General features: G+C 69.5%; 51 protein-coding genes (1 of these 51 running past the window's edge). 20 read left to right on the plus strand and 31 right to left on the minus strand.

Annotation, left to right across the window (positions count from 1 at the left end; genetic code table 11):
* A partial coding sequence (locus OL599_RS14565) for an adenylate/guanylate cyclase domain-containing protein (protein WP_264714528.1) occupies positions 1-892 on the minus strand: 892 nt, incomplete at its 3' end.
* Between the two features lie 207 nt (positions 893-1,099).
* Between OL599_RS14565 and OL599_RS14570 the strand changes: the two genes are divergently transcribed.
* Positions 1,100-1,456 carry an ArsR/SmtB family transcription factor gene (locus OL599_RS14570; protein WP_264714529.1) on the plus strand — a complete coding sequence of 119 codons (357 nt, stop codon included), beginning with the start codon at positions 1,100-1,102 and terminating at the stop codon, positions 1,454-1,456.
* A gap of 31 nt (positions 1,457-1,487) precedes the next feature.
* Positions 1,488-2,381 (plus strand): SRPBCC family protein, encoded by an 894-nt coding sequence (locus OL599_RS14575; RefSeq protein WP_264714530.1) that lies wholly within the window; start codon positions 1,488-1,490, stop codon positions 2,379-2,381.
* Between the two features lie 129 nt (positions 2,382-2,510).
* On the opposite strand, the gene OL599_RS14580 is transcribed toward OL599_RS14575, so the two are convergent.
* The 5 genes from OL599_RS14580 to OL599_RS14600 all read right to left on the minus strand — a co-directional run bounded on the left by OL599_RS14580 (position 2,511) and on the right by OL599_RS14600 (position 8,247).
* Positions 2,511-3,212, minus strand: coding sequence for a class I SAM-dependent methyltransferase (locus OL599_RS14580; RefSeq protein WP_264714531.1), 702 nt, complete (start codon positions 3,210-3,212; stop codon positions 2,511-2,513).
* Between the two features lie 622 nt (positions 3,213-3,834).
* The gene (locus tag OL599_RS14585) at positions 3,835-5,433 is read right to left on the minus strand and encodes an ABC transporter substrate-binding protein (protein WP_264714532.1); all 1,599 of its coding nucleotides are present in this window, start codon (positions 5,431-5,433) and stop codon (positions 3,835-3,837) included.
* A 227-nt stretch (positions 5,434-5,660) separates the two neighbouring features.
* Positions 5,661-6,380, minus strand: a complete 720-nt coding sequence (locus tag OL599_RS14590; RefSeq protein ID WP_264714533.1) for a DUF1028 domain-containing protein — start codon at positions 6,378-6,380, stop codon at positions 5,661-5,663.
* Positions 6,381-6,459: 79 nt separating this feature from the next.
* Positions 6,460-6,660: a hypothetical protein gene (locus tag OL599_RS14595; RefSeq protein WP_264714534.1), complete on the minus strand. Its 201-nt coding sequence runs from the start codon at positions 6,658-6,660 to the stop codon at positions 6,460-6,462.
* A gap of 78 nt (positions 6,661-6,738) precedes the next feature.
* Complete coding sequence (locus OL599_RS14600) at positions 6,739-8,247, minus strand: ABC transporter substrate-binding protein (RefSeq protein WP_264714535.1); 1,509 nt, start codon at positions 8,245-8,247, stop codon at positions 6,739-6,741.
* 100 nt (positions 8,248-8,347) lie between these two features.
* Between OL599_RS14600 and OL599_RS14605 the strand changes: the two genes are divergently transcribed.
* On the plus strand, positions 8,348-9,130 hold the full coding sequence (locus OL599_RS14605) for a creatininase family protein (protein WP_264714536.1): 783 nt from the start codon (positions 8,348-8,350) through the stop codon (positions 9,128-9,130).
* A gap of 30 nt (positions 9,131-9,160) precedes the next feature.
* On the opposite strand, the gene phnX is transcribed toward OL599_RS14605, so the two are convergent.
* The gene (gene phnX / locus OL599_RS14610; RefSeq protein WP_264714537.1) at positions 9,161-9,970 is read right to left on the minus strand and encodes a phosphonoacetaldehyde hydrolase; all 810 of its coding nucleotides are present in this window, start codon (positions 9,968-9,970) and stop codon (positions 9,161-9,163) included.
* Between the two features lie 12 nt (positions 9,971-9,982).
* Positions 9,983-11,128: a TIGR03364 family FAD-dependent oxidoreductase gene (locus OL599_RS14615; RefSeq protein ID WP_264714538.1), complete on the minus strand. Its 1,146-nt coding sequence runs from the start codon at positions 11,126-11,128 to the stop codon at positions 9,983-9,985.
* Positions 11,129-11,242: 114 nt separating this feature from the next.
* Between OL599_RS14615 and OL599_RS14620 the strand changes: the two genes are divergently transcribed.
* The 8 genes from OL599_RS14620 to OL599_RS14655 all read left to right on the plus strand — a co-directional run bounded on the left by OL599_RS14620 (position 11,243) and on the right by OL599_RS14655 (position 19,678).
* Positions 11,243-12,283 (plus strand): branched-chain amino acid ABC transporter permease, encoded by a 1,041-nt coding sequence (locus tag OL599_RS14620; protein WP_264714539.1) that lies wholly within the window; start codon positions 11,243-11,245, stop codon positions 12,281-12,283.
* A 5-nt stretch (positions 12,284-12,288) separates the two neighbouring features.
* Complete coding sequence (locus OL599_RS14625) at positions 12,289-14,046, plus strand: branched-chain amino acid ABC transporter ATP-binding protein/permease (protein ID WP_264714615.1); 1,758 nt, start codon at positions 12,289-12,291, stop codon at positions 14,044-14,046.
* The gene (locus OL599_RS14630) at positions 14,043-14,765 is read left to right on the plus strand and encodes an ABC transporter ATP-binding protein (protein WP_264714540.1); all 723 of its coding nucleotides are present in this window, start codon (positions 14,043-14,045) and stop codon (positions 14,763-14,765) included. Before OL599_RS14625 ends, OL599_RS14630 begins: the two co-directional genes overlap by 4 nt.
* A 131-nt stretch (positions 14,766-14,896) precedes the next feature.
* Positions 14,897-15,907 carry a CDF family Co(II)/Ni(II) efflux transporter DmeF gene (gene dmeF, locus OL599_RS14635; RefSeq protein WP_264714541.1) on the plus strand — a complete coding sequence of 337 codons (1,011 nt, stop codon included), beginning with the start codon at positions 14,897-14,899 and terminating at the stop codon, positions 15,905-15,907.
* A 31-nt stretch (positions 15,908-15,938) separates the two neighbouring features.
* The gene (locus tag OL599_RS14640) at positions 15,939-16,304 is read left to right on the plus strand and encodes a DUF2946 family protein (protein ID WP_264714542.1); all 366 of its coding nucleotides are present in this window, start codon (positions 15,939-15,941) and stop codon (positions 16,302-16,304) included.
* Between the two features lie 75 nt (positions 16,305-16,379).
* Positions 16,380-17,327: a hypothetical protein gene (locus OL599_RS14645; protein ID WP_264714543.1), complete on the plus strand. Its 948-nt coding sequence runs from the start codon at positions 16,380-16,382 to the stop codon at positions 17,325-17,327.
* Between the two features lie 61 nt (positions 17,328-17,388).
* Positions 17,389-17,763 carry a copper resistance CopC family protein gene (locus tag OL599_RS14650; RefSeq protein ID WP_264714544.1) on the plus strand — a complete coding sequence of 125 codons (375 nt, stop codon included), beginning with the start codon at positions 17,389-17,391 and terminating at the stop codon, positions 17,761-17,763.
* 19 nt (positions 17,764-17,782) lie between these two features.
* Positions 17,783-19,678 (plus strand): CopD family protein, encoded by a 1,896-nt coding sequence (locus tag OL599_RS14655; protein WP_264714545.1) that lies wholly within the window; start codon positions 17,783-17,785, stop codon positions 19,676-19,678.
* A 69-nt stretch (positions 19,679-19,747) separates the two neighbouring features.
* Here OL599_RS14655 and OL599_RS14660 read toward each other — a convergent pair whose 3' ends face one another.
* Positions 19,748-20,974 carry a Vgb family protein gene (locus tag OL599_RS14660; RefSeq protein ID WP_264714546.1) on the minus strand — a complete coding sequence of 409 codons (1,227 nt, stop codon included), beginning with the start codon at positions 20,972-20,974 and terminating at the stop codon, positions 19,748-19,750.
* Positions 20,975-21,110: 136 nt separating this feature from the next.
* On the opposite strand from OL599_RS14660, the gene OL599_RS14665 reads away from it, so the two are divergent.
* From OL599_RS14665 to OL599_RS14675, 3 genes are all read left to right on the plus strand, one after another.
* On the plus strand, positions 21,111-22,643 hold the full coding sequence (locus tag OL599_RS14665) for an ATP-dependent acyl-CoA ligase (RefSeq protein ID WP_264714547.1): 1,533 nt from the start codon (positions 21,111-21,113) through the stop codon (positions 22,641-22,643).
* Positions 22,644-22,716: 73 nt separating this feature from the next.
* Positions 22,717-23,898 (plus strand): OpgC family protein, encoded by a 1,182-nt coding sequence (locus OL599_RS14670; protein ID WP_264714548.1) that lies wholly within the window; start codon positions 22,717-22,719, stop codon positions 23,896-23,898.
* Positions 23,895-25,229, plus strand: coding sequence for a tetratricopeptide repeat protein (locus tag OL599_RS14675; RefSeq protein ID WP_264714549.1), 1,335 nt, complete (start codon positions 23,895-23,897; stop codon positions 25,227-25,229). Before OL599_RS14670 ends, OL599_RS14675 begins: the two co-directional genes overlap by 4 nt.
* Before the next feature lie 9 nt (positions 25,230-25,238).
* On the opposite strand, the gene OL599_RS14680 is transcribed toward OL599_RS14675, so the two are convergent.
* The 14 genes from OL599_RS14680 to OL599_RS14745 all read right to left on the minus strand — a co-directional run bounded on the left by OL599_RS14680 (position 25,239) and on the right by OL599_RS14745 (position 39,848).
* Positions 25,239-25,973: a tetratricopeptide repeat protein gene (locus OL599_RS14680; RefSeq protein WP_264714550.1), complete on the minus strand. Its 735-nt coding sequence runs from the start codon at positions 25,971-25,973 to the stop codon at positions 25,239-25,241.
* Between the two features lie 9 nt (positions 25,974-25,982).
* Positions 25,983-26,921, minus strand: coding sequence for a type II secretion system F family protein (locus tag OL599_RS14685; protein ID WP_264714551.1), 939 nt, complete (start codon positions 26,919-26,921; stop codon positions 25,983-25,985).
* The gene (locus OL599_RS14690) at positions 26,918-27,883 is read right to left on the minus strand and encodes a type II secretion system F family protein (protein WP_264714552.1); all 966 of its coding nucleotides are present in this window, start codon (positions 27,881-27,883) and stop codon (positions 26,918-26,920) included. Before OL599_RS14690 ends, OL599_RS14685 begins: the two co-directional genes overlap by 4 nt.
* A complete protein-coding gene (locus tag OL599_RS14695) occupies positions 27,883-29,280 on the minus strand; it encodes a CpaF family protein (protein ID WP_264714553.1) in 1,398 nt (465 codons plus the stop codon). The genes OL599_RS14690 and OL599_RS14695 overlap by 1 nt, the downstream gene beginning before the upstream one ends.
* Positions 29,281-29,282: 2 nt before the next feature.
* Positions 29,283-30,554: an AAA family ATPase gene (locus OL599_RS14700; protein ID WP_264714554.1), complete on the minus strand. Its 1,272-nt coding sequence runs from the start codon at positions 30,552-30,554 to the stop codon at positions 29,283-29,285.
* Between the two features lie 4 nt (positions 30,555-30,558).
* Positions 30,559-30,876 (minus strand): hypothetical protein, encoded by a 318-nt coding sequence (locus tag OL599_RS14705; RefSeq protein WP_264714555.1) that lies wholly within the window; start codon positions 30,874-30,876, stop codon positions 30,559-30,561.
* 11 nt (positions 30,877-30,887) lie between these two features.
* Positions 30,888-32,285 (minus strand): type II and III secretion system protein family protein, encoded by a 1,398-nt coding sequence (locus OL599_RS14710; protein WP_264714556.1) that lies wholly within the window; start codon positions 32,283-32,285, stop codon positions 30,888-30,890.
* A complete protein-coding gene (gene cpaB / locus OL599_RS14715) occupies positions 32,285-33,142 on the minus strand; it encodes a Flp pilus assembly protein CpaB (RefSeq protein ID WP_264714557.1) in 858 nt (285 codons plus the stop codon). The genes OL599_RS14710 and cpaB overlap by 1 nt, the downstream gene beginning before the upstream one ends.
* A 6-nt stretch (positions 33,143-33,148) precedes the next feature.
* Positions 33,149-33,670, minus strand: a complete 522-nt coding sequence (locus tag OL599_RS14720) for an A24 family peptidase (RefSeq protein ID WP_264714558.1) — start codon at positions 33,668-33,670, stop codon at positions 33,149-33,151.
* Between the two features lie 110 nt (positions 33,671-33,780).
* The gene (locus OL599_RS14725; RefSeq protein ID WP_264714559.1) at positions 33,781-33,978 is read right to left on the minus strand and encodes a Flp family type IVb pilin; all 198 of its coding nucleotides are present in this window, start codon (positions 33,976-33,978) and stop codon (positions 33,781-33,783) included.
* Between the two features lie 279 nt (positions 33,979-34,257).
* Entirely contained in the window at positions 34,258-35,016 is a 759-nt protein-coding gene (locus OL599_RS14730; RefSeq protein ID WP_264714560.1) for a transglycosylase SLT domain-containing protein, read from the minus strand.
* Positions 35,017-35,175: 159 nt separating this feature from the next.
* A complete protein-coding gene (locus OL599_RS14735) occupies positions 35,176-35,997 on the minus strand; it encodes a response regulator transcription factor (protein ID WP_264714561.1) in 822 nt (273 codons plus the stop codon).
* 166 nt (positions 35,998-36,163) lie between these two features.
* Positions 36,164-38,995, minus strand: a complete 2,832-nt coding sequence (locus OL599_RS14740; protein WP_264714562.1) for an ATP-binding protein — start codon at positions 38,993-38,995, stop codon at positions 36,164-36,166.
* A 112-nt stretch (positions 38,996-39,107) separates the two neighbouring features.
* Positions 39,108-39,848: a response regulator transcription factor gene (locus OL599_RS14745; RefSeq protein ID WP_264714563.1), complete on the minus strand. Its 741-nt coding sequence runs from the start codon at positions 39,846-39,848 to the stop codon at positions 39,108-39,110.
* 318 nt (positions 39,849-40,166) lie between these two features.
* Here OL599_RS14745 and OL599_RS14750 point away from each other — a divergent pair, with 318 nt between their 5' ends.
* The 4 genes from OL599_RS14750 to OL599_RS14765 all read left to right on the plus strand — a co-directional run bounded on the left by OL599_RS14750 (position 40,167) and on the right by OL599_RS14765 (position 46,031).
* Entirely contained in the window at positions 40,167-41,777 is a 1,611-nt protein-coding gene (locus OL599_RS14750; protein WP_264714564.1) for a glycosyltransferase family 39 protein, read from the plus strand.
* A gap of 253 nt (positions 41,778-42,030) precedes the next feature.
* On the plus strand, positions 42,031-43,827 hold the full coding sequence (locus tag OL599_RS14755) for an ABC transporter permease (RefSeq protein WP_264714565.1): 1,797 nt from the start codon (positions 42,031-42,033) through the stop codon (positions 43,825-43,827).
* Positions 43,828-43,875: 48 nt separating this feature from the next.
* Positions 43,876-44,907 (plus strand): ABC transporter substrate-binding protein, encoded by a 1,032-nt coding sequence (locus tag OL599_RS14760; protein WP_264714566.1) that lies wholly within the window; start codon positions 43,876-43,878, stop codon positions 44,905-44,907.
* A gap of 14 nt (positions 44,908-44,921) precedes the next feature.
* Positions 44,922-46,031 carry an ABC transporter ATP-binding protein gene (locus OL599_RS14765; protein WP_264714567.1) on the plus strand — a complete coding sequence of 370 codons (1,110 nt, stop codon included), beginning with the start codon at positions 44,922-44,924 and terminating at the stop codon, positions 46,029-46,031.
* A gap of 33 nt (positions 46,032-46,064) precedes the next feature.
* On the opposite strand, the gene OL599_RS14770 is transcribed toward OL599_RS14765, so the two are convergent.
* The 7 genes from OL599_RS14770 to OL599_RS14800 form a co-directional block, all read right to left on the minus strand.
* The gene (locus OL599_RS14770; protein WP_264714568.1) at positions 46,065-46,844 is read right to left on the minus strand and encodes an ABC transporter ATP-binding protein; all 780 of its coding nucleotides are present in this window, start codon (positions 46,842-46,844) and stop codon (positions 46,065-46,067) included.
* Positions 46,841-47,710 carry an ABC transporter ATP-binding protein gene (locus OL599_RS14775; RefSeq protein ID WP_264714569.1) on the minus strand — a complete coding sequence of 290 codons (870 nt, stop codon included), beginning with the start codon at positions 47,708-47,710 and terminating at the stop codon, positions 46,841-46,843. The genes OL599_RS14770 and OL599_RS14775 overlap by 4 nt, the downstream gene beginning before the upstream one ends.
* Positions 47,707-48,633, minus strand: a complete 927-nt coding sequence (locus tag OL599_RS14780; protein ID WP_264714570.1) for an ABC transporter permease — start codon at positions 48,631-48,633, stop codon at positions 47,707-47,709. Before OL599_RS14780 ends, OL599_RS14775 begins: the two co-directional genes overlap by 4 nt.
* Positions 48,630-49,703, minus strand: a complete 1,074-nt coding sequence (locus tag OL599_RS14785; protein ID WP_264714571.1) for an ABC transporter permease — start codon at positions 49,701-49,703, stop codon at positions 48,630-48,632. The genes OL599_RS14780 and OL599_RS14785 overlap by 4 nt, the downstream gene beginning before the upstream one ends.
* A 9-nt stretch (positions 49,704-49,712) precedes the next feature.
* Entirely contained in the window at positions 49,713-51,305 is a 1,593-nt protein-coding gene (locus OL599_RS14790; protein ID WP_264714572.1) for an ABC transporter substrate-binding protein, read from the minus strand.
* A gap of 205 nt (positions 51,306-51,510) precedes the next feature.
* On the minus strand, positions 51,511-51,642 hold the full coding sequence (locus OL599_RS14795) for a hypothetical protein (protein WP_264714573.1): 132 nt from the start codon (positions 51,640-51,642) through the stop codon (positions 51,511-51,513).
* Between the two features lie 54 nt (positions 51,643-51,696).
* Positions 51,697-52,743, minus strand: coding sequence for a lactonase family protein (locus tag OL599_RS14800; protein ID WP_264714574.1), 1,047 nt, complete (start codon positions 52,741-52,743; stop codon positions 51,697-51,699).
* 160 nt (positions 52,744-52,903) lie between these two features.
* Here OL599_RS14800 and OL599_RS14805 point away from each other — a divergent pair, with 160 nt between their 5' ends.
* Both OL599_RS14805 and OL599_RS14810 read left to right on the plus strand, forming a co-directional pair.
* Positions 52,904-54,997 carry a 3-hydroxyacyl-CoA dehydrogenase NAD-binding domain-containing protein gene (locus OL599_RS14805; RefSeq protein ID WP_264714575.1) on the plus strand — a complete coding sequence of 698 codons (2,094 nt, stop codon included), beginning with the start codon at positions 52,904-52,906 and terminating at the stop codon, positions 54,995-54,997.
* A gap of 33 nt (positions 54,998-55,030) precedes the next feature.
* Positions 55,031-56,239 (plus strand): mandelate racemase/muconate lactonizing enzyme family protein, encoded by a 1,209-nt coding sequence (locus OL599_RS14810; protein ID WP_264714576.1) that lies wholly within the window; start codon positions 55,031-55,033, stop codon positions 56,237-56,239.
* Here the strand turns inward: OL599_RS14810 and OL599_RS14815 are convergent.
* Positions 56,236-56,786: the 3' portion of an endonuclease/exonuclease/phosphatase family protein gene (locus OL599_RS14815; protein ID WP_264714577.1), read on the minus strand. It continues 70 nt past the right edge of the window; only the last 551 of its 621 coding nucleotides appear in the window; the start codon falls outside the window, past its right edge — the gene reads right to left on this strand; it ends in the stop codon at positions 56,236-56,238. The genes OL599_RS14810 and OL599_RS14815 overlap by 4 nt on opposite strands.

Below are 56,786 nucleotides of genomic sequence, written 5' to 3' on the forward strand. Positions count from 1 at the left end.
GCCGCGGGACGGCCGCAGCCTGCATTTCGGTGGCCGGTGCCGGCGTCCGAGCGGCCGGGGGTGGAACCGGATTGGCGGGCGGCGGGCTGGGCGTGAGATCAGGCGCCGGCACCGGCGGATCCACGCGGGGGACCGCCCGCGTCGACGCGGTAGGCTCATGCGGTTCCGGCACAACGCCCCCGGATGCGACGGCACGCGGCATCGCAGCGCTGGCGGGCGCCTGGGTCGCGACCGCGACCGCCTCTACGGGCTGCCTGGCCACGCGGTTCCAGGCGTACCATCCAACGCCGGCGACGATAATCGAGCCTGCGCCGAGCAATCCGATGCGGCTCCAGCCGCTCCGGGTCGCCTTCGCCAGCGCAGCCGGGTCCGGCAGCACGCGGTAGATCGGCACCGGGTCGACGATGTTCTTGACCTTCCGGTCGCCGAGGGACTGGTAGCCACAAACCAGCTTGTATCTGATCTGCTCGTACACCCCGCCCGAGATGTAGATGTTGCCGGGCTCGGCGAGCTGCTCCAGCCGCTCCGCGACGTTGACGCCCTCGCCAAAGACATCGTCGGGCTCGACGATGACGTCCCCAAGATTGACCCCGATGCGGAAGCGTATCCACTGCGCGCTGGGCAGCTCGAGATTGCGGCCGACCATGCTCTGCTGGATCACGATCGCGCAACGCACCGCCTCGACCGGACTGTCGAACACGGCAAGAAACCCGTCGCCGATCGTCTTGACCAGCCGCCCGCGATGCTCGGCAATCGTCGGCTCGATCAACTCGCGAAAAAGCCGCTGCACCCGCAGATGGGTGCCTTTCTCGTCGGCTCCCATCAAGCGTGTATAGCCTGCAATATCGGCCTTGATAATGGCGGCGAGTCTCCGCGTGCTTTCGCCCGACATGAAACGCCTCATCAGACCACACACCATTATAGCGAAGGCCTTGGATACGCAGCAATGAATCGCGCGCCGGCCGCCTCCGGACGAGGATCGCGCATCGGTGCAGGAAGGCGTCTCGCCGCAAGCCGCACCGCGTCGTGGCCGGACCCAGGCTCTCGGCCCCAATACTAAAGCGATTGCTTATCTGTCCGCGCCATGATACTAAAGCACATGCTTAACCAATCATCCCCGCTCGACCTGACCTTCCAGGCCCTCGCCGATCCCACGCGACGGGCCATGATGGAGCGGCTGTCGCGCAGTCCGGCCTCGGTCAGCGAACTGGCGCGCCCGCTCGCCATGTCCCTCCCGGCCGTGATGCAGCATCTGGCCGTCCTGGAGGGCTCGGGTCTGGTGGTCTCCGAAAAGATCGGGCGCGTCAGAACCTGCCGGATCGAACGTCGGGCGCTGAGCCTGGCGGAAGAATGGATCAACGCCCGCCGCACCGAGTGGGAGCGCAAGCTCGACCGGCTGGGTGGCTATCTCAACGAACTGAAAGACAAAGGAGGCGGCGATGACTCACACGAATGACACGAAGACCGGCTCGAAGCCCGCACCCCTGGTGATCTCCCGCACGTTTGCCGCCCCGCGCGCGCTGGTGTTCAAGGCCTGGAGCAGCGCCGAGCATATGAAGCGCTGGTTCAGCCCCGAAGGCTACACCGTGCCTGCGGCCGAGATCGACTTCCGGCCCGGCGGTGTCTGCGCCATCTGCATGCGCTCGCCCGAAGGGCAGGACATCTGGTCCAAGGGCGTCTACATCGAGATCTCGCCACCGGATCGGCTGGTGTTCACGTCCGGGGTCGCGATTGGCGACTCGCCGAAGTTCACCGCCCGCACCACCGTCACGTTCGAGGACGACGGGGCCGGGACCCGCATGACCGTTCATCAGGCATACGATATTCACGACGAGAGCTTCCTCGCCGCCGTCGCGGGCGCCCCGGAAGGCTGGCGCACCACCCTGGATAAGCTGGAGCAGGAGGTAGCGCGGATCCAGGCCCCCGAGCGCCGTTCCGTCGTTCACGCCAGCTTCTCTCTGGAGCGCACCTACGACGCCGCGCCGGCGGTGGTGTTCCACGCCCTCTCGGACAGGGCGGCCAAGGCCCGCTGGTTCGAGGGCGGCGACGGCTATGCCTTGCTCGAGCGCGAAATGGATGTCCGCCCCGGCGGGCGCGAGCGCGTGAGCGGGCGCTGGACCAGCGGCACGGTCTCGACCTTCGATGCGGTCTACTACGACGTCGTGCCGAACGAACGGCTTGTCTACGCCTACGAAATGCACCTCGACGATCGCAAGATCTCGGTCTCCCTGGCCACCGTGGAGCTTACGCCGGCGGGCACGGGCACCCGGCTTGTGGTCACCGAACAGGGCGCCTTCCTCGACGGCTACGACGACGCCGGCTCACGCGAGCACGGCACCGGCTTCCTGTTGGATCGACTGGGCGCGTCGCTCCAGGGATGAAGGGCACACGCGCTGTCGCCTGCGCGCCACGACACCAAACCCGCGCTGGCAGCAGGCGGCCGCGTCCGGAAGCCTTCCGGTCCATGCAGCGTAAAGCTGTCCTGGCAGCTGGAGGGGGGCACGCCACCGTCACCCCTGGCGCGTGAAGCGCACCATCTGCTGGTTGCGTGGATGCGCCCAGTTACCGATCACGGACATCTGCCAACCGCTCGCCTGCGACGCAATGCCCTGCAGGTCGTGCAGCGTCGTATGGAACGGATCGCGGTCCGGCGAGGTGGCGACTCCCCCGGGCCACTGGGTGAACGCCTTGTCCGCCACCCCCGGCGGCGCCAGGAACACCGTGACGAAGAGCTGCCCGCCAGGGCGGAAATGCGGCGCCACCGACGACAAACAGGCGCCCAGCCGTGCGATCGGCATGTGCGTGAACACCGACTGCGCTATCCCGAAATCGAACATGCACCGGAAGCCGGAGACGTCGAAAACGGCATTGGCGGCGAAGTTCCCGCGCGGGAAACGGCCGGCCAGCCCGGCTGGCTCGATCTCGCGCACATAGCCCGCCTCAAGCAGCGCTGCCTGCAGGTCGATGGCGTAGTAGTTGCCGGAATCAAGATACGGAACCAGCTTCACCCCCGCGCGAAGACTGCCCGCACCGATATCGATCAGGGTGTGCTGCGGCCGCAACCCGTTCGCCTTCAGGAAATCCGCCTGGAGGGCACCGAGTTCGTCCCACAGCCCACCGATCACGTCACGGTGGTTGCCGCCGGCTACGTGCTTGTTGATCAGTTCCGTATCGTCGTAGGGACTGAAAGCCTGAGCGGATGTATCCGACATGAAGTCTGCCCTCGCCCGATGCCGGGCTTCATTACGCCTGACATCCGAAAGGCTGCACGGGTGCACTGCGATACTCGGACGATCAGCACGGGATGAGCGCCTGTCAAGGCTGCACCCGTGAACGGCTCAGAGGCGCTGGACCAGCGGCACGGTCTCGACCTTCGACGCGGTCTGCGACGACGGGGTGCCGAACGAACGGCTTGTCTACGCCTACGAGATGCACTCCGTCCGCCTTCGCCAGAGGACCGGCCTGCCGTTTAAGGTTCGGCAGAACCCGCTCGGCTGTCGCATGCGCTTGAAGCACTTGCGGCTCGCCTTTGACAATCATCACGCGCGATCAGTGGGCCTGGTGCAGCACAATAGAAGTGGTAACCCGCCGCCGTTGGCGTCCCACACCGTGCTCTTGGGTCGCAGGTTCTTCGGCGAAGCCTGCCACGGGCATCAGGCCGCGACTACGTAGAGGATCGCGTTCAGCACCTCACGCACGTTAACCGCGCACCGAAGGACGAGGAAGCAGGCCGCAGCCTGGCTGGCCCACCAGCCGCCGCCGACCGCATATTGCAACGATCGCACGCTGGCCGAGGAGCCTCCCCCGGCCGCGGCAAGCTCCCCCGCTATGTCATCACGCCGTCTTCTTGACGTTCCAGAACAGCGGGAAGGGCGCCTTCACGATGCCCTCGATATTGCTGCGCCGTGCCAGCGGCTGGAACGCCTGGCCGAGCGGGTAGAACGGCACCTCTTCCCATGTCAGCAGCTGGATCTGCTCGGCGACCTTCTTCTGCGTGGCCAGATCCGGCGCGTCAAACCAGGCGCTGCGCAGATCTTCCATCCTCTGGCTGGAATACCAGCCGAACCAGCCCTTCTCACCCTGCCCCCCGATCGGGGCATGCGCGCCGGGATCGGCCAGGTTGAGCCCTTCCCAGGACGTGCAGAACGCGCTCCACCCGCCGTTGTCGACGGTTCCCTTGTTGTTGCGGCGGTTGATCATGGTGCCCCAGTCGGACGCCTGGAAATCGACATTGAGGCCCACTTTGCGCAGCAGGTCGGCGCCGACCTGGCAATACGCAAACAGCACCGGATAGTCGGTGGGCGCGAGGAACACCACGCGCTCGCCTTTGTAGCCGCTTTCGGCCACCAGACGCTTGGCCTTGTTCAGATCGCGCGGCCCGGTCAGCACATCCAGCCCAGCGGTATTGGCCAGCGGCGAGCCCGGGGTGAACACACCCACGCCCGTCGCAAACAGTTCGGTCTCGCTGCCGATGGCGGCGGCCATGAAATCGTCCTGCACGATCGCCGGCAGGATGGCGCGGCGCAGTTTCACGTTGTCGAACGGCGGATGCAGCATATTGAAGCGCATCACCGCCATGGTGCCGAACTTGTCCAGCAGATCGACGTTCACGCCGCGCGCCTTGCGCAGCAGCGCCAGCAGATCGGGGCTTGGCGTCTGCCACCAATCGGCCTCGCCGTTCTGCATCGCCCCGGCCGCGGTTGCCGGGTCCGGCATCACCTTCCACTCGATGCGGTCGAAATTCGCAACCTTGCCGCCGGCGACGAAGCTGGGAGCCTCCTGGCGCGGCACATAGGCTTCGTTGCGCGCGAACGTCGCCAGCGCGCCGGGCACCCATTGCTCGCGCAGGAAGCGATAGGGGCCCGAGCCGGTGTACTCGTCGATCTGCTTGTAGGCGTCGGTCGTGGCCATCCGCTCCGGCATGATGAAGCAGACATTGGCCGTGGGCTTGCCCAGGGCCAACGCCAGAAGCGGGAACGGCTTCTTCAGCTTGAACTCGAAGGCGCGGTCGTCGATGGCGCGGATCTCGTTCAGCGCAGCCTCCAGCCGCTGGCCAAAGCCGTCGCGCTTCATCCAGCGCTTCACCGAAGCAATGCAGTCGGCCGAGCGCACCGGCGTGTTGTCGTGAAACGTCAGGCCGTCGCGAAGCCGCATGCGCCAGGTCAGGCCGGCATCGCCGACCTCATACGCCTCGACCATCTGCGGCGTCGGCGCCATCGCCTCGTTCACGCCGAACAGCGTGTCCCAGACCATGTAGCCGAAGTTGCGGGCAACCGTGGTGGTGGCCCAGATCGGGTCGGGGTTCTGCAGGTTGCCTTCGGGAATGAAGCGCAAGGTCCGTGCCGCCGTCTGCGCGATGGCCGGGCGCGGCAGGCCCGAAGTGGACAAGGTCGCGGCAGCGGCAGCCCCTGCCAGTAGTTGGCGACGCAACATGAAGGTTCTCCGTTGGGAATTAGTCGGCGTGTCCGAGACTGCGCCCGGCCGACGGTCGCGATTGATCTTGTTTCTTCTTCCGCCTGCTCAACCGAATGCGGCGAATTCCAGCAATGTCGAGGGTAGGCCAAGTACTCAGGCTCCGCAACCGCGACGCCAGACCGGCTTGTTGTGTAATGAACAACGTCATCAGGCAGGCGCAGATCGCCTGCCCGATGTCACTTGCCCTACCGCCGCAGGCGAAGGTCCAGTCCCCTCGCGATCCAGGGTGCTTCAATGGCGTCCAGGTCGATGAGTCCCGCCGGATCGGCCTTGCTTGGCGCGTGCTTCAGGCCGGGCGCGCGATCGCGGCGCCAAATCGCCAGCAGGCGCTTCAACTCCGGCAGCGGCTCCGCGTGATCATCGACACGGATGCTCAGGTCGGGAAAATCCTCGGTCGTGGTCAGCACCATCGCCGCCGACTGCCGGCCGCGCCGGTCCCCGCCCGCGGCCTCACCGGCCAGCATCCCTTCCATCAGGCGTTCGGGCACCGGCAGGCCCGCGCCGGCGGTGAAGGCGGCGAGCGACGCCGGCACGACAGCGTCGTTCGCCAGCATGTTGCCGGCGACGCTGACCGCATCGCCGGCCGCGCTGCCGCACCACGTCACGCAATTATCCCCGGTCCAGGCCGAACTGCGTCCATGACGGTCCACCGCGTGCACCTGGCGCAACCCGCGACCGGCATCCCCGGCAATGGCACTCGCAATGGCAGCATCGGGGGCAAGCCCGCGCGCCATCGCGTCCAGAATCGCCGGGCCAAGATAGCGGTTGGTAATGGATTGCGTGGCCACTGCGCCCACGCCGGCGCGCACATGCGGCACGGTGGCGCCGACGGCGAAGTTCTTGGTGGCGACTGCGATTGCGAAGGCGCCGGTGGCACGGTCGTAGGTGACGATCGACCAGGTCATGAGCCTCTCCATTTCCGATGTCCAACCGCTACCGCACGCGGCAGCGCCTTGCCAGCCCCCCGGATGGCAGGCGAGCGTCCTACGCGGCGATGTTGCGCCCGGGCCCGTCGCGTCGGGCCGCCACAAGCAGGAACGGCGGGCGCTGACGCTCGTCGGCCAGGCTGGGCCGCGACGCGATCTGCTGCTCGGCCGGGCCCCACTCCTCGACATGGGAGATGGCGAAGCCAACGCGCAGCAGCATGTTGACATAAGCCGCGAGGGTCCGGTGCTGCTTGATCACGCCCTTGGTCAGCCAGTCCGTGGAACGGGGGCCTTCGTCCAGGTAGCTGCCGACCGGCCAGGTCTTGCGCCCCGCCCCTCACCCGATCCAGGCTTCCTCCAGCAGTATCCCCGAATTCCCCGTCAGTGCCCCCGGTAACGTGCCGAAGCCCTGTACGGATTTCGCCATACCATACGCCTGCGCCCGCCATGCTAGGCTCACGTACGGTGCCTGCTGCAGGAACACCTGTTCCACGCGCGCATAGATCGCGCGCCGCTTCGCCGTGTCGTATTCGGCCCGCCCCTCCGCGAACAGCTTGTGCAGTTCGGGTGTCGCCAGCCCCGCACTGCGGCTGTAGACCGGCGACAACTCGCCATCGGTGACGGCAGCCAACCCGTCCGGATCGTTGCTGTCCGCGGTGGTGACGAACACGGCGAATTCGTATTGCCCGCGATTGCCCAGCGCCACGCGCTGCCCCCATTCGGGCAGCGACAGCTGCACGCGGATGCCGATCTCGCCCAGATGCTGCTGCACGATCTGCCCGGTATCGCGGTGCATGCCGTATTGCGATGTCGCCAGCAGCGTGCAGTCGAACCCGTTGGGCACGCCGGCCTCCGCCAGCAGCTTGCGCGCCCGGTCGGGATCGTAGTGCCAGGCATTCGGCGGATTGGGGTCGTAATAGGCCGAGCCCGGCGCGATCGGCAGGCTGCCGAGCGGCGCGCCATGGCCGAAGAACACCGCTTTGACGATCTCCTCGCGCCGGATGGCGAATGCGGTGGCCAGGCGCAGGCGCGGGTCCTTGAACGGTCCGCTGCGCCCGTTGAACAGCAGATTCATGAACGGGCCCATGGTGCTGTCCAGCTTCAGCGCCGGGCTCGCCTGCACCGCGTCAAAGGACTGCCACGGCACGTATTCGATGATGTCCACATCGCCGCTGGTCAATGCCGCCAGCCGCAGGTTCTCGTCGGGATAGGCGATCATGCGGATGGTTTTCGTCTTCGGCAGTCCGGGACGATAGAATTTCCCCGACGCGGTGAGCTCCAGCGACACCCCGCGCTCCTGCGCGGTCAGCGTGTACGGCCCCGCGCCGATCGGCTGCTCGATCGAGCCCTGGGCGATGATCGGCATATGCGGGCTGGCCAGCCATTCCGGCAGCGTCGCGGTCGGCTCGGCCATGACGATGCGCACCGTGCGCGCATCCGGCGTATCGATCTGCTTCACGCCGGCCAGCGCGCTGCGCAGATAGGCAGTGGACCGTTCGGCCACCACCTGCTCCAGCGTGTAGCGCACATCGGCCGATGTCACCGGCGCGCCATTGTGGAAGCCTGCCTCGCGCAGGCGGAACAGCCAGCCGGTGGCGCCATCGGGCTGCCAGCTCTCCGCCAGCTCGCCGCGCAGCGTGCCGGTGCGATCGTACGACATCAGACCGCGATACATCAGCAGCTTCACCGTGGCCGCGGCCGCACCGGTATTGGCGAACGGCAGCAGGCTGGGTGGAAATGCGGACAGTCCGAATATGATCCGGTCCGGCGTCGGCGCGGCGCGCACGGGCCGGGCCAGCAACGGCAGAAGGGCTGCAGACAAGGCAGCGCGGCGGGACAGCTGCATGGGCGACCCCTTGAGGGCGTTGAAACCCGAGCCTACCATCCCGGCGACACATCGCAACGGCAAGGTCCCAATGGTCGCAGGCACGTCCCCGAAAGTTCGAATGAGCGAGATTACCGGCGGCGAGGCCCGCGAGCTCTACGCGCGCCGGCCGGTGGTCCTGCTGCCGATGGGCAGCCAGGAAGACCAGGGGCCGCACGCGCCCATGGGCGACTACCTCTCCGCCGACAAGATCGCCGAGCACATCGCCCGCCGCGCCACCGCGCGCGGCACCGAAACGGTGGTGGCGCCGGTGGTGCCGTTCGGCGGCGCCGATTATTTCGGCTCCATGCCCGGCGGCATCGCCCTGCAGCAGGCCACGCTGCGCGCGGTGATCACGGACATGCTCGCCTGCCTGCTGCGCCACGGCCTGTCGCGCATCGTCGTCATCAACGGCCATGGCGGCAACGTGCAGGCCATCCACGAGGCGACGCACGCGGTCTATCTGCGCGACCGCATCCTCATTCCCAGCCTATATCTGTGGAAGGTCGGCTATTCGCTGCTGCCGGGCATCCTCGGCGAGGCGAAGGCCAAGCAGGCCGCGGGCCATGGCGCCGACCCGCTGACCAGTGTCGCCATGCACCTGTTCCCCGACCTGATGCGCCCCGACCTCGTTCCCGCCCCGACGCCGCTGCAGGACGTGCTGGGCATGCCGGCGGCCGCTTTCGGCGTCGCCCGGTTCGAAGGCGCGGAAATCGCCGTCCCCGTCGAGTACCACGAAATCGCCCCGGACGGCGTGCGCGGCGGCGATGCGCGGTTGTGCTCGGAAGCGACGGGCGCCGCCCTGGTCGAACAGCTCACCGAACTGGGCGCCCGCTTCGTCGCCCACTACGCCGCGCGCACCTGACGCAGTTGCGACCGGCAGCCGCGCGGCGGGTCACCCTCCGCGCGGCTTCTCCCCGCGTGCCATCCGCGCCTCGATCGCATCGATGGCGCCCGGCAGGTCGGCGATGCTGTCGATCACCAGGTCGGCGCCCGCCGCTTGCATCTCCTGCGTCGCCCGCGCCCGCATCTGCGCGCGCTCGCCATCCGTCGCGGCGGCCAGTTCCGCGGCGGACAGGCCGGCGATGTTGCCGGTCAGCGCCAGTCCCACCGTCCAGGTGCCGGCGTTCAGCCCCTCGCCGATGCCCGGCGGCGTGTCGTCCACTTTCACCACCGTTGCCGCCGGCCACACGCCCATCTGCGCCATGGCATGCCACATCATCAGCGGGCTCGGCCGCCCCTGCGGCAGGTCGCCGGCGCAGACCACGATCTCCGGCGCATAGCCCGCGGCGGCCGCGATCGGCATCAGTTCCGCCATGATCGGCCGCGTGTAGCCGGTGGTGGAGCCGATGCGCAGCCCACGCCGCCGCAACTCCGCCAGCGCGTCGAGCGCACCCGGAATCAGATCGGCGTGGTCCTTCACCGCGGCGACGTTCATCGGCTCGAACACCGCGAACAGCGCGTCGATATCGGCCTCGTTGAAATCGCGCCCGTGCCGCGCCCGCCACGCCGCCGCCACCGCGGGCGCCTGCCCGACCATGCGGATATGGTCGCGCTTGGCCATGCCCATTGGCCCGCGCGCGTCGGCGATGCTGATGGCCACGCCGAACTGCGCGAAGGCGCGCACGAAGGCGCCCATCGGCGCGCGGCTGCCGTGGTCGAGCACGGTGCCGGCCCAGTCCAGGATCACGGCTTGCAGCTTCATGGCCAGGCCTCCTCAGGCCGCATGCGGCGGCGGCGCCAGGCCGAGCAGGTCGGCCATCGTCTCTTCGGCGATCGCGAAGGCGGTGCTCGCACCGGTGCCGCTGGTCACCATCACCAGCCGCACGCCGTCCATCGGCGCCTCAGTGAAGGCCACGTCGGGGCCGCTGGGATAGACGCCGGTCCAGCGCTCGATCACCTCGGGCGCGGGACGCCCGAGCACCAGCTCCAGTTCCGCAAGGATACGGTCGTCCACGGCGCGCGGCTGGAACGGATCGGGCGTATCCGCATAGTGGTGGCTGTCGCCCACTACCATCGTTCCGTCCGCATCCTGCACCACGATCAGATGGATGCCGTCGGCCAGCCACGCCGCCTGCTCCGCCTCCAGCCGCGCCCGCAGCGCCGGCAATGAGGGTGCCACGCCGTAGCCGAGATAGCGCACCAGTCCCAGGTCGCTCATCACCGCCGCCGGCAGCCGCCAGCCCGGATCGGCCAGGCGCAGCATGTGCAGCTTGCACAGCGTGATGCCGCGCCGCCGCGTGATCTCCGGGAACAGCGTCACCAAGTCGGTGCCGGGACACACCACCACGTGGTCGGCCGTCAGAACGCCGCCGGGCGTCACCACCCGGCCGGGCTCCACCGCCAGCGCCGCCATGCGCGGCAGGAAGGTGACGCCATGCGCCGCCGCCAGCCATGCCGCCAGTTGCGGCACGGCATGGCGGCTTTCCACCCGCAACTCGTGCGGGCTGTGCAGCGCGCCCTGCAACTCCCCCGCCAGCATCGGCGCCGCCTGCACCAGCGCATCGCCGCGCAGGATGCGGCAGTCGCGGCCCATGTCGCTGGCCGCGAACGCCTCCAGCACCGTCATCGCCTCGGGCCGGCGCGCGCACATCAGCAGGCCGCGCTGATGCACCGCGATCCCCGCCGGCTCGGCCACCTCCGCCCACACGTCGCGGCTGCGCATGGCACGGCGCCAGGTGATGCCCTGCTCCTGCCCGGTCACCGTCACGAAACCGAAATTGCGCACCGACGCACCGGCGGCCCGCGCGTCGCGGTCGATCACCGCGGTGCGCAACCCGTGCCGGCTCGCCGCCAGCGCATGCGCCAGCCCGACAATGCCATGGCCGACGATCACGCAGTCGAATTGCAGATTGCGATGCATGCCCCGCCGTAGACGACCGGCCGTTGCGGGGCAAGCCTTCGCATGCTTCGTTGATCTTGCTTCAGCGTTATGACATTTTAAGCTTGAAGCAATCAGCCACTCTGGCGGGGGCGCATGACGGCGGAACTGGCGCTGCTGCTGGCACAGGACGGGGTGGCAAACGGCGCGATCTATGTGCTGGCCGCACTCGGCATCGTGCTGGTGTTCCTGGTCACCCGCGTCGTCTTCGTCCCCTTCGGCGACCTCATCGCCTATGCCTCGTTGACGCTGGCGGCCCTGCAGGAAGGCAGGCGCCCCGGCATCGTGTGGCTGGTGCTGCTGCTTGCCGGCCTCGCCTTGCTGTTCGAGCTTGCCGGGCGGCAGCGCAAATGGGGGCGTGCCCTGCTGGCCTATGGCGTGCTGCCCTGCCTGCCGGTGGCGGCGGCGTTCCTGCTGGCCGGGCGGGCGTTGCCACCGCTGGTGGAGATGGCGTTGACGATCGGGCTGATCCTTCCGATCGCGCCGTTGCTGTATCGCATCGCCTTCCGCCCGATCGCCGATGCGTCGGTGCTGGTGCTGCTGATCGTGGCGGTGGTGCTGCATTTCGCCATCTCCGGCATCGCGCTGATGGTGTTCGGGCCGGAAGGCGCGCGGCCACGTCTGCTCACCACGGCGAGTTTCGAGATCGGCGGCCTGTTCTTCCCCGGGCAGATGCTGCTGATGCTGGCCGCCTCGGCGCTGGCGACGCTGCTGCTGGCGTTGTTCTTCGGCTTCACCCTCTCCGGCAAGGCGCTGCGGGCGACCGCGGTGAACCGCGTGGGGGCGCGGCTGGTGGGCATCCGGCCAGGTGCGGCGGGGGCCACCGCCTTCCTGCTGGCCTCGGCGCTGGCAGCGGCCTCCGGCATCCTGATCGGGCCGGTGACGACGCTGTTCTACGATTCCGGCTTCGTCATTGGGCTGAAGGCGTTCGTGGGCGCGATCATCGGCGGGCTGGTGAGCTATCCCGGCGCGGTGCTGGGGGCGCTGTTCGTGGGCCTGCTCGAAAGCTTCACGGCGTTCTGGAACAGCGCGCTGAAGGAAGTGGTGGTGTTCGCGGTGCTGGTGCCCGTGCTGATCCTGCGCTCGGCGCTGCAGCGCCACGGCGCGGAGGAAGAGCCGGAAGAGGACGGGCTGTGAGCCGGATGCAGGAGCGCGCCCTGCTGCTGCTGGCCGTGGCGGCGCTGGCCGGCCTGCCGCTGGCGGCCAGCAATTATTTCGTGACGCTGATGAACTATATCGGCATCGGCGCGCTGGCGGCGCTGGGGCTGGTGCTGCTGACTGGGGTGGGCGGGCTTACCTCGTTCGGGCAGGCGGCGTTCGTGGGCATCGGCGCCTATGCCACGGCGTGGTGGACCACGGTGCAGGGCGGCTCGCCCTGGGTCGGGCTGGTACTGGCGGTGGCCTTCACCTTCGCGGTCGCGATCGTGCTGGGGGCGGCGACGCTGCGGCTGGGCGGGCATCTGCTGCCGCTGTCCACCATCGCCTGGGGGCTCGCGATCTTCTTCCTGTTCGGCAATATCGAAGGGCTGGGGCGGCACAATGGCATTTCCGCCATCCCGCCAGTGACATTGGGCGGGCTGTCGTTCCAGTCCGGCACGGCCGGCTACTACCTGGTGTGGGCGACGCTGGGCGCGGTGATGTGGCTGTGCGCCAACCTGCTGGGCTCGCGCCAGGGAAGGGCCATCCGCAGCCTGCGCGGCGGCACGGCGATGGCCGAAAGCCTGGGCATCGACACGTTCCGCATCCGCCTCGCGGTGTTCGTGCTGGCCGGCGTGCTGGCGGGGCTGTCCGGCTGGCTGTTCGCGCATGTTCAGCGCTTCATCAGCCCGACGGCGTTCGATGTCGGGCCGGGCATGGAATACCTGTTCATGGCCATGCTCGGGGGTGCCGGGCATATCGGCGGCGCGGTGCTGGGCTCGGCGCTGGTGACGCTGGCCAAGGACGCGCTGCAGGACCTGCTGCCGGCGCTGATAAAGGAGTCCGGCCAGCTTGAGGTGGTGGTGTTCGGGGCGCTGTTCATCCTGGTGCTGCAGCACGCCCGCGGCGGCCTGATCCCGTCGCTGCAGCGCCTGCTGCCGCGCGCCACGCCGCCGGTGCCGCCCGACGCCCCACCTTTGCCCCGCCGCGCGCCGCCGGCAGCGGGCGGCGAGGTGCTGGTGGTCGACGGCGTGGTGAAGCGCTTCGGCGGGCTGGTGGCAGTGAACCAGGTGGGGTTCGAACTGCGCGCCGGCGAGATCCTCGGGCTGATCGGGCCGAACGGCGCGGGCAAGAGCACGCTGTTCAACCTGGTCTGCGGCACCGCCACCGCGGATGCCGGGCGCATCCGCTTTCTCGGCCAGGACATCGCGGGACTGCCGGCCCGGCGCATCGCCGCCCGCGGCATCGCGCGCACGTTCCAGCATGTGCGGCTGCGGCCGACCATGACGCTGCTGGAGAACGTGATGCTGGGCGCGCATCTGCGGGCGCGGGCCGGGCTGCTGCGCGGCGCGCTGCGGCTCGATCGTGCCGAGGAACGGGCGATCCGGGCGGAGGCCATGCGGCAGTTGCGCCGGGTGGGGCTGGACCCAAACCCGCATGAGCTCGCGGGCAACCTGCCGCTGGGTCAGCAGCGCATCCTGGAAGTGGCCCGCGCGCTGGCGGCCGACCCGCTGCTGATCATCCTCGACGAGCCCGCGGCCGGGCTGCGGCGGCTGGAGAAGCAGAAGTTGGCCGAACTGTTGCGGGCATTGCGGGCGGAGGGGATGACGATCCTGCTGGTCGAGCACGACATGGAATTCGTCATGGGGCTGGTGGATCGGATCGTGGTGATGGAGTTCGGCACCAGGATCGCCGAGGGCCCACCCGCGTCGATCCGGGCGGATGCGCGGGTGCAGGAAGCCTATCTCGGAGGGGTGGCGTGACCGCCCTGCTGCAGGCCGACGACGTGCATGTGGCCTATGGGCGCATCGAGGCGGTGCGCGGCGTGTCGCTGTCGCTGCAGGCCGGGCAGATCGTGACCGTGATCGGGCCGAACGGCGCCGGCAAGACCACGCTGCTGGCCGCGCTGATGGGCCTGCTCCCGGCACGCGGGCGCATCGCCTATGACGGCGCCGACCTGGCCGGGCTGGACGTGGAGGCGCGGGTCGAGCGCGGGTTGTGCCTGGTGCCGGAGCGGCGCGAGCTGTTCACGGAGATGTCGGTCGCCGACAACTTGGTGCTGGGGGCGTATGCGCATCGCCGCGACCGCGCCGGGCTGCGGGCGCGGCTGGACGAGGTGTACGGGCTGTTCCCCCGCCTGGCCGAACGGCGCGGGCAATCCGCCGGCACGCTGTCGGGCGGCGAGCGGCAGATGCTGGCGCTGGGCCGCGCGCTGATGGGACGCCCCCGGCTGCTGCTGCTGGACGAGCCGAGCCTGGGACTGGCGCCGCTGATCGTGCGCGAGATCTTCCGGATCATCACCGGGCTGCGGGCGACCGGTGTGTCGATCCTGCTGGTCGAGCAGAATGCCCGGGCGGCGCTGGAAAGCGCCGATTACGGCTATGTGCTGGAAACCGGCCAGATCGGGCTGCACGGGCCCGCCGGCGCGCTGCTGGGCGATCCGCGGCTGTCGGCGCTGTACCTTGGCGGGGAGACCGGTTAGGCCCCCTCACCCCGGCCCTTATATGCCCCGCTCGATCCCGTTTGGCGTTAAACTGAGCGCTGCGCTGAACGGCGAGGCAGCCGCATAGCTGCGCGATGCCGTCCGCTCCTATCTGCGGTGAGGCACTGGCCATGAGCGAGTCCGCCTTCGAGGTTCCGCTCCCCGTCCACACGCATTTCTTCCTGGGCGGCGGCCACCAGCGCAACGAGCGCCAGACCTGGGTGGTGATCTGGCTGTGCGCGGCCATGATGGCCGCCGAGATCGCCGGCGGCCTGATGTTCGGGTCCGTCGCCCTGGTGGCCGACGGGCTGCACATGTCCACGCATGCCGGGGCGCTGCTGCTGGCCGCGCTGGCGTACGCCTACGCCCGCCGGCACGCCCAGGACCCGCGCTTCAGCTTCGGCACCGGCAAGCTGGGCGACCTCGCGGGCTTCACCAGCGCGATCGTGCTGGCGATGATCGCGCTGCTGATCGGCTACGAAGCGGTCACGCGCCTGTTCGAACCGGTGCCGATCGACTACCGGGAGGCGATCGCGATTGCCGTGCTCGGCCTTGGGGTGAACGGCGCCAGCGCGTGGCTGCTGGGCGGCGATCATGACCACCACCACGGGCATGACCACGGGCATGACCATGATCACGACCATGATCACGACCACGGCCACGGCCACGGCCACCACGCGACGCACCATGGGGCGCATCGCGACAACAACATGCGCGCCGCCTTCATCCATGTGATGGCGGATGCCGCAGTGTCGGTGTTGGTAATCAGCGGCCTGACGCTGGCCTGGGCGTTCGGCTGGGTGTGGATGGACCCGGTGGCGGGCCTGATCGGTGCCGTGGTGATCGCCAACTGGTCGTACGGGCTGGTGCGCGACACCGGCCGCATCCTGCTGGACATGACCCCGGATCAGCTTGCGGTGGACCGCATCCGCCAGACCATCGAAGCCGACGGCGACCGGATCGCCGATCTGCATGTGTGGCGGCTCGGCCCGGGGCACCTCGGCGCGATCCTGTCGGTCGTGACGCGCGCGCCACGCGATCCCGAGCACTATCGGGCGCGGCTGGCGCATGTGCGCGAGCTGTCGCATGTCACCGTCGAGATCCACGCGCAAGGAAGCGCAGGCGCCCCCGGCATCACTTGATCGCCGCCACGGAGCGGAAGATAAGGAGCCGATGAGGCGGTTCCGCCCGGTTCTCGCGCGTGTTCTCGCCGCTCTGTTGTTGCTGCAATGGGGCGGTGGGCCTGCACATTGCCTGGCGATGGCGGCCGTGCAGGCCTATCCGCACACGGAGCTGTGCCTCGCGCCGGGCAGCTCGCTCGGCGATCCCGGGCCGCGGGACCGGACACACCAGGCTTCGGACCACACCTGCCCCGCATGCCATGCGCTGGGCCATGCCGTGGTGCCGCCGCAGACCACGACGGTGCCGCAGCGCATTGCGTGGTCCGTGACGCTGCCGCCGGCGCCCCAGCCGGCGCTGGGTCCCGCGGCGCCACGCGCGCCGCCGCTGCAGCCACGCGCACCCCCTGCCCTGTCCTGATCCGATCGGAAGCCGGCGGCCCTGCCTGAACGGGGGCCGCATTTGCCTTCATCTGCTCTGACAGGAAGCGGTTCGATGAACCAACTGACCTTGCCACGCGCGGCCTGTGCGGCCGTCTGGCTGCTCGGCCTCGCCCACGCAACCCGCGCCGACGCGCACGGCATCGCCGGGGCGCGCGTCTTCGTGACGACACTGACCGTCGACGATCCGGCGGTCGCCGATGAAGCGTCCCTGCCGACATTCAGCTGGATGCTGCAAGGCGCCGATGGCGGCCCGGGCCAGACCAACGAGTACAATCTCAACGTCGAATGGGACAAGCGGATCACCGAGCATTTCGGACTGGGCTTCAACTCCGGCTTCACGGCGTTGCAGACCCTGAACGACAAGACCCGCTATGGCTGGCAGGACCTTGTGGTCACCGCGAAGTACCAGGCCTATGTGAGCGCCGCGCACGAATTCATGCTGTCGGTCGGCGTGGTACGCGAGTTCGGGCGGACGGGTACGGCCTCGATCGGCGCCGACCAGTATGGCTTCACCCAGCCGACCGTCTATTTCGGCAAGGGGCTGGGCGACCTGCCGATCGGCTGGCTGCGCCCGTTGGCCATCACCGGCGAGCTGGGTTTCGCGGCGGCCGATGTCGCGCTGAAGCAGAACCCGGATGGGTCGTTCAACAACGGCTATGCCAACCGCTGGGTCGGCGGGATGTCGATCCAGTACAGCATCCCCTACCTGCAATCGCAGGTGAAGGATCTGGGCCTGCCCGGCTGGCTCGGACGCATGACGCCGCTGGTGGAGATCACCTGGTCGTCGCCGACGCAGCGGCCGAACAACCTGCCGATGCAGCTGCTGTTCGCGCCCGGCGTGGTCTATTCGGGCGACACCTGGCAGTTCGGCATCGAGGCGCTGATTCCCGGCAACAGCAACACCGGGAAGCATGTCGGCGTGATCGCGCAGTACCATCTGTTCTTCGACGACCTGTTCCCGCACAGCCTGGGCAAGCCGGTCGTCGACTGGTTCCGCTGAGCCGATGGGCCGGGCCCGTTCGCGCGGACCGGCCCACACCCCGCCTGAGGAGAGGACAGCGATGCGCCCCGTTTCCCTGGCCGTCCTGACCGCGATCGCCTGCCTGTCCGCGGCGCCGGCGTTCGCGCATGCCTTGCTTCGGCGTTCGGTGCCGCCCGTGGGCGCCACGGTGCAAACGCCGCCGGCGGCCGTCACGATCACCTTCACCGAGGCAGTGGAGCCGCGCTTCAGCAGCATCACGGTGCAGGACGCCGCCGGCAACCGGGTGGATGCCGGCGACACGCACGCCGATCCCGCCGACGCGAAGCAGCTCAGCGTCAGCCTGACTCCGCTGCCGCCCGGAACCTACACGATCACCTGGCATGTCACCTCGGTGGACACGCACAGGACCGAAGGCAGCTTCACCGTCACGGTGGCGCCCAGGGGGACGCCGTGAGTCCGGGTTCGCCCTGACCGTGGCGACGATCGACATCGCAGCATCGGTTTTGCGCGCGATGCATCTGCTGGCGCTGCTGTCGCTGTTCGGCACGCTGGCCAGCCTCGCGGTGGTCGCACCCCCGGCGCTGGCGGCAGGAGGGGCGGCCGGCGCGGCCGCGCACCGCCGGCTGGTGGGCCTGGCACGCGGCAGCGCCGTGCTGGCGCTGGTCGGCGGCATCTTGTGGCTGGGCGCGGCAACCGCCGTGATCGCCGGCGCCGACACGCTGGCGGCAACCATCGCCGTGCTGCCGACCGTGGCGCTGCGCACCCGCTTCGGCCAGTTGCTGCTGCTGCGCCTGCTGCTGCTGGTCGTGGCCTTCCCGCTGCTGCGGGTGCGCCGCGGCGTCCTGCCCGTGCCGTTGGTCCTGGCGGGGGTCGCCCTGGCCTTGCAGGGGGCGCTGGGGCACGCCGGCGCGGTCGGCGGCAGCACCGGCGCGGGGCTGCTGGGCTCGGAACTGCTGCACCTGCTGGCGGCCGGCGCCTGGCTTGGCGGCCTGGCGCCGCTGCTGGTGCTGACCGCCACCCTGCCGGCGCCGGCCGTGGCGATGGCGCTGCGGCGTTTCTCGCCGCTCGGCGTGTCCGCCGTGCTGGTGCTGGCAGGCACGGCGCTGGCGCAGGCGAGCGCGTTCATCGGCGGCCTGTCGGGCCTGCTCGGCACGGGATACGGCCACATCGCCACGCTGAAGCTGTCGCTGTTCCTGCTGCTGGTGATGGTGGCGGCCGTCAACCGGTTCGTGCTCACCGAGCGGCTCGCGGGGATTCGCCCCGCCCGCATGCGTCCCGCGCGGGCCCGCCTGTTGCTGCTGCTGGCGCTGGCCTGCGAAGTGACCGCGGGGGCATCGGTCGTGGCTGCGGCGGCCTTCCTCGCCGCGTCGATGCCGGCGACGCATCAGCAACCGATCTGGCCATTCGCCTGGCGCCCGAGCCTGACGGCGCTGGCCGATCCCGCGCTTCGGCGCGCGGTAATCGCGGCGGCGCTGGCTTGCGGCGTGGCGGGCGCGCTGGCGGCGATGGGGCTCGCGTGGCGGCGGGTCCGCTGGCCGGCCCTTGCTGCGTCCGCGGTCGTCCTGGCGCTGGCGGTGCCGCATCTGCAGCCGCTGCTGATCCCGGCCTACCCGTCCAGCTTCTACACCTCGCCCACCGAATTCGCCGATAGCGCCATCGTGCGCGGTGCCCGGCTGTTCGAGCGGAACTGCGCGGTCTGCCATGGAGCCTCCGGCCACGGCGACGGCCCGGCCGCTCGCGCGTCGCCGGTGCCGCCGGCCGACCTGACGGCGGAGCATTTGTGGGCGCACACCGATGGCGAGTTGTTCTGGTACCTCTCCCACGGCATCGACCGCCCGGATGGCAGCCAGACAATGCCCGGCTTCGCCGGCCGGCTGTCGAGCGAGGCACGCTGGCAATTGATCGACTTCCTGCGCGCCCATAATGCCGGGGAAAACATGCGGGTCTTCGGCACGTGGCCGCACCCGCTGCCGGTGCCCCAGTTCGACGCGGATTGCGCGGACGGGCGGGCCATCAACATGGATGACCTGCGCCGACGGGTGCTGCGCTTCGTCGCCGCGCCCACTGCCAGGATGCCGCCGGTCGTGGATATCGAGGTCACGACGATCCTCCTTGCCGGGAAGCGGCCAATCGAGCCGGACCCCGCCGCGTGCGTGGCCAATGCGGCGGAGACCTGGGCGGCCTTCGCCATCATTGCCGGCGTGCCGCAGGAGGGTCTGGCGGGGGCGCAGTTCGTGGCGGACCGGAATGGCTGGCTGCGGGCGCTGTGGCGGCCGGGCGAGCCGATGACGCTGGCGGAGGTGATCCGTGACATTGCCGCGCATCCGTTGCCGCTCAGTGCCGGGGGGGTGCAGGGGCACCGGCATTGACACGGTGCGGTGGCTTACCCCTCACCCCAGCCCTCTCCCGCAAGGGGAGAGGGGGTTTTTACCGTCGCGCTACTTCACTTCGACGAGGGCGACGCGGTTCACGCCGCTTTCGGCCAGGACGAGGTTGCCGTCGCGGGTGGTCATCATGTTGCGCACCACGCCGCCGCCGGCGGGGATCTTCCAGGTCTGGAATGTCCGCGCCGCGAGGTCGAAGCGCACCAGGGCATTGGGGCTCACGCCGGTCTCGACATACCACACCGCACCCTTCAGCACGGCGATGGCATAGGGCTGGGAGTTGGGGCCGCCAGGCAATGCGAATTCGCGCGCGGCACCCGTTGCCGGATCGAAGCGGCCGAGCTGGCCGCGGGCGTAGTCGGTGTACCAGATGATGTCGTCGGGTGTGATGGCGATGCGGCGCGGGCGGGTGCCGGGGTTGGGCAGGACATGCTCGGTCACGTGCATCGTGACGGGGTCGATGCTGCCGAGGCGATTGGTGCCGAACTCGTCGAAGAACGGGATGCCCTTCGAGGTGAACACCAGGCCGTACGGCAGCGCGCGCGGCGTGGGGACGGTGACGAGGCGGATGGCGCCGGTGCCGGGATCGAGGCGGCCGATCATGTTGCCGCCCTGCACGGTGAACCACAGGGTACCGTTGCGGTCGAATAGCGGCGTGTGCGGGTCGCGCGCCTTCGGGTCCGGCAGGCGGTATTCCGTGAATTTGCCGGTGCGCGGGTCGAGCCGGCCGATCAGGCCGGAGAAGTTGCCAGTATACCAGATGTCGCCCTGGGCGTCGGCGACCAGGCCGTGCGGACCGGCATTCGGCGTGGGCGTCTGGAATTCCTGGATGTGGCCGGTCGCGGGATCGACCCGGCCGAGCAGGTTGGCCATATGGCCGGAATACCAGATGGCGCCATCGGCGGTGGCAAGCGGGTCGTGCGGGCGCGCGCCGGGCGTGGGCACGACCCATTCGCGAAAGGACACCTGGGTGCTGCCTTCAAGGGCGACGGCGGCGGGCCGGACTTTCGGCGGGAAATGGGCGATGAGGTAATCGGTGATGGTGGCGACCTGCTCCGGCGCGATCGGGGCACCGACATTGCGCATCATGGCGACGACTTTGCGCCAGTCCTGCGGGCTGTAGCCGGAGGCCGTCAGGCGACGGACCTCGTGGCAGCCGGTGCAGGCGGCTTCCACTTCCACCTTGCCGGGACCGTCGGGCAGCTGGTTCTGGGCGAGGGCCGGGGCTGCCGCGCCGAGCAGCAGGGCGAACGGGATCGCTATGCGGGCCGGGTGCGGCATCATTCCTCCGTTCGGGAAGACATTGCGCTGTGGTAGCGGGGAGCATAGCAGGATCGTGGCGTGGGCGGCACCTTGCCACTGCGGTTGCCGCGCCCGCAGAGTCGCCGCCCCGCACGATGCACGAGGACGCCTGCCGATGCCGAACGCCGCCGCGGAGCGGATCCCGCCGCTGGAGAGGACCCTCCCTGCCCTGCTGGTGCGGCAGGCGGCGCTGTACGGGGACCGCATCCTGTTCCGCGCTGGTGACGTGGCCTGGCGCTATGCGGACATGCCCGGCGTCGCGGCGCGGTCGGCGGGGCGATTGCTGGCGGCGGGCGTCGCGGCGGGTGATCGCGTGGCGATCATGAGCGGCAACCGGGCGGAGTTCCTGGAGCTGTTCCTGGGCTGCGCCTGGATGGGCGCGATCGCGGTGCCGGTGAACGTCGCCTCACGCGGGCCGCAGTTGCAGCACGTGCTGGACAATTCCGGGGCACGGCTGCTGGTGGTCGAGCCGGGGCTGGCGGCGGCGCTGGCGACGGTGGATCTGGGCGCGCTGACGGTCTGGCGGATCGAGGCGCTGCCGCCGGCAGGCGGGAACGTGCCGCCTGTCGCCGCCGGGCCGGGCGATACGGTGGCGATCCTCTACACCAGCGGCACCACCGGGCCGTCGAAGGGCGTGTGCTGCCCGCAGGCGCAGATGTTGTGGTGGGGGTTCAACACCGCGGCGCTGCTGGGCGTCGGGCCGGGCGACGTGCTGTGCACGACGCTGCCGCTGTTTCATACCAACGCGCTCAACACCTTCTACCAGGCGCTGCTGCACGGGGCGACGATGGTGGTGGAGCGGCGGTTCTCGGCGTCGCGGTTCTGGCAGGCGATGGCGCAGAGCGGGGCCAGCGTGACCTATCTGCTGGGGGCGATGGTGCCGATCCTGCTGTCGCGGCCGGTGGCGGCGGAGGAACGTGCGCATCGCGTGCGCATCGCGCTGGCGCCGGGGGTTCCGGCGCAGTTCCATGAGGCGTTCACCGAGCGCACGGGGGTGCGGCTGCTGGACGGGTATGGCTCCACCGAGACCAATTTCGTGATCGGCACCACCATCGAGCACCAGCGGCCGGGAACGATGGGGCCGGTGGCGCCGGGGTTCGAGGCGCAGGTGGTGGACGCGCTGGACAACCCGTTGCCGGACGGGACGCCGGGCGAGCTGGTGCTGCGGGCGGAGGCGCCGTTCGCCTTCGCCACGGGGTATTGGGGCATGCCCGAGAAGACGGTGGAGGCGTGGCGCAACCTGCGCTTCCATACCGGCGACCGGGTGGTGCGCGATGCCGACGGGTATTTCCGCTTCGTCGACCGCATGAAGGATGCGATCCGCAGGCGGGGGGAGAACATCTCCGCCTACGAGGTGGAGCAGGTGCTGCTGGCGCATCCGCAAGTGGCGAATGCCGCGGTGTTTCCGGTGCGTGCGGACATGGCCGAGGACGAGGTGATGGCGGCCGTGGTGCCGGCCGAGGGCGGCGCGCCGGCACCGGAGGAGCTGATCGCGCACTGCACGCGGCTGCTGCCGTATTTCGCGGTGCCGCGCTATCTGGAGTTCGCCGATGCGTTGCCGGTGACCGAGAACGGCAAGGTGCGCAAATACGTGCTGATCGAACGGGGCGTGACTGCGGCGACCTGGGACCGGACCCGGGGCTTATAAGCCCGCTGTAACGCCCCCATTTCTGGCGGGTCAGCCGAGTGCCGCTGATGCACCGGAAGGCTTGCGATTGCCCATGCATGCCCGCGTCCCCGCGCCGCCGCCCCGCGACACGCGCCTCGATGTGGTGCGCGGCTGGTTGCAGCTGACGATCTTCTTCAGCCATGCGTTCGGCTCGTTCGCCGGCGATTGGCTGGTCTACGGGTCGTGGGGGCTGTCGGACAGTTCGGAGCAGTTCGTGTTCCTGTCCGGGCTGGTACTGGGCAGCGTGTTCGCCCGCATCGCCGCGCGGGACGGCGTTGCGGCGGCGACGCGGGACATGATGCGGCGGACGCTGCGGCTTTATCGCACGCATCTGCTGGTGTTCGCGCTGTTCGGCGCCATGGTGGTGGCGGCCGGCGCGGTGCTGCCGGGCGAGGCGCAGGGCATGGGGTGGGGCTTCATGCTGCGCCGTCCGCTGCCGGCGGCGGCGGCGGCGCTGACGCTGCTGTACCAGCCGGCGTTCATGGGCATCCTGCCGATCTTCATCTGGTGCATGCTCGCCCTGCCCGCTTTCGACGCGTTGCAGCGCCGCGTCGGCGAGGCGGCGCTGGCCGCGCCGGTGGGGCTGTACCTGCTGGTCCGCATGACCGGCCTGAACGTGCCCAGCCTGGGGCCGGATACCGGCATCGCCTTCGATCCGTTCGCCTGGCAGGTGGTGTTCATGCTGGGCGCCTGGGTCGGCCGGCGGCGGCTGCTGCGCGGCCACGGCCTGCCGCGGCATGACGGCGTGACCGTGGCGGCGGTGCTGGTGCTGGCAGTGGGGTTGGCGGCGCGGCTGGCCTGGGCGGGGATCACGCCGTGGCCGCATCTGGACCCGTCGGCCTGGGTGGGCAAGGAGGAACTGGTGCCGCCGCGGCTGCTGCATGCGCTGGCGCTGGCCTGGCTGGTGGCCCGCTTCGTGCCCGCCGAGGCGCGCTGGATGCACACCGCGCCGTTCCGCGTGCTGGCGGCGATCGGGCGGCACAGCCTGCAGGTGTTCTGCGTCGGCCTGTTCCTGTCCTGGGGCGTGACGGCGGCGTTGCGGCTGTGGCCGGGGCATGCCTGGATCGATCCGGCGCTGATCGCGCTCGGCAGCGCGGTGATGGCCGGGGTGGCGTGGCGGCTGGACGGCGCGTTGCGGCGGCGGCGGGCGGAGGAGCGGCGTAACACGCCGCCGGGGCCAGAGTCCTCGCTGGGAAGGCCGATCTATCCGCACGGCACGGGAGCCACGCGATGACGCATCTGGGGCCGCAGCGAGCGGCAGCGGGCCGGACCGACCGCTTCGGCATGGCGCATGCGGGCGGATCGCGACCGGCGCTGAAGGCATTCGCGGACGCCGTGCGGGGTCTCGCGGCTTATCGGCCGGAAGCTCCGGCAGCGCTCATCCAAGCGATCGAGGCGGCCCCGGGGCTGACCGCGGCGCACGCGCTGCGGGGAATGACCGAGGTGCTGCGGTCGCTGCCGGTGGCGGTTGACGCCGCGCGCCTGGCACGGGAGGCGGCCTGCGCCACGCTGTCAGAGGCATCGACCGCCGACGAGACGGCGTTGTGCGAGGCGCTGGACGCGGCGCTGGAGGGGCGGTTGCTGGCCGCTGCGGACGTGCTGGACGCGCAACTGGTGCGTCGCCCCGGCGTGCTGCTGTTCGTGAAGCTGGCGACCATGCTGCGCTTCGTGGCCGGCGACGGCGCCGGCATGCGCCAGACCACGGCCCGGGTGCTGCCGGCGTGGTCGCCGGTGCAGCCCGGCTACGGGTTTGTCCTGGGCTGCCATGCCTTCGGGCTGGAGGAGACCGGCGCCTACGTGGCGGCCGAGCGCGCCGGCCGCCGGGCGGTGGAGCATGAGCCGCAGGACGCCTGGGGCATCCATGCCGTCGCCCATGTCTACGAGATGACCGCACAGCCGCTGGCGGGGATTGCCTGGCTGGAGCGCTGCCGCCCGGCCTGGAGCGGTTGCAACAACTTCGCCTTCCACCTGGCCTGGCACCTGGCCCTGTTCCACCTGGAGCAGGGCCGGCACGACCGCGTGCTGGAGCTTTATGACCGCGAGGTGCGCCCGACGGAGTCCGAGGAGTATCGCGACGTCGCCAATGCGGCGTCGCTGTTGTGGCGGCTGCGCCAGGAGGGTGTCGATGTCGGCAACCGCTGGGCGGAGCTGGCGGGGATCGCGCGGCGGCGGCGGCATGAGACGGTGCTGATCTTCGCCACGCTGCACCGGTTGCTGGCGCTGGTGGCGGTGGGCGACCGGGCGGCGGCGGCGGAGACGCTGGCGGCGATCGCGGCGGCCGGGCGCGGCGGCGGCGACCAGGCGCATGTGGCGGCGACGGTCGGCTTGCCGCTGGCCCGCGCCGTGGCGGGCCGGGACGAGGACGCCGGGCCCCTGCCCCGGATCGCCTGGGCGCTGGATGCGCTGGGCGGCAGCGCGGCGCAGCGCGACGTGTTCATGCGCACGCTCGCGGCGCTGGCCGTGGCCCGGCGGGACCCGGCCGCAAGCAGCGAGATCCTGGCGCTGCGGCGCCGGCTGCGGCGCGACGACCGCTTCCTGGCAGTGCTTGGTGCGGGCGACGAATAGGTCCGCGGCTCAGGGCGCGGGGTTGTCGGCGAGCGCGCGGTAGCCGGCGAGCGCCCGGCTGGCGTCCGCGGCGCTCATTTCCTCGCGCAGCACCTTGTCGGCTTCGCCGGTGCGGCCGGAGAGCGCGAGGGCCAGGGCCAGGTTGTCGCGCGCACGGCGGTCGGCGTTGCCGTCACGGGCGAGCTGGCCGAGCATCGTGGCGCCCTCCTCCGGCTTGCCCGAGACGCTGAGCGAGAGGCCGAGATTGGTTCGCGCGGAGGTGAGGTCGGGCGCAAGCGCCAGGGCCTGCAGATAGGCGTCCTGCGCCTGCGCATGGCGGCCCTGCAGGTCGCGGGCGACGCCGAGGTTGTTGAGTATGGCCGGGTTCTTGGCGTCGCGCGCGAGCGCCTGTTCGAACAGCTTCTCCGCCTGGGCGGCGTTGGAGGCGAGCAGGATCCGGCCCAGGCCGACCTGCGCTTCGGTCAGGCGGCCGTCGACGGCCAGCGCCCGGCGGTAGCTTGCCTCGGCGGCGCTGCTGTTGCCGAGCATCATGTTGGCCCGGGCATGGCGCAGCAGCGCGTCGGTGTTGCGGGGGTTGGTGGCCAGCATGCCCTCAAGCGCCTGCAGCGCCACGGCGGGCGTCCCCGAGGCGATGGCCGCATCGGCGATGCGCAGGCCGGGCGCCGTGCCGGAACCGGACTGGGATGCCGTGGCGCCGCAGCCGGCAAGACCGATCAACAGGACGACGATCGACAGGCGACGCATGTCACGACCTCAATGCTTGAACAACCTGACGGCCTGCAGCATCGCCGGTCCACCCACCACCATGAACAGGCTGGGCAGGATGAACAAGATCATCGGCAGGGTCAGCAGCACGGGCAGCCTAGCGGCCCTCTCTTCGAATCGCGTTAAGATCTCCTGGCGCAGTTCGGCCGACAGCACGCGCAGCGCTTCCGCGAGCGGCGTGCCGTATTGCAGCGTCTGCGCCAGCGTGGCGACCACGCGCTTGACCTCCGCAAGTCCGGTGCGCTCGCCGAGGCTGTAGAGCACTGCCGAGCTGTCCGAGCTGATCTGGAATTCGCTCGATGTGATCAGCAATTCGGTGCCGACCGCCGGGTGGGCCGACTGGATTTCGGTGCCGACGCGCTGGATCGCGGGTTCGAGGCTGAGGCCGGATTCCGCGCACATCACCAGCATGTCCAACGCGTCCGGCAGGCCGTCGGCGATCGCCGCCTGGTAGCGCTTGCGCAGCGCGCTCACGACATAGTCCGGCGCCAGCAACCCGCCGACCGCGGCACCGGCCAGCAGCACGTTGCGCATGATCGGGTTGGCGATGGCGTTGTGCAGCAGCAGGAAGACCGCGACCGGGAGCACCACAGCCAGCACGATCTTGGCGGCGACGAACACGGCGACCGCATTGCCGCCGCGGATGCCGGCCCGATACAGGCTCTGCTGCAGCGAATCGACGGTCTGGCTCGACAGGATGCCGCTGCGCAGGATGCCCTGGCCCATGCCGGCGATCATCTTCAAGGCCTGGCGCGGGCTGGCCACGGTGGCGGTGGACGCCGCGGCGCCGATGTGGCCGGCGCGTGCCTGTTCCAGGCGGGCGTCCACGCGTCGCTGGCGCGCCGCATACCGCATCAGCAGGGCACCGGCCCCGAGCATCACCAGCGATGCGCCGACGCCCAGGCTGACGACGAATTGCGGGATCATGCCAGGCTCTTCTCGATGATGGTCCGCATGATGAACGCGCCGATCCCGAGCGACGTGAAGGCGGAGGCCAGGATCAGGCGGCCGGTCGGGTCGAAGAACAGGACGCCCATATAGGCCGGGTTGATCAGATAGAGCCCGCCCATCGCCAGCACCGGCAGACCGCCCAGGATCATGGCGGTGGTGCGCGCCTCCGAAGCCAGTGCCCGGCCGCGCGACTTCAGCGCCATGCGCTTGCGCACGATATTTGCGAGATTGTCGAGCGTCTCGCCCAGGCGTCCGCCGGTCTGACTTTGCAGCGTCAGCGCGGTCGCGAAGAAGCGGAACTCGGTGATGTCATTGCGATCAGCCATCGATTTCAGCGCGTCCGCGATCGGGGTGCCGATCGACAGATCGCCGGCGACGCGCCCGAACTCGCCGGCCGACGGCTGCTGGCTTTCGCGCGCGACGATGCGGATGGCTTCGGTGAGCGGCACGCCGGCGCGCACCGAGCGGACGATCATGGCCAGGCAGTCCGGGAACTGCGCGTACAGCTTCTGCCGGCGGCGCAGCATCATCATGTTGAAGATGGCGCGGCTGGAGAGGACCCAGACCGCCGGCAGCGATACCCAGGCGATCGGCCCGAGCAGCTCCACCAGCAGGCCGGCGAGCAGGCGCGCGGCCACCAGCGTGGTCAACAGCAGCACCCACCATTTCACCGGATACTGCTCGGACTGCGCGACGTTGAAGCCGAACAGGCTGGCCGCCCGCTCGATCAGCGAATCGGGCTTGGCGGCCGGCTTGTTGCGCACCAGCCGGGGCGCCTCGACGCGCCGGATGCGCATATGCGGGGCGGTCGCGGCCTCGAAGCGCTGGCGGATCTTTTCCTGCCGGGCCTGCCCGTTCACGACCAGCAGGCCGGTGAAGCCGAGGCCGGTCAGGCCGACGAATGCCAGCAGCAACAGGACCAGCAGATTGCCATGCATTACTCGTCGGCCCCTTCCATGGCGGCGGTCCAGGCGCGTTCGAGGCCGAAATAGGCCAGGCGCGGCTGGAAGAACGGGCGGCTGCGCACCGCCTTGTAATGGCCGCGCAGCCGGCCGTCCGAACCCTCGCTGTCGATCTGGAAGCGGAAGATGTCGTTCAGCAACACGATCTCGCCTTCCATGCCGCAGATCTCCGTGACCTGGGTGACGCGGCGGCCACCGTCGCGCTGGCGCTCGACCTGGATGATGATGTCGACCGCGCTGACGATCTGGGTGCGGATGGCGCTGAGCGGCAGGCCCATGCTGCCCATCTGCACCATGTTCTCGATACGGGTGACGGCGTCGCGGGTGTTGTTGGCGTGGATGGTGGACATGCTGCCGTCATGGCCGGTGTTCATGGCCTGCAGCATGTCGAAGGCCTCGCTGCCGCGGACCTCGCCGATGATGATGCGGTCGGGGCGCATGCGCAGCGCATTGCGCACGAGGTCGCGCTGCGACACCTCGCCGCGGCCTTCGAGGTTGGCGGGCCGCGTCTCCATCCGCACGACATGCGGCTGCTGCAGCTGCAGCTCGGCCGCGTCCTCGACGGTGATGATGCGCTCGCCGTGGTCGATCAGGCGCGACATCGCGTTCAGCAGCGTGGTCTTTCCCGAGCCGGTGCCGCCGGAGATGATGACGTTGAGGCGGATCTGCGATGCGATCTCGAGCACGCGGGCGACCGGGCGCGTCATCGCGCCGAATTCGATCAGCTTGTTGAAGTCGATCGTCTTCTTGCCGAACTTGCGGATCGAGACATAGGGTCCGTCGAGGGCCAGGGGCGGCAGCACGATGTTGACGCGTGAGCCGTCCTTCAGGCGCGCATCGACCATCGGGCTCGATTCGTCGACACGCCGTCCGACCGCGGCGGCGATGCGCTGGCAGACATTGATGAGATGCGCGGTGTCGCGGAACCGCACCGGAGCGTTGAACACCTTGCCACGGCGCTCGACGAATACCGTGGTCGGGCCGTTGACCATGATGTCGTTGATGGTCTCGTCCTCGAGCAGCGGCTCCAGCGGCCCGAGGCCGAGCATGTCGTCGACCAACTCGGTGGCGAGCTGGCGCTGCTCGCGGCCGTTGAGCTGGATGCGCCTCTCGGTCGCGATCTCGCTGATCAGCAGCTCGACTTCCGGGATCAGCAGCTCGGGCGGCGAGTTGGAGATCGAGGTGGGATCGAGCTTGGCCAGGCACAGCGCGCGCAGTTCGCTCAGCAGCGTGTCGGGCGACGCCTTGGAGGCCGGCTCCGGTGCGGGCGGCGGCTCCGCGACCGGCGGCGGCACGAGCGGCGCCGGACCTGCCTCGGCCAGTCCGTGCTGCGTGCGGCCGCGGCGCCCGAAGACCGGGGACGTGACATGCATGGCTACCGCCCGCCGAACAGGCGCCAGCGGCGCCTGGCCTTGGGCCCGTCGGTATCCTCGCCGGACTTGGAGGCGTCGAGCAGGCGCACGAAGGCCGTAAGCCGGGCGAGCTCGACGATGCCACGGCGAAACCCGTTGCGGTTGGAGGCAATCGCCTGGCCCAGGGTGGCCGCGTTCTCGACCGCGCGCGGCAGGTCGGGGACGACGATGTCGACCTTGGTCTTCAGCGCTTCCTCGACCTTGCGGCGAGTGAGCGAGCCCTTCAGGCCGAGGCGGTTGAGCACGATGATGGGCCGGCGGGTCTGGCCGCTGCCGGCCGGCAGCGACAACAGCCGCAGGGCGTCGCGCACGCAGGCCAGCGTCGGCTCCATCACCAGGACCCGCTGCTGGGAGATGTCGAGCAGGTCGCGATACAGCGGGTGCGGCGCGAACGGGACGTCGCAGACGACGAAGTTGTAGCGCCGGCTGAGCGCCTGGATCAGCGCCTGGGCGGCATTGGGGGCGTAGCCGGGCTGCTCGGCCAGCTTGACCTCGCCGGCCAGCACATGCAGGCGATCCGAGACCGGCTGGGCCGAGCGCTCGACGAACAGTTCGTCGATGCGTTCAGGGTTCTCAAGGGCCATGCGCAGCCCCGGGCCGGCCGGGCAATCGAGCAGCATGGCCGCGGTGCCCAGATGCAGGTCGGGATCGAGCAGTACGGTGTGGCGGTCGGCGGTGACGCCGAAATGGTAGGCGAGATTGACCGCGATGGTGGTGGCGCCGACGCCGCCGCGCACGCCGGTAATGGAGACCACGCGCCCGCCCGGCCCGGTCTCCTCCGCCGGCGCGCGGCCGACGACCAGCGGGGCGAAATGCCGGCTGATCATGTCGCGCGTCACCGGCTTGGTGAGGTATTCGAGCGCGCCCAGGCCGCGCGTGACTTCGCGGTAGAAGTCGAGATTGTTGAGCTCGCCGATCACCAGCACGCGCACGTCGGGTTCGGAGACGAAGGACAGGTCGTGCAGCGCCGTCAGCGGCTGTTCGACGCCGGTGACATCGACGATCAGGACGCGCGGGGTCGCGGCCTTGCGCAATGCGTGGATGGCCGCCTTGATGCCGCCGCGACGGATGTCGAGGTCGGTGTGCGCGACGTCGGCAAGGCCTTCGCGCAACGCGGCCTCGGTGGCGGCGTCCTCGACGAAGGCGACCAGAGCGGGACGGTCGTGGCGGCCGGCCTGGGCGGGCAGGTCCGACGCCGACTGGCGCTGCAGGGCCAGGGTATCGCCATCGGCCATGGCGTTACGACCCGCCGCCGGACGAGCCGCCGCTGGATCCGACGCTGGAGATGCTGCTCTGCGGCAATGGCTTGACCTTGTCGTTGCGCAGGCGCTCGATCGCCTTGGCCGCGCTGTCGCCGTCGGCCTCGACGGTGCCGCGGCCCTGCACGAGGTCGGCGGGGCGCGCCACCTGCAGTTCGAGGTTCAGGGCGTTCGCCCCCATCGGGCGCCAGGTGCCGGGCCGCTTGTACGGATCGACCATCGATTCGCCGATCGAACAGCCGCCGAGGGTCAGGACGGAGAGCGCAATGAGCGGCAGGGCGAGGCGGAGGCGGAACATGCTGCACCCTTTCATTCGACGACGAACCCGGCCTGGCTGGGGACGCGCTGCGCCATCCCCGTCGCCGAGCGGGCGGTTTGGCGCAGCAGCAGCAGGCGCTCGATGTCGTTCGGCGGCTGGAACCCGTCGGTCGGCAGCTTCAGCGCCGAGGGATCGTTGACGGGCCGGACGATGTAGGGCGTGACGATGATCACCAGCTCGGTCTCGTTGCGCTGGAAACTGTCGGAGCGGAACAGCGCGCCCAGGATCGGCATGTCGCCGATGCCGGGAATGGCGCTGGTCACCTGGGTCGTCTGATCCTGCAGCAGCCCGGCGATGGCAAAGCTCTGGCCGCTGCCGAGTTCGATCGTGGTATCGGCGCGGCGGACCGTGAGCGAGGGGATGGACAGGACCGCGCCGCCGCTGCTCACCTGCACGCTGTTCTGGCTGGAGAGCTGGCTGACCTCGGGGCGGACATGCAGCCGGATGCGCTCCTCGCCGAGCACGGTCGGCACGAAAGCGAGCGCCACGCCGAACTGCTTGAACTCCACGGTGGTGGAGCCGTTCTGCTGCGAGATCGGGATCGGGAACTCGCCGCCGACGAGGAAGCTCGCGGTCTCGCCGCTGATGGCGGTGAGGTTCGGCTCGGCCAGAACATGGACGAGATTGTCCGCGGCGAGCGCGTCGATCAGTCCGTTGACGCTCGCACCCTGCGGGCAGCGGCCGGCGGGGAAGACCTTCCACGGCAGGCAGGCGACGGCGGCGGCGGCGTTCGCGTTCAGCGTGAGTGCCGGCAACGCGCCGATGCTGCCGATGGTGCCCAGCGCCTGCCAGTTGACGCCCATGGCGCGCGACACGCTGCGCGACATCTCGGCGATGCGCACATGCAGGCCGACCTGGATCTGCGAGCCGACGCGAAGCTGGTTGTCCACCGCCTGGCCTTCCGCGGCGAAGGCGGCGGCAGCGGCGGCGGCGGATTGCGAGTCGGCAGCGCTGGCGACCTTGCCGGTGACGGCCACGCGGCGCGGCTGCGCCTCGACCCTCACGTTGCCGCCGGGGGTGGTACGGGCGATGGTGCCGGTTGCCTCGGTGGCGCCGAAGGCGGAGGGGCGGACGGTCACTTCGTATTGCCGCACGGTCTGGCCCGCGGCATCGAGGGCGGCGACCGTGGTGCGGCCGGCGGCGACGCCGAACAGGAACAGGCTGGTCGGGCTGGCGGGGCGGACTTCCACGACCTTCGGGTCGGAGACGAACACGTTGGCGACGGGCGCCGGCAGGGTGACGACGCGGCCGGACCCGGATTCGACGATAAGGCTGGCCTGGGTTGCGGCGACGGCCTGAGTGGGGGTGGCGGCCGGACGCGCGGCCATCGTCGCGGCGGGGGCCATCAACAGGACGGCCGCGACGGCAGCGAGGATGGGGTTGCGCATCAGAAATGGTACTCCTGGCCGTCGCCACTGCCGCGATAGACCTTGACCACGCTCGGGGCCGGCTTGGGGACCGCATCGGCGCTGAGAGCGGGGGAGACGTCGCCGGCCCAGGTGATGCCGGGCGTGGCATCCGCCACCCGCTCGTCCTCGCCGGGGCGGGCGGCGCGGACGACGAGCGAGAGGCGGCCAAGGCGCGTGGCGACCGAGACGCGCTCGGATTGCACGGAGGTGACTTCGAGCGTGACGGTGGCGGCCGGCTTCGCTTCCGTCGATCCCGGCGCGGCGCCCTGGACCAGCTGCTGGTCGATGGCGATGACGCGCACGTTGCTGAGCACGGTCTCGGCGGCCACGCGGCGCGAGGCCGGGCGCTCGGGATCGTCGATCTGGTGCGTCAGCATGACGTCGACACGGTCGCCGGGCCAGATCAGGCCGGCGGTGCCGGTGATCGCGTCCACGCCGATGGTGACGGCGCGCATGCCGGCGCCCAGGACCGCGGCGAGGAAGCCGTGGTCGCCCGGCCGCAGCAGGTCGCGCGGCAGCAGCGATTCGTTGGCGGCCAGGCGGCGGCGGACCATGGAGCCGATGAGCTGCTGGCGCGCGGCCGGGGTGTCGACGCTGGCGCCTTCGGGAATCTTGGGGCGGGGCATCTGCACGGTGCCGAGATCGTCCGGCTTCAGCAGCGCGCCGGCGGCCACGTCGCGGGCGGCGACCAGGACGTTGTCCTGGGGTGTGACGGGCGCGCCGCCCGGACCGACCGATGCCTCCGCCGGCGGCGGCTGCATGCTGATCCAGGCGACCGTGCCGAAGCCCAGCAGGCCCAGGGACATCATGACGAAAACGACGATGCGGAGGGCCATGGTGCGTCAGCCTGCCACGATGACGAAAAGGGTGCCGGCGGCGATGGCCGAGGCATAGGGCAGCGGGCAGCCGCGCAGGATGCGCCAACGCTCGGCGCGCAGGATGCGTGCCAGCAGGCTGCTGGGCCGCGGCCGGGGCTGTGCGGCCAGGCGCCGCAGCACGAATCGCCAGCCCAGGTAGAACAGGCCGACGACGCCGCCGGCCAGGGTGATGGCGACGAGCATGTTGCCGACATCGGCAGGCGGCACGAAAATCGCGGCGGCAGCAAGCAGCTTCACGTCGCCGCCGCCCATCCACCCCCGGGTCCAGCAGAACGTGGCAACGAGGAAGACGACGACGCCGAGCGCGAGGCCCGCGAGAAGCTGCCCGTCCGCGCCGCGCAGGACCAGGCCGAGAACGGCGAGGCCGAGACATGTCCAGTTGGGAATGGTGCGCGCGGCCACATCGTGCAGGGCCGCCACGATCAGGAGGGCCGCGCCGATCGTGAGCGTTATCTGGCCAGCCAGATAGATTGCATCATGGGTCATCATGCATCCCTCGCTGCGTCACGTCGCAAGCGGCATCCCCCCAGCGTGCGGCACGGCGGGCCAGCAATTCGAAGCCGCGCCGGCCGACCGCTGCGGGAAACGCAGACGAATTACAGAGTACCGGCCTTGGTCGTCAGCGTGGAGCCGATGTTGGTGAAGATGTCGGTGAGGCCGTTGCCGAGAGTCCCCACCGCGGCGACCAGAACGCCGCCGATCACGGCCGCGATCAGGCCATATTCGAGCGCCGTCACGCCGCGACGGTCACCCTGCATCAACTGCTGAACTTTCATCATCATCAGGCCGAACATGTCTTAGCTCCTGTTGTCATGCGCATGGAATCCGCGCCCTTCGGTGCCATCCTGGAAGCGGACGCCTGTGGGTGATCCAGCAGGCACGGGTAGAACACCATCCGTGCCGTTAAGCCCATGTTAATGAACCTGGGAAAAGTGAAGCCGCGCCGGGCACCGGTCCCGCCTAAAAACACCAGGCACTGCGACTGGTACGGCGCGAATAATTCGCAGATCATTTCTACGTCTGTGAAATTCGTTTCTATCTACGCCGGGCCGTGAGCGCGCGGCGCCGCGCGTTCAGCTGCGCGGCGTGATGATCCGGGGCAGCCGCGCCGCTGGCCGTGGCCGGCGCTGTGCCGAGACCGTCTGGAGCCGCGCGGACGCTGACAGGGATGCGGCCGGGGTCCAGACCCGCACGCCGTTGATTTGCACCGCATTCCACACCAGCGGCGTTGCGGCGCGGGCAGCCCGGCTGGCGGGTGCCGCCTGCGCCGCCGGCAGGATGCGCAAGCCGCCGTCGCTCCAATCCGCCAGCACCTTGTTGCGATACGATTCGCCGATGCCCGGAGTCGCCGAATGGTACCAGGCCACCGCCGTCTCCCACGAGCCGGTGCGGTCGTGCAGCTCGCTGAGGAAGCGGGCGGCATAGCTGGCGTTCAGGCGGGCGTCGAACGCCTCATCCAGCGACGCGAAGGCGCGCGGGTGGAACGCCATGTTGATCTGGAAACAGCCGACATCGATCGAGCGCACGCCGCGCATCTGCAGCGCCTGCACGGCGGCGATCGCATCGGCGCGAGTGTCGAAATAGGCGCCCTGCCCGTTGGCGTTGATGGTCCAGGGCCAGGCCACCACCTGCCCGGACCCGGTATCGACCCGGCCGCTCTCCATCCGCCCGATCGCGGCCAGCAGTCCGGATGGAATGCTCCAGGCGCGTTCAGCCTCCGCGCCAGCGGCATGGCAGGAGATGTCGAGCCCCGCGCCCGGCCACGGCGCTGCCGCGGCACCCGGCGCCAGGCGCAAGGTCAGCGCCACGGCAATCAGCACAGGACGCACCATCGACGGGATCGGCATGATCCGGAAAACCGCTGCTCTCTCTGGTCGGGGTGCGACGAGGCGCGGGGCGCGCATCGCCGGCAGCGGGCACGCTGGAAGTGGCGGCGGCGCTGCGCCCTGGACGTTACGCGACGGTGTTGTTGGCGGTCAGTTCAGCTTTTGTCAGGAATTGTCGACCCGCGCGGCCAGCAGATCCTTGTCGGTGGCGATCGCATAGCCGGCGCCGCGGATCGAGACGATGACGCTGTGCGCATTGTCGTCGTGGAACAGCTTGCGGCGCAGATTGAGGATCAGCTGATCGACGCCGCGATCCTCGGCATGGAACGGGCGGCGCAGCGCGAGCCGGCACAGCGTCTCGCGCGAGACAGGCTGTGGCGCGGACTCGATCAGGGCTTCCAGGGCGACGAACTCGGCCGCGGTCAGATGGATCTGCTCGTCGTCGCGGCCGGTCACGGTGCGCCGCTTCATGTCGACGCGCGCGCTGCCCAATGCGATCTGGCTCGGCGGGGCCGGGCCCGCGCCCTGGCCCGGGGCGACCAATGCGGCGTCGGCCGCGGTGGCCGCCGGCCGCGTGGTGCGGCGGTGCACCGCACGGATGCGCGCCACCAGCTCGCGCATCGGCACCGGCTTGGTCACGTAGTCGTCGGCGCCGAGTTCGATGCCGACGATCCGCTCGACCTCCTCGCCGCGGCCGGAGACGACGATGATGCCGCAGTCGCGCCTGGCGGCCAGCCAGGAGATCAGCGACACGCCGTTCATGTCCGGCAGCTCGAGGTCGACCAGGACGATGTCGGGGCGGAAGCTTTCCTTCAGCCGGACCGCCTCGGCGCCGGTGCGGGCCCAGCTGGTCTTCATCCCGGCCCGTTCGATGAACCGGCGGATGGTCTGGGCCACGTCGTGGTCGTCTTCCACGAGCAGCACCGAAGGGTCGGGTTGCAGCCCGAGACCGGCAGGCTGCGGCTGGTTGAACTCTTCAAGCTGCATGAGCCGAACCATATCACCGGAACGTGAGGCTTGTAAAATGGACTATAACGTCATTTTGTCCAGAATTTTTCGGGCCTTGCGGGCCGGTTTTCAGAAATGACTCGGACTATGATGCGCCGCCGCATCACCCAGCCGGCCGCCTGCCGCCCGATTGCGGGCCGCCCGGTCATTTCGCCCTTGCGCGGTCGAGCCGGGTGCGGACCATGGCGGCGAGACTGGCGCGGCGGAACGGCTTGAGCAGCAGATTGGTCTGCGGGTCGAGCTGCGACTGGTGGGCGTCGACGTTCTCGACATAGCCGGACATGTAAAGCACGGGGATGCCGGGCCGCCGCCGCAGCACCTGCTCGGCCACCACCAGCCCGTCCATGCCGTTGGGCAGCAGCACGTCGGTCAGCAGCAGTTCGGGTTGCAGCCCCTTGTCGATCAGGGCCAGGGCCTCGCGCCCCTCGGCGGCGACCGTGACGTCGTAGCCGAGGCTGGCCAGGACGGACAGGGCGTAGTCGCGCACCATGTCGGAATCCTCGACGATCAGGATCCGTTCGCGCCCGCCCGGCAGGGAGGGTTCGGCGCCGCGGCTGCGCCCTGCGCCCGGCGCCGGCAGCCCGTGCTCGGCGCGCGCCTCGCCGACGCCGGGGAGGTAGAGGCGCACCGTCGTACCGCGCCCGACCTCGCTGGTCATGCGGGCATGGCCGCCGGACTGGCTCACGAAGCCGTAGACCATGGACAGCCCGAGGCCGGTGCCGCGGCCGGGCGGCTTGGTCGAGAAGAAGGGCTCGAACACCTTGGCCAGCACGTCCCTTGGGATGCCGACGCCGGTGTCGGAGACCGAGACAACCACGTAGTTGCCCGGCCGGATCTCGCCGAACTGGTCGATGTCGGGCTTGCGGACGGAAAGGTTGGCGGTCTCGATCACCAGCCGCCCGCCTTGCGGCATGGCATCGCGGGCGTTGATCGCGAGGTTGAGGATGGCGTTCTCGAGCTGGGTCGGATCGACGCGGGCCTGCCACAGCGCCGGCGGGCAGCGGATGTCGAGCGCGATCGAGGCGTCGAGGGTGCGCCGCAGCAGGCCGTCGAGGCCGAAGACGAGGCGGGCGACGTCGACATCGACGGGCGAGAGCGGCTGGCGGCGGGCGAAGGCCAGGAGCTGGTGGGTGAGCTCGGCGGCACTCTGGGCGGCACGCTTGATCTGGTCGTGCATGTCGCGCGCGTCGCCGCTCTCGGGCAGTTCGAGGTCGAGCATCTCGATATTGCCGAGGATCACGGTGAGCAGGTTGTTGAAGTCGTGCGCGATGCCGCCGGTGAGGCGGCCGATCGCGTCCATCTTGGCGGCCTGGCGCAGCTTGTCGTCGGCGGCGACCTGGCGGCTGATGTCCTGCATATAGACGACGAGGCCGGGCGCGCGCGGATAGGCATGCGCCATCAGCCACGTATCGGTGCGCAGCCATTGCAGTTCGAAGGAGACGGGATGGCGATCGCGCACGGCGCGGCGGCATTCCGCCTCGAAGGTGGAGCCGCACAGCTCGGGGAACACGTCCCAGATCGGGCGGCCCCGCAGGTCCTCGGCGTATTCGCCGAACAGCCGGTCGGCGTTGCGGTTGGAGCCGACGAAGCGCCACTCGACGTCCAGGGTGAAGGTGGCGTCGGACATCTCGAGCAGGATGGTCTCGACGGCCTGGCGTGTCTGGCCGGCGCTGTCGCGGAAGCGCTCGGCCTCGTCGGCGGCCTCGGCGACGACGGCGGCATGGCGGATCCCGGTTTCCGTGATGCTGGCCAGCACGGCGAGGAAGGCGAGGTCGGCCGGCGTGAAGCTGGTGCCGTGGCGGCGCTGGAACGCGACGGCGCCGATGCGGACGAGATCGGCCCTGGCGATCACGGGCAGCAGCGGGCGCATCACCGCCTGCTCCGGCGGCCGACGGTCCTCTCGGGGCAGAATGGCCTCGCAGGGAACCAGCTCGCGCGCGCCTTCCAGCAGCCGGCACATCAGCGCGTCGCGGTCGGTCGTCCCGTACAGCTCCGCCGCCATGGCGGCCAGGCGCTCCAGCCGGCGGGTCTCGCGCTGCTCGCATTTGCGCACGGCCAGGACCGCGAGGGCCACGAAGGCGATGACGATCAGGGCGCTGCTGCCCACCAGCAGGGTGCGCGACCACCAGGCCGCGAGCGCATCCTCCGCGGCGACGCTGACCGCGACGATGCCGCCGATCGGGCCGTCGATCCGTCGCGATTCGATGGTGCCGCCGGCGGCGGCGTCGGGCGCGGCACCGCGGGCGAGCGCTTCCCACTCCCCGGCGCGCTGCGAATCGCCCGCCGCTTCGCGGCTGTTGGTGACGCGGGCCAGAGGGCGGCCGTTCTCGTCCATCAGGGTGACGGCGCCGCGTGATCCGATGGCGAGGTCGGCAAACTGGCTCTGCAGCAGCTCCTGGCCGACCACCGCAAGGATGGCGCCGGAGAAACCGGGCTGGCGGATGCCTCTGATAACACAGAGCACCGGCACGCTGGCGCCGTCGGGGAGTGCCGCGGTGGCCGGCTTCAGAACGAACTGGTCCACCTCCGGCCGTTCGTCGCGCAGGCAGGCTGGTACCAGCGCGCCGCTGCGCAGGGTGGACGCGACGGAGCCGGACAGCACCGCCCCGCCCTCGCCCAGCACGTAAAGGCCGACCACGCGCGGCTCCACGCGGCGGCGCTGGGACAGCAGCGTGTCGAGGCGGGCGAGCTTGGCCGGGCTGGCGTCGGCGCCGGGCAGTGCTTCTTCGACGGCGTGCAGGGTGCCGTCGATGCGGGTCAGCAGGTCGGCGGCGCGTTGCCGGGCGATGTCCGCCACGTTCCGGGCGGCGAGGTCCGCCTGCTGCATGGTGCGGACGCGGTCGAGCAGGATGGCGCCGAACGAGACGCCGCCGAGCGCGACCCCGGCCAGGATCGCCACCAGGCAGAGCGGGCAGGACAGCCCGAGCGCGCCGTGGAAGCGCCGTAGGATCGCGGACAGGAAGCCGGGCAGCGCCACCGCGGTTGCGCCGGCGCTATCGGCGATGGACGATGCGGCCCCGACTGGTCGCGCGGCGCAGAAGACGTGCCATGAGGACCATCCGTGCCATGCCCACCGCCGAGACGCACCGTCAGGCGCGCGCCGCTCCCCTTTCGAAACGGGCCACCGGGGTCAGCGGAATGACATCCGCAGGCACGTCGGCCAGATCGCGCATGATGTAGCCATGGCCCCGCACGGTGTCAATCAAGGAGCCGAGGCCCCAGGCCGCCAGTTTCTTGCGCAGATTGCAGATGAACACGTCGATCACCCGGGTTTCCGGGCCGTCGAGGCCGCTGTACAGATGGTCGAGGAAGTTCTGCTTGGGAATGACACGGCCTTTCCTGAGCGCCATCAGCTCAAGGATCGAATATTCCTTGCGCGTGACGCTGAGCGGCCGGTCGTCCACGCGGACCTCGCGGCTGGCCATATCGATCTCGAGCGGCCCGACCCGCAGCACCGAGCGGGCATAGCCATTGCGCCGCCGGACCACCGCCTCGACGCGGGCGACGAACTCGTCCTCGTCATAGGGCTTGCTGAGCAGATCGTCGGCGCCCAGCCGCAGCGCATGCGCCCGGGACTTGCCGGAGGTGTAGTCCGCCAGCATCAGCACCGGGGTGGAGAAGCCCTGGGCCCGGAAGCGGCGCAGCGCGTCGCACCCTTCCCCGTCGGCGAGCGAGCGGTCAAGGACGATCATGTCGTATTCGTAGGTTTGCAGATACACGAGCGCGTCGCCGCCGGTGCGGACGTGGTCGACTACCGCGCCGGTGGCCCCGAGGATGGTGGATGCGGCTTGTGCTTCGGCGGTGTGGCCCTGGACGAGGAGAAGTCGCATGGCTGCAGTCCCCTGAGACGATCAATTCTTGAGGAGGACTAAGCCATGAACCGATCACGAAGTGGTGTTTGAAAATGTCAGGAATCAACCTGCCATCGAGAGCGCCCGTGTTGCGTCCGCAAAACAGTGTCATGAAATGTCAGAAAGCGTTTGAGCGGAGGCGGGACGGACCGGCACCGGCGCATCGGATCGGCCAGCGGACGTGGTCTCCCCTCCGATAGAGACGTCATTTAAACGGATATCATAAACATCACATTAACACGCGCCCTGGTTGGGTGAGCCGTCGCAACGCACCAGCCGCCGGACCGCTCATCCTTCATGCGCACCTGGACCCACCCCCTTCAGGCCCGGCCCACCGCCGCACCCGCAGCGCCCGCGATCGCCTGGTACGCCGTGCCGGTGGCGCAAACCCGGCCGGCCTTGACGACACATGGGCACGCGCTGCTGGCGCTGACGCTGTTGGCGTCGATCCTGCGGCTGCACGACATCGCCCTGGACGGGTTCTGGAACAACGAACTTTTCAGCATGTACTGGATCCGCAACCCGATCCATTACCTCGTCACCAAGGGGATGCTGATCGAGACCAATCCCCCTTTGCACTATATTCTGCTGAAGCTGTGGACGGCGGTGTTTGGCGCAGACGAGGTGGGCGCGCGGTCGCTCTCGGCGCTGGCGTCGATCGGTTGCGTGCCGCTGATCTACGCGTTGGGGCGGACGCTGGGCGGGCCGGCCGTGGGACTGGTTGCGGCCGGATTGCTGGCGCTCTCGCCGGTGCAGATCTATTTCGCCCACGAGGCGCGGTGCTACGCCCTGCTGCCGGTCTTCGTCATGCTGGCGCTGCTGGGGGTCTGCCGCTTCCTGGACGAACCGGCGCCGGCCGACAGGGCGGCGCACCGCTGGAGGGGCCTCGTTCTTTACGGGGCGGGCGCGGTGGCCCTGCTCTACACCCACGCGACCGCTCCCTTCGTGATCGCCGCCCTGGGCGCCACGGTGCTCTTTGCGCTCATCGACATGAAGGCGCCCGCCGCGCAGATTCGCCGGTTCCTGCTGGCCAATCTGGTGGTGGCGGTGTTGGCCGCTCCGGTTCTCGTGGCCATGGCACTGCAGGCGCGGTCGCCGAATATCGCGTGGATGCCGCCGTTCGGCCTGGACACGCTGCTGATCGTGGCCCGGTATCTGATGGTCGGGCCGATGCAGCGCGCCGACCTGGGCGATAGCGGCTCCAGAATATTGCTGTGGACGGAGATCGTGCTGGCAGCGGCGACAGCGATCGTGCTGTTCGCGCTTGCGCGCGGCACCATCCGCGACCGCCGCGCCTTCGCCCTGGTGCTGGTCTTCCCGGCGTTGTTCCTTCTGGCTGCCACCGCCGTCAGCCTGGCGCGGCCGATCCTGATTCCGCGCATCGGGATCTGGCTGTCGGTGCCCGCAAGCCTGGCCGCGGCGTTCATCCTGACCGGGCATGCGCGGCGGAAGCTGCGGCTGCTGGCGGGCGGGCTGATGGCCGCGTGCATCGGGATCGGGCTGGTGAACAACAGCCTGGCGCCGGCGGAGCACAAGCCGGACTGGCGGGCGCTGCTGCGAGACAACCCCGCCGACGCCGCCGACGGGCCGCTGCTGGTGGCCGGGCGTTATGTGGGGCCGCTCGGGATCGCCTTCTACAGCGGCGATGCCGTGCACCGGCCCTTGCGCCATTGGGTGCCGGCGCCGGACGAGACACCGACGGCAGCCGACCTCCTGAGCCGCGCGGCCTCGGGCGCCGAGCCGATCACCACGCAGCAGATCGTCGCGACGATCCGGGCCGGCCGGCATCTGCGGCTGTTCCTGAGCGACACCGACATGGTCCTGAACGAACAGGCTTTGTCCGGCCTGCCGGAATTCGCGACGACAGACCGGCAGATCTATCCGGGTCTCGTCGTTCTTTCCTGGTAGCGGCCGAGAGGAACATGTCGTGGCGCGGCACCCGCACCGTCGCCAGCAACATGCCGTCCCCTTCCCCGTGCCGCCGCGACGATCCCTATCAAGGCATCACATCCGGGTACGGCCATAGCGTATGGCGGCGCCGGAGGGCGCAATTGCAGCCATTGCGCATATAGGCCCTTCTCGCATCCGATGCTTTCTGCAACGCTGGACAATCGGCAAGGTCATCCAGCACGCGAAGACGTGCGGCGACAGGGAGAACGGCGTGGAGCTGCAAGCTACAACGCAAGGGAGTCGACCGGCGCCGTCTGCGGCCGGCGCCGTCGGGACACGGTCGGCGGCTGCTCGGCCGGTCGCGGTGGTGGTCTGGCTGTGGTCGGCGCTGCTGCTGGCGATCCTGACCTTCCTGGTGATCTATCCGACCGGGATGCTGCTGCTGGGCACGCTCACCGATTCCAATCCGGTGACCGACGGCTACCAGAACATGCACCTGTCGCTGGGCAATTTCGCGACGGTGCTGGCCAACCCGAACGTGCACGCGGCACTCGGCAACTCGTTGCTGGCCTGCACCGGCGGCACCGTGGTGGCGGTGGTGATCGGGCTCGCCTTCGCCTGGATCGTGGTGCGCACCAACACGCCGTGGAAGGGGTTCATCGCGAGTGCCGGGATGCTGCCGCTGTTCGTGCCGCCGCTGGTGGCGGGCGTGGCCTGGGCGATCCTGGGGTCGCCGAAGACCGGCCTGATCAACACGATGCTGGCGCGGATGGGCATCGAGGCGCGGGTGAACCTCTATTCCATGGCCGGCATCATCTTCGTGTTCGGCATGTACTACGCGCCCTATGTCTACATGTTCACCGCGGCGGCGCTGCGCAACATGGACCCGTCGCTGGAGGAAGCGGCCGAGATCTCCGGCGCGGGCCCGGTGCGCACGCTGCTGACCATTACGTTCCCGCTGATTGCGCCCGCCATCATTTCCGGCATGCTGCTGTCCTTCGTGGTGATGCTGGGCATCTACGGCATTCCCGCGGTGCTGGGCGCGCCGGCCGACATTCCCGTGCTCACCACCTACATCTTCGCGCTGACATCCTGGGCGCCGCCGCGCTACAGCACCGCCGCGGCCGTGGCCATGATCCTGATGGTGGTGACGGGCATCCTGGTGGTGCTGCAGCAGAAGGTGCTGTCGGGGCGCAGCTTCACCACGGTGGCCGGCAAGGCGTTCCGGCCGCGGTCGCTGAACCTTGGGCCATGGCGATTCCTGACGCTGGGGCTCGCGTTCGTCTATCTGATCATCGTGGTGGTGCTGCCGACGCTCGCCCTGCTGGTGGCGGCGTTCCGGAAGTTCCTGTTCATCCGCGACTTCGCCAGCCTGTTCGACGGCAAGCAATACGGGCTGATGCATTTCCAGCGGCTGTTCGCCAATCCGGCCACGGTGAACTCGATCATCAACACGATGAAGGTCGGCGTGATCACCGCGCTGATCGGCGGCGTGCTGGCATTCGCCATCGGCTATACCGTCAACCGCACCCAGGCGCCGGCGCGGCGGGCGATCGACGTGATCGCAACCGCCCCGGTGGCCATTCCCGGCCTGGTGATCGGTGTCGCCTATCTGTGGGCGTGGATCGGGCTGCCCGGCGGATTCTACGGCACCATCTGGATCCTCGCGCTGGCCTTCGTGGCGCGCTTCCTGCCGGACACGATTAAGGCGCTGTCGACATCGCTGATGCAGATCCATCGCGAGCTGGAAGAGGCGGCCTGGATCTGCGGACGCGGCGTGCTGAGCACGATCGTGACGATCATGCTGCCGCTGGCGCGGCCGGGCGTGGTGGCGGCGATGACGCTGCTGTTCGTGCTGGCGATCCGCGAGCTGGGCTCGTCGCTGTTCCTGTATTCCAGCAGCACGATGGTGATGGCGGTGCAGCTGCTGGGTTATTACGAAGGCGGCAATATCAGCGTCACCGCGGCGTTCAGCCTGGTGCAGATGGTGATCCTGGGGGCGCTGATCGGGGTCGCGCACTGGCTGTCGCGTGGCGCCGCCGATGGCGGCGTCGGCCGCTCGGGTTGAAACAACAAACGAAATGACAGGGGGAGTGTAGCCGTGAAGCGCATGTTGATGTCCAGGCGACAGGTGATGGCGTCGGCCGTCGGGATCGGGGCCGCGGCGATCACCCGCCGCTCGGTGGCCGCACAACCGTTCACGCCGTCGGCCGGGCTGGTGGAGGCGGCGCGCAAGGAAGGCAAGATGATCTACTACACCGCCAGCTTCACCGAGGTGGAGCAGGAGGTGATCAACGCCTTCAACAAGCGCTTCCCGTTCGTGCGCGTCGAGATGGTGCGCGCCTCCGGCGGGCAGCTGATCACGCGGGTGAAGACCGAGGCGGCGGCGGGCAAGCTGGTGGCCGATGTGGTGGACCACTCGGACCGCGGGCTGATGAAGGCGCTGGAGCACCTGTTCCAGGACTACGCGCCGCCGAACGCATCGGACTACCTGCCGTCGGCACTGGTCTCGCCCAGATTGTGGCCGCGGCTGACGCCGGGCTGGTCGATCGCCTACAACACCGAGCTGGTGAAGAATCCGCCGAAGACCTGGATGGACCTGACCAAGCCGGAATACGCCAAGGGACAGATCGGCCAGGTGATCGGCCCGTCCGGCGGCACCACCTGGACGCGCATCATGTTCGAGCGCCAGGTGTTGGCCGAGGATTACTGGAAGCGCCAGGCGGCGACCAAGCCGGCACTGTACCCGTCCGGCGCGCCGCTGTCCGATGCGCTGGTGCGCGGCGAGGTTTCGATCGCGCCGCTGATCTACAACGCGATCCTGCCGAAGAAGCGCGACGGCGCGCCGGTGGAAATCTTCTTCCCGCCGGAGGGCGTGCCGATCGTCCCCTACGCCACCGGCATTCCGAAGACCTCGGCCAACCCGAACGCAGCGCGGCTGTTCCTGGACTGGTCGCTGTCGCCCGAAGGCCAGGCCTTCACCATCAAGGACCAGGGCAACCTGACCTCGCTGAAGGAGCCGCCGTTCAATCCGGAAGGGTTCGATCCGAAAGTGGCGAAGGTGTGGGTGCCCGACTTCAAGCAGTTCGTGGAGTTGCACGACAAATGGCTGGAGGAATGGAACACCGTGTACGGATACCGCCAGTGAGCGGAGCGGTTTGAATGTCGGCAGAACTGGGGGTCGAACATCTGCGCAAGGTGTTCGCCACCGGCAAGCCGGCGGTGGACGACGTGAGCTTCACCGTGCAGGCGGGCGAGATCGTGGTGCTGCTGGGGCCCTCGGGCTGCGGCAAGACCACGACGCTGCGCTGCGTGGCCGGGCTGGAGCATCCGACCGCGGGCGCCATCCGCATCGGGGGCGAGGTGATCTCCGCCCCCGAGCAGGGGGTGCTGGTGCCGCCGCGCCGGCGCAATATCGGCATGGTGTTCCAGTCCTATGCGGTGTGGCCGCATATGACCGTGCGGCAGAACGTGGCCTATCCGCTGCGGCACCGCGGCATGACGCGCGCGGAGATGGACCGCAAGGTGGCGGAGGCGCTGGAACTGGTGGACCTCTCCAGCTATGCCGACCGTGCGGTGGTGTCGCTGTCCGGCGGGCAGATGCAGCGCGTGGCGCTGGCGCGCAGCATGGTCTATCAGCCGCGGCTGCTGTTGCTGGACGAGCCGCTGAGCAACCTCGACGCGCAGCTGCGGTTGCGGCTGCGCGACGACCTGCGGCGGATCATCAAGCGGGCCGGGCTGACGGCGCTGTACGTGACGCATGACCAGACCGAGGCGGTGGTGCTGGGCGACCGCATCGGCGTGATGCAGAACGGCAAGCTGCTGCAGATGGCGCCGCCGGACGAAGTGTACAACCGCCCGGCGGACCTGTTCGTGGCCAGCTTCACCGGGGCATCGAACTTCGTGGCCGGGCGGGTGGTCGAACGCCAGGGAGAGTTCGGCACGATCGAAGCGGGCGGCGGACAACGGCTGACGGCGTGGCTGCCGGCGGCGCTGGCGCCGGGCGCGGCGGTGACGATCGCGATCCGGCCGGAGAACATCCGGTTCGGCCATGGCGACGGGGCGAACCGCTTTGCCGCGGAGGTGCTGGCGCAGCGCTACCAGGGCGTGCAGACGATCTACGAGCTGGGGCTGTTCGGCGCGCGCATCGAGGCGCTGGAGGTCGGCACCACCATGCGGCACGAGGTGGGCAGCCGGGTGGACGTGGTGCTGCCGCCGGATTCGTGCTGGGCCTATGAAGCCGGCACCGCCGCGGATCTGGCCGCCGACTGACGCATCCGTGCGGCCGGGGATCGAAACGCCGCGCTATGCTGCCGGAGTCGCGTCGATATCGACGCTGCTGGGGTCGAAGCCCTGGTTGGAACGCAGCAATTGCTTCGTATAGGGATGCGTCACCGTGCCGCTGGCCAGCGCGTCGGCGGTGGTGAGCTCCAGCAGCTCGCCGCGGCTCATCACGCCGATGCGCTCGCAGAGATGCGCGATCACCGCGAGGTCGTGGCTTACCATCAGCATGGTCAGGCCGTGGTCGCGCCGCAGCCGCGTGAGCAGGTTCAGGATCTCCGCCTGCACCGACACGTCCAGCGCCGAGGTCGGCTCGTCCAGCAGCAGGATGCGCGGCTGCAGGATCAACGCGCGGGCGATGGCGACGCGCTGGCGTTGGCCGCCGGAGAGCTGGTGCGGATAGCGGAAGCGGTGCTCGCGCCCCAGGCCCACCTCGCGCAGGGCGGTGGCGACGCGGCGGTCGGCGTCGCCGAGGCGATGGATCGCCACGGGCATGCTGAGGATCTGGTCGACGGTCTGGTTCGGGTGCAGCGACCCGTACGGGTCCTGGAACACCATCTGCACCATCTTGCGCGTGGCCGTGCTGCGGCGGCGGCCCATCTCCTGGCCCGCCAGCACGATGCGCCCCTCGGCATGCGCGATCAGGCCGGCGACGGCGCGCAGCACCGTGGACTTGCCGGAACCGGACTCGCCGACCAGCCCGAACGCCTCGCCGGGAGTGACGTGCAGGGACACGTCGCTTGCCGCCAGCACGCGCCGGGCGCCGGTGCCATAGGCAACCGATACGTTCTCGAGCGTGATCACGGCGTTGCGTCCGTCAGGGGTGCCACGTCTTCCAACCAGGCGGGATCGCGCTGCAGTTGCGGCAGCACGAGGCGCCGGTGGCCGAGTTCGGGCAATGCGGCGAGCAGGCCGCGGGTATAGGGATGCTGCGCCTCGGACAGATGCGCGGCCTTGCAGCTTTCGACGATCTGGCCGGCATACATCACCAGCACCCGGTCGCAGAACGAGGACACGAGATGCAGGTTGTGGCTTATCAGGATCAGCCCCATGCCACGCTTGCGCACCTGTTCGTCCATGATGGCGAGGACCTGGTGCTGCACGGTGACGTCCAGCGCCGAGGTCGGCTCGTCGGCAATCAGCAGGTCGGGGCCGGCGATCAGCATCATCGCAATCATGATGCGCTGGCCCATCCCGCCGGAAACCTGGTGCGGATACTGGGTGTAGACGCGTTCGGGGTCGCGGATATGCACGGCCTCCAGCATTTCCAGCGCGGCGGCGCGGGCCTGTTTCGCCGAGCTGCGGAAGTGGTGGCGGTGGGTTTCGGCGATCTGGCGGCCGACGGTCATCACCGGGTCGAGCGAGTATTTCGGGTCCTGCAGCACCATGGCGATGCGCTTGCCGCGCAGCTTGCGGAAGCCACGCTCGTTCAGCGTACGCAAATCGGTGTCGCCCAGCCGCAGCAGGTCGGCCTCGACGCGGCCGGGTTCGGGCACCAGCCCCATGATGGCGCGCCCGGTGGTGGACTTGCCCGATCCGGACTCGCCGACAATGCCCAGCCGCTCGCGCCCCAGCGTGAAGCTGACATTGCGGACGGCGCGGAAATCACCCTCGTCGCTGGGATAGACGACGCGCAGGTTGCGCACGGTCAGCAGCGGCGCGTCGCTCATCCGGCGCGCGAGTCCGACACGTCGCGCAGGCCGTCGCCCAGCAGGTTGAAGCCGACACTGGTGATGAAGATCGCCATGCCCGGGATGGTCGCGACCCACCACTGGTCCAGCAGCACCTGCCGGCCGGAGGACACCATGGCCCCCCATTCCGGCGCTGGCGGCTGGGCGCCGAGGCCGAGAAAGCCGAGGCCGGCGGCGGTGAGGATGATGCCGGCCATGTCCAGCGTGAGACGGATGATGACCGAGGGCAGGCAGAGCGGGACGATCTGGGTCAGCAGGATGCGCAGATGCGACGCGCCCTGCAGCTCCGCGGCCTCGATGAACTCGGCGCGGCGGCGGGTGAGCGTCTCGGCGCGGGCCAGTCTTGCGTAGGGGGGCCACGTCGTCAGGGCGATGGCGATGACGGCGTTCTCGATGCCCGGACCGAGTGCCGCGGCGAAGGCGAGTGCCAGCACGAGGCGCGGGAAGGCCAGGAAGATGTCGGTGATGCGCATCAGCACGGCATCGACCATGCCGCCGAAATAGCCGGCAGGCAGGCCGATGCCGAGGCCGACGGGCACGACGATCGCGGAGACCAGGGCGACGATGGTCAGCGTGATGCGCGAGCCGAAGACGACACGGGCGTAGATGTCGCGACCCAGTTCGTCGGTGCCGAACCAGTGCTGCCAGGAGGCGGGTTCGAGGCGCTGGGTCAGCACCTGCAGCGTCGCCGCCTCGCGGTCGGCGATCAGCGGCGCGAAGATGGCGATGCCGACCAGCAGCAGCACCACGCCGAACCCGGTCATGGCGAGACCATTGCGGCGGAAGCCCAGCCAGGCGCGGTACCAGCGCCCGAGCCGCGCCTGCCAGCGGCTGCCCGGCGCCTGATCCAGCAGCCAGCCGCGCCAGTGGCCGAGATCCGCGCGAAGGGTAACGTCGCTCATGACGACTCCCGCGCGCGCGGGTCGACCAGCGGGTAGAGCAGGTCCGACAGCATGTTGAGGCCGATATAGACGACGCCCACCAGCATGGTGCCGCCGAGCACGGCGTTCAGGTCGGCGTTGAACAGCGAGTTCTTCATGTACAGTCCCAGGCCGGGCCAGGCGAAAACGGTTTCGGTGAGCACGGCGCCTTCCAGCAGGCTGCCGAAGGTCAGCGCGATCACCGTGATCAGCTGGACCCACGCATTGCCGAGCGCGTGCACCCAGACCACGCGGAAGGGCGAAAGTCCCTTGGCCAAGGCTGCCAGCACGTATTCCTGGCGCAACTGGCTGAGCATGAAGCTGCGCGTCATGCGCGCGACATAGGCGAGCGACAGGTAACCGAGGATCGACGCCGGCAGCACCAGATGGCTGAGAGCGTTGACGAACACGTCATGCTCGCCGGCGATCAGGCTGTCCACGACGATCAGGCCGGTGACGGTGGGCACGATGTCGTCGAAGCCGACATCGAGGCGCCCCGGCCCCTCGACCCAGCCGAGCTTGGCGTAGAAGGCGAGCAGGCCGACGAGACCCAGCCAGAACACCGGCATCGAGTAGCCCAGCAGCGAGCCGAAGCGGATGACCTGATCCTGCCAGCGGCCGCGATGGGTCGCGGCGATCACGCCGATGGGAACACCGAAAATCACGCCGATGATGAGGGCGAGCAGCGACAGCTCGAGCGTCGCGGGAAACACATGCAGCAGGTCGGCCAGGACTGGCTGCGAGGTGATGACGGAATTGCCGAAATCGCCATGCAGCACCTTCATGAGATAGCGCCAGTACTGCACTGGGAGCGGCAGGTCGAGGCCGATCTCGGCGCGGACCCGGGCATAGACATCGGGCGGCGCCTTGTCGCCGACGATGGCCAGCACGGGATCGATCGGGATCACGCGGCCGATCACGAAGGTGACACAGGTCAGGCCGAGGAAGGTCAGCAGGACGGAGAACAGCACCTTCAGCACGCGATGGACGGGCCCGGCGATCTGCCGGACCCATCCATGCGCCGAAGGCGTCGCAAGCGCCGCGACGTTCATGCGCGGCCGTTACTTCTTGATCGTGCGATAGAAGTTCAGGTCTTCGGTGATGCCGCCCTTGAACCCCTTCACGTTGGCGCGAGACGCAACCTCGGCCGTGTTCTGGAACATGATGATGAACGGCCCTTCGTCCGTCACCTTGCGCTGCAGGTCGGCATACATCGCCGCGCGCTTCTTGGTGTCCAGCTCCTTCGCCGCCGCCAGCATGTCCTTGGTGACATCGGGGATATACCAGTGGTTGCGCCAGGCCAGCGGCCGGACCTTCGGTGTGTCGGAGTTGTCGTCGTTATGCGCGAAGGTGTCGGCGTTGGTGTGCGGGTCGAAGTAGTCCGGCCCCCAGCTGATCAGCAGCAGCTGATGCTTGCGCGCCCGGTAGACGCCGATGACCTGCTTCAGCTCGGACGGCACGATGTTGAGCTTGATGCCGGCCTGGCCCATCGTCTGCTGCATCGACTGGGCGATCTCGGTGAACGGCGAGGTGTTCGGCGCGTCGAACTTGAGCTCGAAGCCGTTGGGATAGCCGGCCTCGGCCAGCAGCGCCTTCGCCTTGGCCACGTCCAGCTTGTAGGGGTTGTAGGCGATGGCGCTGAAGAAGCCGAGCGGCAGGAAGCTCTCCTGCACGATGAAGCGACCCTTCAGGAACGAGTTCACCATGCCGTTGTAGTCGACGAGGTATTTCATCGCCTCGCGAACCTTCGGGTTCTTGAGGTGCTCGTCGGCTGTGTTCATGGCCGCGTACCAGGTGTTGGCACCCGGGAACTGCTCGATGCGGATGGCCTTGTTCTCGGCCAGCGGGGCGAGCTGGTCGGGCGACAGGTCGCGGGCGATGTCGATGTCACCCTTCTCCAGCAGCAAGCGCTGCGACGCCGGCTCCGGCACGTGGCGGACCACCACGCGCTTCATGGCGGGCGCGCCGAGACGGAACGTGGGATTGGCTTCGAGCGTGACCGACTCGTTCGGCTTCCAGGCGACCAACCTGTAGGCGCCGGACGCGGCGGAGTGCGATTTCAGCCAGGCGTTGCCGAGGTCGCCGTTGACCTCGTTGGCCATCGCCACCTTCTTCTCGACCACCGAGGCGACGATCGAGGTCATGAGGTTCAGCACCAGCGACGGCGCGAAATCCTCGGTGATGGTGACTTGCAAGGCGTTCGGGCCGGTGGCCTTCACCAGGTCCTTCACGTTGTCCTTGGTCCAGCCGAGCTGGGTGAACAGGAAGGCCGGCGTCTTGTTCATGAGCACGACGCGCTGCAGCGAGAACGCGACGTCTTCGGCGGTGACGGGGGCGCCGCTCTGGAACTTCAGGTTGGGACGGAGCTTGAAGTTGTAGACCTTGCCGTCCGGGCTGATGGTCCAGCTTTCGGCCACGCCGCCGACCAGCTTGGTGACGTCCTCGGCCTCGTAGCGCAGCAGGCGGTCGTAGATGTTGGTCGCGATCTCGATCCCGCTGAGCTCATAGGCCTCGCCGGGATCAAGCGTGAGGATGTCGTCGATCTGCTTGGCGATGACCACGGTGTCGGCGGGCGTTGCCGCATGCGCGACCGGGCTCGCGAACGCCAAGGGAAGCGCCACCGCGAGGGTGGCGAACGACAGTCGTTTAGACATGCCAAATCTCCCTGCTTCTTCTTGGGGAACGATTAGGCCCAACGTCGGGCGTGAACGCAACTGCCAATCGAAGGGGCGCCCGAATGGATCGCGCAGCCCCCGCGACAGACACTGCCGCCGCCCCGATTGCTCTCCAGTTGCGCTATTCGATGCCAATACGTATCTAACAGCTGCCGCAAGGTGGCCATGGCGGGCGGGTATACTGTCACGGCGCGGCTGGCAGTCCCTCGATCACGTCGTAGAGCGGCTGCTGGCTGACGGTGATCAGCCCGGTCTGCGAGGTGTCGAGATCGGAGACCAGCGTGATCACGCCGGCCAGCCGGAGACCTGCAGCCATGCGAGTTGCATCGACACCTCCACTCCGACCGCTGGACCGCTCGGGCAAGGTCGGTCAGGCGAGCCTGATGATTTCGATCCAGTTGGGCTGCCCGCCGACACGCTGCGCACCGACGCGCTCCAGCGCGCCGGTGGCGCCGTCGATTGCGTAGATGCCGACCCGGCCGGACGCGAGGCCGGCACACAACAGGAAGCGGCCGGCGGGATCGATCGCGAAGCCGCGGGGCGTGGGCTCGCTGGCCACACGGGTGGCCAGGGACAGCAGCCCGGTCGCGGGATCGACCCGGAAGCCCGCAAGCGTGTTCGTCGTGCGGTCGCTGCCGTACAGGAAGCGGCCGTCGGGCGTGAGGTGGATGTCCGCCGCCGCGACCCGGCCGGTGACGCCGGGCGGCAGCATGCTGATCGACTGCAGCTCGGTCAGCGCGCCGGTTTCGGCGTCGCGGGCATAGGTGTTGATGCTGCCGTCCAACTCGTTGATCACGTACAGCAGCGCGCCGCCGCGGGCGAAGACGAAATGGCGCGGGCCGGCGTCGGGGCGGGTGGCTGCGACGGGACGCGGCGTTGTGTCCATGCGGCCGGTCGCGGCGTCGAAGGACTGGGCGAGCACCACGTCCCCGCCCAGGCAGGCGGCATAGACGAAGCGGTTGGCGGGATCGGGCCGCACGCTGTGCGCCTTGGGCGGGGTCGCCAGGACCTGCGTGGCATCGCGCGCCACGCCGTCGGCGTCGATGGCGTTCACGGCCAGTTTCGAGCCGCCATAGGAGGCGCTGAACAAGTGGCGGCCGGTGGCGTCGGTGGCCAGGTAGGCCATGCTGTCGGGAAGTGCCGCGCTGCCGAGATGGCGTAGCAGGCCGCTCACGGGGTCGATCGCGTAGCTGGAGACCGGAAACGGCGGGCTGCGCAGGGCGGCGTAGAGGAAGCGGCGATCCGCACTGAGCGCCAGCGGCAGGCTGCCGGGCGACGGCTCGTTCGTGCCGGGGACCGGCGTGCGGGCCAGTTCGCGCAAGGCGCCGGTGCCGGGGTCGAGCATCAGGACCGCGATCTCCCTGTCCTCGGCGCAGGCGACATAGACGATCGTCGGCGCGGTTCCGGCTGAGGGCATGGCGTTTCCTTCCGTCGCTTGGCGGCGCAGCGTTGCCGGCGACTATGGCAAGGACCGGCGCCGCAGGCGATGCCGCCACGCGCGCGGCTTCACGTCGCCGGGCGATTGACGGCGGGCGGGGCCGCGTGGTCCGGTACGGCCGAGTCTGAAGGAGGCCGGAATGGGCAATATCAACGCGTGTGTGGACCTGCAGCGTGACGGTGACGTGGCCGTCATCGTCATGGACAACCCGCCGGTCAATGCACTGGGGTTCGCCCTGCGCGACGGGCTGATGCAGGCCTTCGCCCGCGCCCGGGACGATGCGGGGGTGCGCCTGGTGGTGCTGACCGGCACCGAGCGCGCCTTCTCCGGCGGCGCCGACATCACCGAGTTCGGCAAGCCGCCGCGCGAGCCCAACCTGCGCCAGGTCATCACCGCCATCGAGGACTTGCCGAAGCCGGTGGTCGCGGCCATCCAGGGCGTGGCGTTGGGCGGCGGGCTGGAACTGGCGTTGGGCTGCCATTACCGGGTCGCCGCACCCAAGGCGCGGCTGGGCCTGCCGGAGATCAAGCTCGGCCTGCTGCCCGGCGCGGGCGGAACGCAGCGGCTGCCGCGGCTGATCGGGATCGAAAAGGCGCTGGAGATCATCGTCACCGGCGACCCGGTGCCGGCCCCGGCCGCGCTGGCGCTGGGCATGGTCGAGGCCATGCTGGACGGCCCCTTCCCCGCCGCCGCCGTCGCCTGGGCGCGGCAGAACGCCACCGCGCCGCGCCGGCTGCGGGAGCGGACGGACAAGCTTGAGCCCGCGCGGGCCGATGCCGGGCTGATCGACCGGGTCGCGGCGCCGCTGCTGAAGCGCGCCCGGGCCCAGCAGGCGGCACGCGCCTGCGCCGAGGCGGTACGGGCCGCGGCGGAGAAGAGCTTCGACGAGGGCGCGGCGCTGGAGCGGCAGTTCTTCATGGAACTGGTCAAGAGCGACGAATCGAAGGCGCTGCGGCACGTGTTCTTCTCCGAGCGCGAAGCCCAGAAGGTGCCGAACCTTCCGGCCGGCGTGGAGCCGCGCAAGGTGCTGCGCGCGGCCGTGATCGGCGCCGGGACGATGGGCGGCGGCATTTCCATGTGCTTCGCCAATGCCGGCATTCCCGTCACCGTGATCGAGACCAGCCAGGAAGCGCTGGACCGGGGCCTCGGCCGGGTCGAAGGGAACTACAACACCTCCGTGAAGCGCGGCAGCATCACGGCCGACGAGGCGGCGCGGCGGCGCGCGCTGCTGGAAGGCAAGCTCGACTTCGCCGCCATCGCCGACGCGGACATCGTGATCGAGGCGGTGTTCGAGGAGATGGAGCTGAAGAAGCAGATCTTCCGCGAGCTCGACCGCCACGCGAAACCGGGCGCCGTGATCGCGAGCAACACCTCGTATCTCGACATCAACGAGATGGCGGCGGTCACATCGCGGCCCGGCGACGTGCTGGGGATGCATTTCTTCAGCCCCGCCAACGTAATGCGCCTGTTGGAGGTGGTGCGGGGAGCGAAGACCTCGCCGGAGGCGCTGGCGACGGCGGTCGCGGTCGGCCGGGCCATCGGCAAGGTGCCCGTGGTGGTCGGTGTGTGCGACGGGTTCGTCGGCAACCGCATGCTGGCGCGCCGGGGCGCGCAGGGCGAGCGGCTGTTGCTGGAAGGCGCTTTGCCGCAGGAAGTGGACCGTGCGCTGACCGATTTCGGCTTCCGCATGGGCCCGTTCGCCATGGGCGACCTCGCCGGCCTCGATATCGGCTGGCGCCTGCGCCAGGCACGCGGCACCCGCGCGATCGTGGCCGACGCGCTGGTGGAGGCGGGGCGCCTGGGGCAGAAGACCGGCAAGGGCTACTACGCCTACGGTGCGGACGGCCGCACGCCGACGCCGGACCCCGAGGTGGAGAAGCTGATTACCGACGCCTCCGCCAGCCTGCAGATCCAGCGGCGGGCGATCTCGCAGCAGGAGATCCTGGAGCGGCTGCTGTTCCCGATGATCAATGAGGGCGCGCGCATCCTGGAGGAAGGGATCGCGGCGCGCGCCGGCGACATCGATGTGATCTGGCTGCACGGCTACAACTGGCCGGCCTATCGCGGCGGACCGATGTTCTATGCCGGACTCGTGGGGCTGCCCTATGTCGCCTCCCGGCTGGAGGCGTTCGCCGATGCCAGCGGGGATGCGAGCCTGCGGCCGGCGCCGTTGCTGGCGCGGCTGGCGGCGTCCGGCGAAGGGTTCGGCTCGGTCGGGACGGCGCGCGGGTGACCTGACGCCGCGGCGCCTTGTGGGGGGAAGCCGATGAAGATCACCGATGTCGAGACCATTCGCCTGGGCGAGTTCCCGAACCTGATCTGGGTCCGGGTGCGCACCGACGAAGGTCTGGTCGGACTGGGCGAGACCTTCATGGGCGCCGCGGCGGTGGAGGCGTATATCCACGAAACCGCGGCGCCGAAGCTGATCGGCAAGAACCCCCTGCAGATCGAGGCCCGGCAGGCCGACCTGCGCAACTATCTCGGCTGGCGGTCGGCCGGGGTGGAGACGCGGGGGAACTCGGCGATCGACATTGCGCTATGGGACATCTTCGCCAAGGCGGCGGGGATGCCGCTCTGCGATGCGCTGGGCGGGCGGTCGCGCGATTCGATCCGCACCTACAACACCTGCGCCGGCTACAAATACATTCGCGACGCACGGGCGCAGGCGGTGTCGAACTGGCATATCGGCGCGCAGGGTGGGCCGTACGAAGACCTCGACGGCTTCCTGCACCGCGCCGACGAGCTGGCCCTGTCGCTGCTGGACCAGGGCATCACGGGCATGAAGATCTGGCCGTTCGACATCGCGGCCGAGCGCAGCGGCGGCTACGACATCTCGCCGCAGGAGCTGACGGTCGCGCTGGAGCCGTTCGCGAAGATCCGCGGCGCCGTGGGCGATCGCATGGACATCATGGTGGAGTTCCACTCGCTGTGGAGCCTGCCGATGGCCTGCAAGCTGGCGGAGCGGCTGGCCGAGTTCGGCACCTACTGGCACGAGGACCCGTTCAGGCTCGACAACATCGCCGACCTCGCCGAATACCGCCGGCACTCGAAGGCCTGGGTGTGCGCGTCGGAAACGCTGTCCTACACCCATGCGTTCCGGGAGTACCTGGCGACCGGCGCGGCGGGCGTGGTGATGCTGGACCTGTCGTGGTGCGGCGGGCTGTCGGAGGCGCGCAAGATCGCGGGGATGGCGGAGGCCTGGCATACGCCGGTGGCGCCGCACGACTGCACCGGCCCGGTCGTCTACATGGCGTCCTGCCATTTCTCGCTGTTCGCGCAGAACGCGCTGATCCAGGAGAGCGTGCGGGCGTTCTATACCGGCTGGTACAAGGAACTCGTGACTGCCTTGCCGACGATGTCGGGCGGCATGGTCACGGTCGATCTCACCCGGCCGGGCCTGGGCACCGAACTGCTGCTCGGGATCGACCGCAGGGAAGACGCGGTCGTCCGGGCGACAAGGTCGAACGGGATCTAGGCCGCCTCGCGCAGCAGCTGCTCGGCCACTTCCAGCTTCACGACGATGGGCCGGTGATCGGAGGATTTGCGCGGCAGCACCCGCGCGCCAGTGCAGCGCAGGCCGCGCACCAGGCAGCGGTCGATGCGCAGCGGCACGATGTCGCCGGCGACATGCGTGGGCCGGCGCGGGCCGACATCGATGAACCCCGGCAGCAGCGTCGGGCCGACCAGGTTGTAGTCGCCCATGACCACGGCGTGCTCGGGCAGCACCTTGGCGATGCGGCGGAGCTGGCGGCGGTTCAGCACCTGGCCGTGGGAGAGATGCACATTCGCCACCGAGAAGGCGCCGAGGCTCACGATCTGGCAGACCCGGTCGAACAAGGTGCCGGCCTGCAGTGGCAGCACTACCGGCGCATGGGCCGGCGCCTTCGGTGTCCAGATGCCGAGGCCGTGGATTCGGCCCGGAAGCGGGCTGCGGGCGTAGTATCCGCCGATCCGCCGGGGCAGCGCGTCGATGTCCCGGGTCACTTCTTGCATCAGCAGGACGTCGGGCGCTTCGCGATGAA

Source organism: Limobrevibacterium gyesilva (assembly GCF_025989185.1).
Taxonomy (GTDB): domain Bacteria; phylum Pseudomonadota; class Alphaproteobacteria; order Acetobacterales; family Acetobacteraceae; genus Limobrevibacterium; species Limobrevibacterium gyesilva.

What these genes read in the sequence shown, in the direction of transcription:
- OL599_RS14570 (WP_264714529.1), top strand. Translation starts at nt 1,100, where the DNA reads ATGCTTAACCAATCATCCCCGCTCGACCTGACCTTCCAGGCCCTCGCC.
- OL599_RS14580 (WP_264714531.1), bottom strand. Translation starts at nt 3,212, where the DNA reads ATGTCGGATACATCCGCTCAGGCTTTCAGTCCCTACGACGATACGGAA.
- OL599_RS14585 (WP_264714532.1), bottom strand. Translation starts at nt 5,433, where the DNA reads ATGTTGCGTCGCCAACTACTGGCAGGGGCTGCCGCTGCCGCGACCTTG.
- OL599_RS14590 (WP_264714533.1), bottom strand. Translation starts at nt 6,380, where the DNA reads ATGACCTGGTCGATCGTCACCTACGACCGTGCCACCGGCGCCTTCGCA.
- OL599_RS14600 (WP_264714535.1), bottom strand. Translation starts at nt 8,247, where the DNA reads ATGCAGCTGTCCCGCCGCGCTGCCTTGTCTGCAGCCCTTCTGCCGTTG.
- OL599_RS14605 (WP_264714536.1), top strand. Translation starts at nt 8,348, where the DNA reads ATGAGCGAGATTACCGGCGGCGAGGCCCGCGAGCTCTACGCGCGCCGG.
- phnX (WP_264714537.1), bottom strand. Translation starts at nt 9,970, where the DNA reads ATGAAGCTGCAAGCCGTGATCCTGGACTGGGCCGGCACCGTGCTCGAC.
- OL599_RS14615 (WP_264714538.1), bottom strand. Translation starts at nt 11,128, where the DNA reads ATGCATCGCAATCTGCAATTCGACTGCGTGATCGTCGGCCATGGCATT.
- OL599_RS14620 (WP_264714539.1), top strand. Translation starts at nt 11,243, where the DNA reads ATGACGGCGGAACTGGCGCTGCTGCTGGCACAGGACGGGGTGGCAAAC.
- OL599_RS14625 (WP_264714615.1), top strand. Translation starts at nt 12,289, where the DNA reads ATGCAGGAGCGCGCCCTGCTGCTGCTGGCCGTGGCGGCGCTGGCCGGC.
- dmeF (WP_264714541.1), top strand. Translation starts at nt 14,897, where the DNA reads ATGAGCGAGTCCGCCTTCGAGGTTCCGCTCCCCGTCCACACGCATTTC.
- OL599_RS14640 (WP_264714542.1), top strand. Translation starts at nt 15,939, where the DNA reads ATGAGGCGGTTCCGCCCGGTTCTCGCGCGTGTTCTCGCCGCTCTGTTG.
- OL599_RS14645 (WP_264714543.1), top strand. Translation starts at nt 16,380, where the DNA reads ATGAACCAACTGACCTTGCCACGCGCGGCCTGTGCGGCCGTCTGGCTG.
- OL599_RS14650 (WP_264714544.1), top strand. Translation starts at nt 17,389, where the DNA reads ATGCGCCCCGTTTCCCTGGCCGTCCTGACCGCGATCGCCTGCCTGTCC.
- OL599_RS14660 (WP_264714546.1), bottom strand. Translation starts at nt 20,974, where the DNA reads ATGCCGCACCCGGCCCGCATAGCGATCCCGTTCGCCCTGCTGCTCGGC.
- OL599_RS14665 (WP_264714547.1), top strand. Translation starts at nt 21,111, where the DNA reads ATGCCGAACGCCGCCGCGGAGCGGATCCCGCCGCTGGAGAGGACCCTC.
- OL599_RS14670 (WP_264714548.1), top strand. Translation starts at nt 22,717, where the DNA reads ATGCATGCCCGCGTCCCCGCGCCGCCGCCCCGCGACACGCGCCTCGAT.
- OL599_RS14675 (WP_264714549.1), top strand. Translation starts at nt 23,895, where the DNA reads ATGACGCATCTGGGGCCGCAGCGAGCGGCAGCGGGCCGGACCGACCGC.
- OL599_RS14680 (WP_264714550.1), bottom strand. Translation starts at nt 25,973, where the DNA reads ATGCGTCGCCTGTCGATCGTCGTCCTGTTGATCGGTCTTGCCGGCTGC.
- OL599_RS14685 (WP_264714551.1), bottom strand. Translation starts at nt 26,921, where the DNA reads ATGATCCCGCAATTCGTCGTCAGCCTGGGCGTCGGCGCATCGCTGGTG.
- OL599_RS14690 (WP_264714552.1), bottom strand. Translation starts at nt 27,883, where the DNA reads ATGCATGGCAATCTGCTGGTCCTGTTGCTGCTGGCATTCGTCGGCCTG.
- OL599_RS14695 (WP_264714553.1), bottom strand. Translation starts at nt 29,280, where the DNA reads ATGCATGTCACGTCCCCGGTCTTCGGGCGCCGCGGCCGCACGCAGCAC.
- OL599_RS14700 (WP_264714554.1), bottom strand. Translation starts at nt 30,554, where the DNA reads ATGGCCGATGGCGATACCCTGGCCCTGCAGCGCCAGTCGGCGTCGGAC.
- OL599_RS14705 (WP_264714555.1), bottom strand. Translation starts at nt 30,876, where the DNA reads ATGTTCCGCCTCCGCCTCGCCCTGCCGCTCATTGCGCTCTCCGTCCTG.
- OL599_RS14710 (WP_264714556.1), bottom strand. Translation starts at nt 32,285, where the DNA reads ATGCGCAACCCCATCCTCGCTGCCGTCGCGGCCGTCCTGTTGATGGCC.
- cpaB (WP_264714557.1), bottom strand. Translation starts at nt 33,142, where the DNA reads ATGGCCCTCCGCATCGTCGTTTTCGTCATGATGTCCCTGGGCCTGCTG.
- OL599_RS14720 (WP_264714558.1), bottom strand. Translation starts at nt 33,670, where the DNA reads ATGACCCATGATGCAATCTATCTGGCTGGCCAGATAACGCTCACGATC.
- OL599_RS14725 (WP_264714559.1), bottom strand. Translation starts at nt 33,978, where the DNA reads ATGTTCGGCCTGATGATGATGAAAGTTCAGCAGTTGATGCAGGGTGAC.
- OL599_RS14730 (WP_264714560.1), bottom strand. Translation starts at nt 35,016, where the DNA reads ATGGTGCGTCCTGTGCTGATTGCCGTGGCGCTGACCTTGCGCCTGGCG.
- OL599_RS14735 (WP_264714561.1), bottom strand. Translation starts at nt 35,997, where the DNA reads ATGCAGCTTGAAGAGTTCAACCAGCCGCAGCCTGCCGGTCTCGGGCTG.
- OL599_RS14745 (WP_264714563.1), bottom strand. Translation starts at nt 39,848, where the DNA reads ATGCGACTTCTCCTCGTCCAGGGCCACACCGCCGAAGCACAAGCCGCA.
- OL599_RS14750 (WP_264714564.1), top strand. Translation starts at nt 40,167, where the DNA reads ATGCGCACCTGGACCCACCCCCTTCAGGCCCGGCCCACCGCCGCACCC.
- OL599_RS14760 (WP_264714566.1), top strand. Translation starts at nt 43,876, where the DNA reads ATGTCCAGGCGACAGGTGATGGCGTCGGCCGTCGGGATCGGGGCCGCG.
- OL599_RS14765 (WP_264714567.1), top strand. Translation starts at nt 44,922, where the DNA reads ATGTCGGCAGAACTGGGGGTCGAACATCTGCGCAAGGTGTTCGCCACC.
- OL599_RS14775 (WP_264714569.1), bottom strand. Translation starts at nt 47,710, where the DNA reads ATGAGCGACGCGCCGCTGCTGACCGTGCGCAACCTGCGCGTCGTCTAT.
- OL599_RS14780 (WP_264714570.1), bottom strand. Translation starts at nt 48,633, where the DNA reads ATGAGCGACGTTACCCTTCGCGCGGATCTCGGCCACTGGCGCGGCTGG.
- OL599_RS14785 (WP_264714571.1), bottom strand. Translation starts at nt 49,703, where the DNA reads ATGAACGTCGCGGCGCTTGCGACGCCTTCGGCGCATGGATGGGTCCGG.
- OL599_RS14790 (WP_264714572.1), bottom strand. Translation starts at nt 51,305, where the DNA reads ATGTCTAAACGACTGTCGTTCGCCACCCTCGCGGTGGCGCTTCCCTTG.
- OL599_RS14795 (WP_264714573.1), bottom strand. Translation starts at nt 51,642, where the DNA reads ATGGCTGCAGGTCTCCGGCTGGCCGGCGTGATCACGCTGGTCTCCGAT.
- OL599_RS14800 (WP_264714574.1), bottom strand. Translation starts at nt 52,743, where the DNA reads ATGCCCTCAGCCGGAACCGCGCCGACGATCGTCTATGTCGCCTGCGCC.
- OL599_RS14805 (WP_264714575.1), top strand. Translation starts at nt 52,904, where the DNA reads ATGGGCAATATCAACGCGTGTGTGGACCTGCAGCGTGACGGTGACGTG.
- OL599_RS14810 (WP_264714576.1), top strand. Translation starts at nt 55,031, where the DNA reads ATGAAGATCACCGATGTCGAGACCATTCGCCTGGGCGAGTTCCCGAAC.